The organism is Chryseobacterium sp. L12 (genome assembly GCF_056133985.1).
The window spans coordinates 57,672-114,537 of record NZ_JBVYOF010000019.1; the positions used below are offsets into that span (position 1 = coordinate 57,672).

General features: G+C 35.4%; 59 protein-coding genes (2 of these 59 only partly in view). 24 read left to right on the top strand and 35 right to left on the bottom strand.

The annotated features are described in order from the left end of the window. The 3 genes from AC0NBN_RS12050 to AC0NBN_RS12060 form a co-directional block, all read right to left on the bottom strand. A protein-coding gene (locus AC0NBN_RS12050) for a TonB-dependent receptor domain-containing protein (RefSeq protein ID WP_160813299.1) crosses the window boundary here: on the bottom strand, positions 1-612 show its start. Its footprint begins 1,773 nt before the window's first position; 612 of the gene's 2,385 nt are visible here — the first part of the coding sequence; its start codon is at positions 610-612; the stop codon falls past the left edge of the window. A 124-nt stretch (positions 613-736) separates the two neighbouring features. Further along, entirely contained in the window at positions 737-1,690 is a 954-nt protein-coding gene (locus tag AC0NBN_RS12055; protein ID WP_160813300.1) for a fasciclin domain-containing protein, read from the bottom strand. A gap of 167 nt (positions 1,691-1,857) precedes the next feature. Then, positions 1,858-2,163: a hypothetical protein gene (locus AC0NBN_RS12060; RefSeq protein WP_160813301.1), complete on the bottom strand. Its 306-nt coding sequence runs from the start codon at positions 2,161-2,163 to the stop codon at positions 1,858-1,860. A gap of 151 nt (positions 2,164-2,314) precedes the next feature. On the opposite strand from AC0NBN_RS12060, the gene AC0NBN_RS12065 reads away from it, so the two are divergent. From AC0NBN_RS12065 to AC0NBN_RS12080, 4 genes are all read left to right on the top strand, one after another. Continuing rightward, a complete protein-coding gene (locus AC0NBN_RS12065; protein WP_160813302.1) occupies positions 2,315-3,706 on the top strand; it encodes an RtcB family protein in 1,392 nt (463 codons plus the stop codon). 87 nt (positions 3,707-3,793) lie between these two features. Further along, positions 3,794-4,381 (top strand): hypothetical protein, encoded by a 588-nt coding sequence (locus AC0NBN_RS12070; protein ID WP_143882805.1) that lies wholly within the window; start codon positions 3,794-3,796, stop codon positions 4,379-4,381. Beyond that, positions 4,360-4,980 (top strand): peptide chain release factor-like protein, encoded by a 621-nt coding sequence (locus AC0NBN_RS12075; protein WP_160813303.1) that lies wholly within the window; start codon positions 4,360-4,362, stop codon positions 4,978-4,980. The genes AC0NBN_RS12070 and AC0NBN_RS12075 overlap by 22 nt, the downstream gene beginning before the upstream one ends. Then, a complete protein-coding gene (locus AC0NBN_RS12080) occupies positions 4,967-5,470 on the top strand; it encodes a hypothetical protein (RefSeq protein WP_160813304.1) in 504 nt (167 codons plus the stop codon). Before AC0NBN_RS12075 ends, AC0NBN_RS12080 begins: the two co-directional genes overlap by 14 nt. A 19-nt stretch (positions 5,471-5,489) precedes the next feature. On the opposite strand, the gene AC0NBN_RS12085 is transcribed toward AC0NBN_RS12080, so the two are convergent. Beyond that, positions 5,490-5,780 carry a cytochrome C gene (locus AC0NBN_RS12085; protein ID WP_160813305.1) on the bottom strand — a complete coding sequence of 97 codons (291 nt, stop codon included), beginning with the start codon at positions 5,778-5,780 and terminating at the stop codon, positions 5,490-5,492. Positions 5,781-5,804: 24 nt separating this feature from the next. Beyond that, a complete protein-coding gene (locus tag AC0NBN_RS12090; protein WP_160813306.1) occupies positions 5,805-6,098 on the bottom strand; it encodes a cytochrome c family protein in 294 nt (97 codons plus the stop codon). Positions 6,099-6,458: 360 nt separating this feature from the next. Here AC0NBN_RS12090 and AC0NBN_RS12095 point away from each other — a divergent pair, with 360 nt between their 5' ends. Together AC0NBN_RS12095 and meaB are read left to right on the top strand one after the other, a co-directional pair. Further along, a complete protein-coding gene (locus AC0NBN_RS12095) occupies positions 6,459-6,878 on the top strand; it encodes a WG repeat-containing protein (RefSeq protein WP_160813307.1) in 420 nt (139 codons plus the stop codon). A 78-nt stretch (positions 6,879-6,956) separates the two neighbouring features. Next, positions 6,957-7,940 (top strand): methylmalonyl Co-A mutase-associated GTPase MeaB, encoded by a 984-nt coding sequence (gene meaB, locus AC0NBN_RS12100; protein ID WP_160813308.1) that lies wholly within the window; start codon positions 6,957-6,959, stop codon positions 7,938-7,940. Here meaB and AC0NBN_RS12105 read toward each other — a convergent pair. Further along, positions 7,937-8,482 carry a DUF4251 domain-containing protein gene (locus AC0NBN_RS12105; protein WP_160813309.1) on the bottom strand — a complete coding sequence of 182 codons (546 nt, stop codon included), beginning with the start codon at positions 8,480-8,482 and terminating at the stop codon, positions 7,937-7,939. The two genes, meaB and AC0NBN_RS12105, sit on opposite strands and share 4 nt — an antisense overlap. Positions 8,483-8,580: 98 nt before the next feature. Between AC0NBN_RS12105 and AC0NBN_RS12110 the strand changes: the two genes are divergently transcribed. Continuing rightward, the gene (locus tag AC0NBN_RS12110; protein WP_160813310.1) at positions 8,581-9,387 is read left to right on the top strand and encodes a M48 family metallopeptidase; all 807 of its coding nucleotides are present in this window, start codon (positions 8,581-8,583) and stop codon (positions 9,385-9,387) included. Positions 9,388-9,447: 60 nt separating this feature from the next. Then, on the top strand, positions 9,448-9,759 hold the full coding sequence (locus tag AC0NBN_RS12115; RefSeq protein WP_143882797.1) for a hypothetical protein: 312 nt from the start codon (positions 9,448-9,450) through the stop codon (positions 9,757-9,759). Between the two features lie 33 nt (positions 9,760-9,792). On the opposite strand, the gene AC0NBN_RS12120 is transcribed toward AC0NBN_RS12115, so the two are convergent. From AC0NBN_RS12120 to AC0NBN_RS12165, 10 genes are all read right to left on the bottom strand, one after another. Further along, positions 9,793-10,431 carry an outer membrane beta-barrel protein gene (locus AC0NBN_RS12120; RefSeq protein WP_160813311.1) on the bottom strand — a complete coding sequence of 213 codons (639 nt, stop codon included), beginning with the start codon at positions 10,429-10,431 and terminating at the stop codon, positions 9,793-9,795. After that, positions 10,415-11,230 (bottom strand): ABC transporter ATP-binding protein, encoded by an 816-nt coding sequence (locus AC0NBN_RS12125; protein ID WP_143882795.1) that lies wholly within the window; start codon positions 11,228-11,230, stop codon positions 10,415-10,417. Before AC0NBN_RS12125 ends, AC0NBN_RS12120 begins: the two co-directional genes overlap by 17 nt. After that, complete coding sequence (locus AC0NBN_RS12130; RefSeq protein ID WP_143882794.1) at positions 11,230-11,982, bottom strand: MlaE family ABC transporter permease; 753 nt, start codon at positions 11,980-11,982, stop codon at positions 11,230-11,232. The genes AC0NBN_RS12125 and AC0NBN_RS12130 overlap by 1 nt, the downstream gene beginning before the upstream one ends. A gap of 80 nt (positions 11,983-12,062) precedes the next feature. After that, positions 12,063-13,433 (bottom strand): exopolysaccharide biosynthesis polyprenyl glycosylphosphotransferase, encoded by a 1,371-nt coding sequence (locus tag AC0NBN_RS12135; protein ID WP_160813312.1) that lies wholly within the window; start codon positions 13,431-13,433, stop codon positions 12,063-12,065. A gap of 43 nt (positions 13,434-13,476) precedes the next feature. Further along, the gene (locus AC0NBN_RS12140) at positions 13,477-14,106 is read right to left on the bottom strand and encodes a 7-carboxy-7-deazaguanine synthase QueE (RefSeq protein ID WP_160813313.1); all 630 of its coding nucleotides are present in this window, start codon (positions 14,104-14,106) and stop codon (positions 13,477-13,479) included. A 7-nt stretch (positions 14,107-14,113) separates the two neighbouring features. Further along, on the bottom strand, positions 14,114-14,998 hold the full coding sequence (locus AC0NBN_RS12145; protein ID WP_160813314.1) for a bifunctional 5,10-methylenetetrahydrofolate dehydrogenase/5,10-methenyltetrahydrofolate cyclohydrolase: 885 nt from the start codon (positions 14,996-14,998) through the stop codon (positions 14,114-14,116). 31 nt (positions 14,999-15,029) lie between these two features. Then, complete coding sequence (locus AC0NBN_RS12150; RefSeq protein WP_160813315.1) at positions 15,030-15,320, bottom strand: type II toxin-antitoxin system RelE/ParE family toxin; 291 nt, start codon at positions 15,318-15,320, stop codon at positions 15,030-15,032. Further along, positions 15,310-15,528 carry a hypothetical protein gene (locus AC0NBN_RS12155; protein WP_160813316.1) on the bottom strand — a complete coding sequence of 73 codons (219 nt, stop codon included), beginning with the start codon at positions 15,526-15,528 and terminating at the stop codon, positions 15,310-15,312. Before AC0NBN_RS12155 ends, AC0NBN_RS12150 begins: the two co-directional genes overlap by 11 nt. A gap of 43 nt (positions 15,529-15,571) precedes the next feature. Next, positions 15,572-17,212, bottom strand: a complete 1,641-nt coding sequence (pgi, locus tag AC0NBN_RS12160) for a glucose-6-phosphate isomerase (RefSeq protein ID WP_160813317.1) — start codon at positions 17,210-17,212, stop codon at positions 15,572-15,574. 230 nt (positions 17,213-17,442) lie between these two features. Continuing rightward, complete coding sequence (locus AC0NBN_RS12165) at positions 17,443-18,357, bottom strand: DUF4349 domain-containing protein (protein ID WP_160813318.1); 915 nt, start codon at positions 18,355-18,357, stop codon at positions 17,443-17,445. Between the two features lie 202 nt (positions 18,358-18,559). Between AC0NBN_RS12165 and AC0NBN_RS12170 the strand changes: the two genes are divergently transcribed. Further along, positions 18,560-19,918 carry an acyl-CoA dehydrogenase family protein gene (locus AC0NBN_RS12170; protein ID WP_160813319.1) on the top strand — a complete coding sequence of 453 codons (1,359 nt, stop codon included), beginning with the start codon at positions 18,560-18,562 and terminating at the stop codon, positions 19,916-19,918. Between the two features lie 89 nt (positions 19,919-20,007). On the opposite strand, the gene AC0NBN_RS12175 is transcribed toward AC0NBN_RS12170, so the two are convergent. Together AC0NBN_RS12175 and lon are read right to left on the bottom strand one after the other, a co-directional pair. Further along, the gene (locus AC0NBN_RS12175; protein ID WP_160813320.1) at positions 20,008-21,120 is read right to left on the bottom strand and encodes an AI-2E family transporter; all 1,113 of its coding nucleotides are present in this window, start codon (positions 21,118-21,120) and stop codon (positions 20,008-20,010) included. 136 nt (positions 21,121-21,256) lie between these two features. Beyond that, positions 21,257-23,665, bottom strand: coding sequence for an endopeptidase La (lon, locus tag AC0NBN_RS12180; RefSeq protein WP_143882770.1), 2,409 nt, complete (start codon positions 23,663-23,665; stop codon positions 21,257-21,259). Between the two features lie 258 nt (positions 23,666-23,923). Here lon and AC0NBN_RS12185 point away from each other — a divergent pair, with 258 nt between their 5' ends. The 10 genes from AC0NBN_RS12185 to serS all read left to right on the top strand — a co-directional run bounded on the left by AC0NBN_RS12185 (position 23,924) and on the right by serS (position 35,158). Next, complete coding sequence (locus AC0NBN_RS12185; RefSeq protein WP_160813321.1) at positions 23,924-26,065, top strand: peptidylprolyl isomerase; 2,142 nt, start codon at positions 23,924-23,926, stop codon at positions 26,063-26,065. A gap of 128 nt (positions 26,066-26,193) precedes the next feature. After that, a complete protein-coding gene (locus tag AC0NBN_RS12190) occupies positions 26,194-27,144 on the top strand; it encodes an MlaD family protein (protein WP_160813322.1) in 951 nt (316 codons plus the stop codon). An 11-nt stretch (positions 27,145-27,155) separates the two neighbouring features. Further along, positions 27,156-28,487, top strand: coding sequence for a 4Fe-4S dicluster domain-containing protein (locus tag AC0NBN_RS12195; RefSeq protein ID WP_160813323.1), 1,332 nt, complete (start codon positions 27,156-27,158; stop codon positions 28,485-28,487). 78 nt (positions 28,488-28,565) lie between these two features. Beyond that, the gene (locus tag AC0NBN_RS12200; protein ID WP_089743511.1) at positions 28,566-29,351 is read left to right on the top strand and encodes a (Fe-S)-binding protein; all 786 of its coding nucleotides are present in this window, start codon (positions 28,566-28,568) and stop codon (positions 29,349-29,351) included. 89 nt (positions 29,352-29,440) lie between these two features. Then, on the top strand, positions 29,441-30,262 hold the full coding sequence (locus AC0NBN_RS12205) for an FkbM family methyltransferase (protein WP_160813324.1): 822 nt from the start codon (positions 29,441-29,443) through the stop codon (positions 30,260-30,262). A 132-nt stretch (positions 30,263-30,394) separates the two neighbouring features. Beyond that, positions 30,395-30,883, top strand: coding sequence for a hypothetical protein (locus AC0NBN_RS12210; protein ID WP_160813325.1), 489 nt, complete (start codon positions 30,395-30,397; stop codon positions 30,881-30,883). Positions 30,884-30,889: 6 nt separating this feature from the next. Beyond that, the gene (locus tag AC0NBN_RS12215) at positions 30,890-32,011 is read left to right on the top strand and encodes a glycosyltransferase (RefSeq protein ID WP_160813326.1); all 1,122 of its coding nucleotides are present in this window, start codon (positions 30,890-30,892) and stop codon (positions 32,009-32,011) included. Positions 32,012-32,030: 19 nt separating this feature from the next. Beyond that, positions 32,031-33,278: an oligosaccharide flippase family protein gene (locus AC0NBN_RS12220; RefSeq protein ID WP_474468481.1), complete on the top strand. Its 1,248-nt coding sequence runs from the start codon at positions 32,031-32,033 to the stop codon at positions 33,276-33,278. Between the two features lie 14 nt (positions 33,279-33,292). Beyond that, positions 33,293-33,799: a hypothetical protein gene (locus AC0NBN_RS12225; protein ID WP_160813328.1), complete on the top strand. Its 507-nt coding sequence runs from the start codon at positions 33,293-33,295 to the stop codon at positions 33,797-33,799. A 90-nt stretch (positions 33,800-33,889) separates the two neighbouring features. Further along, positions 33,890-35,158 carry a serine--tRNA ligase gene (gene serS / locus AC0NBN_RS12230; RefSeq protein ID WP_160813429.1) on the top strand — a complete coding sequence of 423 codons (1,269 nt, stop codon included), beginning with the start codon at positions 33,890-33,892 and terminating at the stop codon, positions 35,156-35,158. 101 nt (positions 35,159-35,259) lie between these two features. Here serS and AC0NBN_RS12235 read toward each other — a convergent pair whose 3' ends face one another. Beyond that, positions 35,260-35,652, bottom strand: coding sequence for a helix-turn-helix domain-containing protein (locus AC0NBN_RS12235; protein ID WP_160813329.1), 393 nt, complete (start codon positions 35,650-35,652; stop codon positions 35,260-35,262). A 199-nt stretch (positions 35,653-35,851) separates the two neighbouring features. On the opposite strand from AC0NBN_RS12235, the gene AC0NBN_RS12240 reads away from it, so the two are divergent. From AC0NBN_RS12240 to AC0NBN_RS12250, 3 genes are read left to right on the top strand one after another with little or no spacing between them, the layout of a single operon-like run. Further along, positions 35,852-36,301, top strand: a complete 450-nt coding sequence (locus AC0NBN_RS12240) for a hypothetical protein (protein WP_143882759.1) — start codon at positions 35,852-35,854, stop codon at positions 36,299-36,301. Between the two features lie 2 nt (positions 36,302-36,303). Next, positions 36,304-37,131 (top strand): GLPGLI family protein, encoded by an 828-nt coding sequence (locus AC0NBN_RS12245; protein WP_160813330.1) that lies wholly within the window; start codon positions 36,304-36,306, stop codon positions 37,129-37,131. A 15-nt stretch (positions 37,132-37,146) separates the two neighbouring features. After that, positions 37,147-37,626 carry a hypothetical protein gene (locus tag AC0NBN_RS12250; protein ID WP_160813331.1) on the top strand — a complete coding sequence of 160 codons (480 nt, stop codon included), beginning with the start codon at positions 37,147-37,149 and terminating at the stop codon, positions 37,624-37,626. 209 nt (positions 37,627-37,835) lie between these two features. Here AC0NBN_RS12250 and AC0NBN_RS12255 read toward each other — a convergent pair whose 3' ends face one another. The 5 genes from AC0NBN_RS12255 to AC0NBN_RS12275 all read right to left on the bottom strand — a co-directional run bounded on the left by AC0NBN_RS12255 (position 37,836) and on the right by AC0NBN_RS12275 (position 41,431). Beyond that, positions 37,836-38,306: a DUF6702 family protein gene (locus tag AC0NBN_RS12255; RefSeq protein ID WP_143885509.1), complete on the bottom strand. Its 471-nt coding sequence runs from the start codon at positions 38,304-38,306 to the stop codon at positions 37,836-37,838. A gap of 60 nt (positions 38,307-38,366) precedes the next feature. Beyond that, on the bottom strand, positions 38,367-39,119 hold the full coding sequence (locus AC0NBN_RS12260) for an LOG family protein (protein ID WP_143885510.1): 753 nt from the start codon (positions 39,117-39,119) through the stop codon (positions 38,367-38,369). 7 nt (positions 39,120-39,126) lie between these two features. Next, positions 39,127-39,840 (bottom strand): nucleotidyltransferase family protein, encoded by a 714-nt coding sequence (locus tag AC0NBN_RS12265; protein WP_160813332.1) that lies wholly within the window; start codon positions 39,838-39,840, stop codon positions 39,127-39,129. 70 nt (positions 39,841-39,910) lie between these two features. Further along, positions 39,911-40,321 carry a RapZ C-terminal domain-containing protein gene (locus AC0NBN_RS12270; protein WP_089743536.1) on the bottom strand — a complete coding sequence of 137 codons (411 nt, stop codon included), beginning with the start codon at positions 40,319-40,321 and terminating at the stop codon, positions 39,911-39,913. A 90-nt stretch (positions 40,322-40,411) separates the two neighbouring features. Beyond that, on the bottom strand, positions 40,412-41,431 hold the full coding sequence (locus tag AC0NBN_RS12275) for a phosphotransferase (protein WP_160813334.1): 1,020 nt from the start codon (positions 41,429-41,431) through the stop codon (positions 40,412-40,414). Positions 41,432-41,481: 50 nt separating this feature from the next. Here AC0NBN_RS12275 and xrtF point away from each other — a divergent pair, with 50 nt between their 5' ends. Continuing rightward, positions 41,482-42,012, top strand: coding sequence for an exosortase family protein XrtF (gene xrtF, locus AC0NBN_RS12280; RefSeq protein WP_160813335.1), 531 nt, complete (start codon positions 41,482-41,484; stop codon positions 42,010-42,012). Continuing rightward, positions 41,999-42,442: an exosortase F system-associated membrane protein gene (locus tag AC0NBN_RS12285; RefSeq protein ID WP_160813336.1), complete on the top strand. Its 444-nt coding sequence runs from the start codon at positions 41,999-42,001 to the stop codon at positions 42,440-42,442. Before xrtF ends, AC0NBN_RS12285 begins: the two co-directional genes overlap by 14 nt. 23 nt (positions 42,443-42,465) lie before the next feature. Here AC0NBN_RS12285 and AC0NBN_RS12290 read toward each other — a convergent pair whose 3' ends face one another. The 11 genes from AC0NBN_RS12290 to AC0NBN_RS12340 form a co-directional block, all read right to left on the bottom strand. After that, positions 42,466-43,461 carry a cation diffusion facilitator family transporter gene (locus tag AC0NBN_RS12290; protein ID WP_143885515.1) on the bottom strand — a complete coding sequence of 332 codons (996 nt, stop codon included), beginning with the start codon at positions 43,459-43,461 and terminating at the stop codon, positions 42,466-42,468. Positions 43,462-43,622: 161 nt separating this feature from the next. After that, entirely contained in the window at positions 43,623-44,615 is a 993-nt protein-coding gene (locus AC0NBN_RS12295; RefSeq protein ID WP_160813337.1) for an aspartate-semialdehyde dehydrogenase, read from the bottom strand. 67 nt (positions 44,616-44,682) lie between these two features. Next, positions 44,683-45,117, bottom strand: a complete 435-nt coding sequence (locus tag AC0NBN_RS12300) for a hypothetical protein (protein ID WP_144281499.1) — start codon at positions 45,115-45,117, stop codon at positions 44,683-44,685. 81 nt (positions 45,118-45,198) lie between these two features. Further along, positions 45,199-47,799: a TonB-dependent receptor plug domain-containing protein gene (locus tag AC0NBN_RS12305; RefSeq protein ID WP_160813338.1), complete on the bottom strand. Its 2,601-nt coding sequence runs from the start codon at positions 47,797-47,799 to the stop codon at positions 45,199-45,201. 212 nt (positions 47,800-48,011) lie between these two features. Further along, positions 48,012-48,872 (bottom strand): carboxylating nicotinate-nucleotide diphosphorylase, encoded by an 861-nt coding sequence (gene nadC / locus AC0NBN_RS12310; RefSeq protein ID WP_160813339.1) that lies wholly within the window; start codon positions 48,870-48,872, stop codon positions 48,012-48,014. 24 nt (positions 48,873-48,896) lie between these two features. Next, positions 48,897-50,468, bottom strand: a complete 1,572-nt coding sequence (gene nadB / locus AC0NBN_RS12315; protein WP_160813340.1) for an L-aspartate oxidase — start codon at positions 50,466-50,468, stop codon at positions 48,897-48,899. Positions 50,469-50,493: 25 nt separating this feature from the next. After that, the gene (locus AC0NBN_RS12320) at positions 50,494-51,123 is read right to left on the bottom strand and encodes an NAD(P)H-dependent oxidoreductase (RefSeq protein ID WP_160813341.1); all 630 of its coding nucleotides are present in this window, start codon (positions 51,121-51,123) and stop codon (positions 50,494-50,496) included. A gap of 118 nt (positions 51,124-51,241) precedes the next feature. Further along, positions 51,242-53,494: a T9SS type B sorting domain-containing protein gene (locus tag AC0NBN_RS12325; RefSeq protein ID WP_160813342.1), complete on the bottom strand. Its 2,253-nt coding sequence runs from the start codon at positions 53,492-53,494 to the stop codon at positions 51,242-51,244. Positions 53,495-53,652: 158 nt separating this feature from the next. After that, positions 53,653-54,129, bottom strand: coding sequence for a ribonuclease HI (gene rnhA / locus AC0NBN_RS12330; protein WP_143885523.1), 477 nt, complete (start codon positions 54,127-54,129; stop codon positions 53,653-53,655). 53 nt (positions 54,130-54,182) lie between these two features. Then, the gene (gene dnaB / locus AC0NBN_RS12335; protein ID WP_143885524.1) at positions 54,183-55,778 is read right to left on the bottom strand and encodes a replicative DNA helicase; all 1,596 of its coding nucleotides are present in this window, start codon (positions 55,776-55,778) and stop codon (positions 54,183-54,185) included. A gap of 159 nt (positions 55,779-55,937) precedes the next feature. Then, positions 55,938-56,866, bottom strand: the final stretch of a protein-coding gene (locus AC0NBN_RS12340; protein ID WP_160813343.1) for a T9SS type B sorting domain-containing protein. 1,132 nt of this gene lie beyond the right edge of the window; only the last 929 of its 2,061 coding nucleotides appear in the window; its start codon lies beyond the right edge, outside the window; the stop codon is at positions 55,938-55,940.

Consider the following 56,866-nt stretch of genomic DNA (forward strand, 5'->3'; position numbering starts at 1 on the left):
GATGAAATCTACAGTAATAATTCCTCTGGGTCCGCCACTTGCACCCTGCGTCTGGAAATGGTTGATGACCGGGACTTCTATTCCGTCGATATAAAATTTATTTTCAGCAGAGCTTCCACCTCTAATGAAAAGATCATTTCTGAAAGTAGCCGTACTTCCCACACCCGGAAAACTTAGGATGGCTCTGGAAACATCACGGTTAGATCCTGCATTTTTCTGGATTTCCTCGCTCGTTATATTTCTAAGCGAAATAGGGCTTTCTGCAGTGGTTTTATAGACTTTTTTACTGATAACGACTTCTTCAATCTTTTGTTCAGTTTTTTGAAGCCCGATTGAAAAACTCAGGTTCTGATTGGGAACTATGCTGATGTCGTTTAGAAACCCTGTTGCATGATTTTCGGAAGTAATCTCGAATGAGTAATTTCCAGGCTGCAGTTCAGAAATCTGCACATTACCTGTTCCGGAAACAGTCCTGTCAGAATTTTGTACTTTTATAATCACTTCGAGAGGTTTTTTAGTGAAATCATCATATACAGTAATGTTCACACTTCCCGTTTGGGCATATAGTAAAGTTGTAATACAGAAGAGTAGTAAAGTCAGTGCTGATTTCATTTAGTTTTTTTGCAAAGTTAATCATCAATTATTGTAAATTCTGGTTATTTCTTTTTAAACTGCAAAAGAGACTGCATTCTATTAAAAATGCAGCCTCCTAAAAACCAAAATTTGCGAGTATTATTTAGGGTAATAAAACCTTATCAATTGCATGGATAATTCCGTTGGAACATTGTACATCAGTAGCAATAATATTTGATACTCTTGCTCTTGCATCTGTAATTTTTGCTCCTCCTGTTGTTGTAATGGTAAATGAGCCACCTTGGTAGGTATTTACATTCATATTGTTAGTAAGATTATTAGATCCCACGTTAGCACCGGTTACTACGTGGTACTTCAATGTGTTTTCTAATGTTGGGGTGTTAATAGCTGCCAGATTAGGTGCGTTTAGTTCTGTAAGGAGAGAGGTAAATGCGGCATTAGTAGGAGCAAAAACTGTAAACGGTGAATTAGCAGTTCCGCTTAGAATCCCTACAAAATTTGGCATATCATTTCGGGTAAGAGCAGTAACTAAGGTACTGAAGTTTGGATTTGCTGTAGCATGAGTAACGATAGTAGGAAGACCAATTACTGCATCAACTTTATGAATAACCCCATTGTTTGCATCAATATCAGTTGCGGTCACGTTAGAAATTCCATTAATTTTTACCCCACCTGTAGTGTTGATAAACATGCTTAGATTTCTTGTTGAAGAAGCCGCTCCTTTAGCAAGGGTAGAAACATATCCAGTTGTCACATTGGCAGCTTTTACTTCTGTTGAAAGTACGTGATTCAAAAGAATTTCCTTTAATGCATCTACTGGAACTGCATTCAGGTTACTGAATCCGTTTGTCTGTAAAAATGAATTAAAAGCAGCATTCGAAGGAGCAAAAACAGTATAATTTCCGCTTTGGCTAAGGGTGGCAGAAAGACCGGCTCTGTCTACAGCCGCTTTCAGGTTTGATAAATCTGCATCAGCAGCAAGAAATTCATAAATGTTTTCTGGAGCTTGCATTTTTGTATCATCATCATCACTGCAAGAGGTCAAGACAACAGCTGAAATTCCTGCAATTAAAAAAGGTTTCATAAAATTTTTCATAACGTGTAGTTTAAGTTATTTTGTCAAAAATTAATATCAAATTATATACCACATATTTAAAAATAGTATAAAATATTACTATATAATTTTTTTATGCCCATTATAAAAAATTTATATATATTTGCAATTCAATTAAGTCTAACCATTAAAAAACAACGAAGTAATGTTCAAATACAATCAACATTCATCTGTAGGATTGCCTTTTGCAAAGGCGAGGCTTCGTGGTTTGGTACATTCATAGAATAACAGTATATTAAAATATCAAAACCCGAAGTCGTAAGATTTTCGGGTTTTTTATTGCGCAATATTTCAAACTCAAACAGTTTTCCCGAAATCTTTTTTATCAGGAGCTTAATCCCGCTTTCCGCTGTATCTTTTTCGCCAACGCTTTCTTCAAGCCGTCGCAGAAAAAGGATGTCGCTGCAAAACGAAGTTTCGACGATTCTATAAATAAAATATAAATTAAGAGTCAATCGGGGCTAAAATAAAGCTCTGCAAAAACCTCGGTGGTTTCCAAAACCTATGAGGTTTAATTAAATCAACTAAAAATTTAGTTGATAAAAATATTCGATGCAAAAATGTCTAACATCTTGCGTCTAATATCTAACATCTTATTATAAAACAATGGGAAATTTAAAACTAAAAGGAAAAGATATATTAAAATTAGGTTATCCAAACAATCAAAGCGTGAACATCGCTTTGGAGGTTATGAAAAGGAATTTTGCAACCAAAAATATTCATTATGTGAAATCTCTTTTAAAGGAAATCCACCAGAATCCGGAGAATTTTGAGAAAGATTTAACCTTCGGACAAATCGCAGAAGCTTTGCTTTCATCCAAGAAAACAGAAAAAAGAATGCTCAACACAAACCGTGCTTCTTTCCAGATTTTCGGAAACAATATTTCGGATGAAGCAAAAAACCAATTGTACACCGGACTGAAACTTCCGATTGCAACACAGGGCGCTTTGATGCCCGATGCGCACAGTGGTTACGGACTTCCGATTGGCGGCGTTCTCGCCGTGGAAAATGCGGTGATTCCTTACGGAGTAGGGATGGATATTGGTTGCAGAATGTCACTCAGTATTTTGGATACGCCAATTTCATATCTGGACGGCGCAAGAGATAAATATGAAAAAGCGCTTGCCGAACATACCAAATTCGGGATGTACGAAACGCATAAATCTCACGTCGATCACGAAATTTTTGACAGAGATACGTTCGATTTGATTCCGATTTTGAGACGATTAAAAGGAAAAGCCATCAAACAGATGGGAAGTTCTGGAGGCGGAAATCACTTTGTAGAATTCGGGGAAGTCGAAATTACGGAAGAAGACAAACAGATCAATCTTCCAAAAGGAAAATATCTGGGGATTCTTTCACACAGCGGTTCTCGTGGTTTAGGAGCAGAAATCGCTCAATATTATTCGAGAGTTGCAACAGAACAATGTCCGTTGCCAAAAGAAGCACAAAACTTCGCTTGGCTCGACTTAAACACGCATCTCGGATTAGAATACTGGACAGCGATGAATCTCGCAGGAGATTACGCTTCGGCCTGTCACGACGATATTCACAGAAGATTGGTAAAAGCAGTCGGAGGAAGAGTAAAAGCAAGAATCGAAAACCATCACAACTTTGCGTGGAAAGAAATCCATAACGGAAAAGAAGTGATAGTTCACAGAAAAGGGGCAACTCCGGCAAATGAAAATGAATTGGGAATGATTCCGGGTTCAATGACGGCAAAAGGTTTTATCGTTCGGGGAAAAGGAAATCCAGATTCGCTAAACTCGGCTTCTCACGGTGCCGGACGGGAGTTTTCGAGAGGAGAATGCAGGAACCGTTTCACGCAAAATGACATTAAAAAAGAATTAAAGCTAAAGAATGTTACTTTGATGGGCGGAAACGCAGAAGAAGCACCGATGGCATACAAAGAAATCAATGAAGTGATGAATGCACAAAGTGAACTGGTCGATATTCTCGGAACTTTTCAGCCTCGAATTGTGAGGATGGATAAATAATGGTTGTTAGTTTTTGGTTGATGGTTTTTAGGATTTTTAACGCCATCAACCGACAACTTTCAACAATAAACCAATTAATTAAACAAAATGAAAAAAATATACAAACAAGAATATTTTAATTATCACGAAAGCACTCTCGTTGTTTGTCCAAATTGCGGAAAAGATGCTGTTGTGAAAAATGAAAGTAATTACAAAGAAGCAACTTTAGAATGCAGACATTGTGATTTGAGAAAAGCTGGATTGGATTTGGTGATATACAAAGCATTTGTAAAACTCAATTGTCCGATTTGCGTACACCCAATCCGCTATGAACAAGGTAATTTGAAAGAAAAGCCAAAAAATGTTATGGTAAAATGTGATGAATGCGGTTCTTCTTTTGAAATTCAATCAAAATCTGAAAAATATCTTAATTGTTCTCCAAAAGAAGAAGGTCTAATACACGACCAAGTTTTTGGTTGTCCGTATTATTTTCAGGCAGATTTTAAAGGGAAATTGTTCTGGGCGAGAAACTTACAACATCTGTTGGAAATGGAGAATTATGTCTCATCAGATTTAAGAACAAGACTGCCATACAGAATGCGGATGGTAGAAAGACTACCAACATTTATTAAAGAAGCCAAAAACAGAGAGGCAATTTTAAAAATTTTACAAAAATGGAAAAACTCGTACAAATAACCTCAGGAAGAGGACCTTTAGAATGTCAATGGGTAGTTGCCAAAGTTCTGAAGGTCTTCCTAGAGGAAGCAAAACAAAATAAAATCGATTACGAAATTATTCACCGTGAAAATGGAGATGAAAACCTGACTTTGAAATCCTTAACCCTCCTTTTAAAATCTAAAAGCGTCAATGAGTTTTTAAAAACCTGGCTCGGAAGTATCCTTTGGATTGGGAAAAGCACTTTCAGAAAGCTGCACAAAAGAAGCAATTGGTTTATCGGAATTTTTGAACTGGAAGGTTTGGAGAAAATTCAGTTTAATGAAAAAGATCTTCAGTTTCAGACGGCGAGAAGTCAGGGAAGCGGCGGACAAAATGTGAATAAAGTAAACACTGCTGTTCGGGCAACGCATATTCCGACAGGGCAAAGTGTTTTTGTTCAGGATTCTCGCTCTCAATTGGAAAAAACCTGGAATAATCATCTGAATGTTCAGCGCGGAAATCCGGTCAGAACATTTTCGGGGACAGATTTTAAAAAGAATAATCAGGAAAAATCTTTCAAAAAAGAAAGAAATCAACTGAAAAACGAATTAAAAAACTACAGAAATGACCTTAACTAAAAGTAAATATTATTTTGAAGCCTTGGATAATTATCCATACAGTTTACCAGATTGTCTGGAAGCTTTGAATTATGCGCTTTCCTACGATCCGGAAGATGCAGACAGCCTTTGCCTGATGGGAAGAATCTACAGCGAAATGCTCATCGATTATGAAAAAGCAAAGCTTTATTTTGAAGAGGCTATGCAATGTGATATTACCAATCTTAACACACCAAAATATTATATCAAATGTCTTTTGGATAACGAAGATTTTCAGGAAGCAGAAAAGCTGATCAATTATTCATTAAAAATAAAAGGAATTGATAAAGCTACGATCTGGTTTTACAGGGCTTTGCTTTCCGAGATGAGAGGAAGTTTTCTCAATGCCATCAAATTTTTGAAAATTTCTGAAAAATACTGCTTTACCGAATATAGTTTAAATGTGGTAAAAGAAAGAAGGAAATTCATCAAGTCTAAAATACCAAAAAGAAAAAAGAAGGAGACTCAATAGGTCTCCTTTACTTTTAAATTTATTTCTCGTTTACAGAAATCAGATAATCATACACCATTTGATGCTGTTCATCGCTAAGTTTGGCTTTTGGTGCCATTCTGCTTAGCGTTTTTATCCATCCCTGATCATCATGCTTTGCTGGGTCGGGTAATTTGTGGCATCGGTTACACGAATTTTCAAAAACAGTTTTTCCCTGAGCAAGATGTTCGGCAGAACTGAATTTTGGACCTGTAACTGCCATACTTTTTGGTCCGCATGATACGGCAAATGCAGCAACACCAAGAAGACTGATTACAATACTTTTTTTCATGTTAATATATTTTGTTGGTTTAAATTATTTTTTCACAGAAACCACATAATCATACACCCACTGATGCTGTTCATCATTAAGTTTAGCTTTGGGCGCCATCGAATTCATTATTCCTACCCATTCTATGGATGTATATTGTGTAGGTTCAGGAAGGTCATGACATCTTTTGCAGGCATTTTCATAAATAGTTTTTCCCTGTGCAATCTGCTCTGCCGTACTTGTTGCCAATTTTGGAGCTTCCGCAGTGACAGTAGATTTTGGAGTACAGGAAACAAATAAAAGACCAACGAATGATCCCGCTAAAAGTAGTTTTTTCATTTAGATTTATATTTTTATGTTTAAAATCGCAGGATTTCTATCAATTTTTGGTTTAAAATAATGCGATTGTATATTGTTTTTAATAATTTATGTAAACAAAAATAATGAAATTATGATGCAGACTTATGTTGATCTTTTAATTTAGAAGTAATAAAATTAATGCGCAAATTTTATTTTTAAGGAAGTTATTTTTATATTTTTGAGAGAATTTGTGGTAAGATTATCCTTCTTTATTTAGGGGGAAAGATTATAACAGAAAAATTTTAACAAATGAATTTTAATTTAAATTTTTTTTTCGTTTTTTGTTTTATGAATCTTTATTCTCAAAACGAAAGTAATATACAGCAAAATGACATTTTATTGCTGAAAAAAGACGAAAAAACATTCAAATTTGCATATTATAATTCTAAAGGAAAAAAGGTTCTTGGAGACTATTGGTTCGCAAAAGATAAATATTTAAAAAAATTTGCAATCGTTTCAGATCCAAGCCCAGTTATAATTGATAGGAAGGGAACTCATATTTATGATATTTTCGTATTTGATAATGGTGTTGATTACGAAAGTGAAGGGTTAATAAGAATCATTAAAAATGAAAAAATAGGATTCATTGATTCAAAAAACTATGAGTTAATTATAAAGCCTCAGTTTAAATGTGCATATCCATTTAAAAGGGGAAAAAGTCGCGTTTCTTATGAATGTGATATTTTCAAAGATGGAGAATATTCAATATGGAAAAGCGAAAAATGGTTTTACATTAATAAGAAAGGGGAAAAGTTATAAAATTAATATTATGTAATCAATGTTTAAAGTTAACATTATAAATCATCTATCGAACAAATTTATACTGATAAATTCAAAATGAAATTTTCAACAGAGGAGTTACTTAAAGGAATACAATCAGGAAATAAACGGCTGATTGGCAAAGCCATTACTTTGGTTGAAAGTACAAAACCCGAACATCGGATTCAGGCAGAAGAACTTTTGAAGAAAATTCTTCCTTTTACAGGAAAATCAATTAGGATAGGAATTACAGGCGTTCCGGGAGCAGGGAAATCTACCTTTATAGAGAATTTCGGCAGACTGGCTATTGCTAAAGGTAAAAAAGTCGCTGTTTTGGCTATTGACCCAAGTTCGGCGATCAATAAAGGAAGTATTTTGGGCGATAAAACCAGAATGGAAGAATTGGCAAAAGAGGAAAATGCTTTTATTCGCCCTTCTCCAAGTTCAGGATTTTTGGGAGGTGTTGCCAATACGACTTTTGAAACGATGATGATTTGCGAAGCTGCAGGTTACGATTATATTTTAATTGAAACAGTAGGAGTGGGGCAGTCTGAAGTGTTGGTTTCAGATATTACGGATGTTTTTTTATTTCTGAAAATAATTGGTGGCGGAGACGAACTTCAGGGTATCAAACGCGGAATAATGGAAATGGTGGATGTTGTTTTCATTAATAAAGTGGATGAAAATAATCTTCAAAAAGCCAAAAACACCAAGCTTGAACTAAAACGTGCTTTAGATTTTCTCCCGGCAAAAGAAAAAGACTGGAAAGTTCCGGTATTGCTGGGATCTGCATTAAAAAATGAAGGCTTAATAGATGTTTATCAAAAAATTGATGATTTTATAAATTTAAAAAAGAAAACAGACCGATTTGAAGCTGTGAGAAAATATCAGGCAGAAAAAAGGTTTGAATATTGGGTTCAGGAATTTATTCTTGCTTCGGTTAAAAACGGTGATTCAACAGAAGAATCTTATATTCAGCATAAAAAAAATGCTTCGATGTTGGTTTCTAATCCCAGTACCGAAGCAAAATTGTTTGTTGAAAAATTTCTTAATAAAGATTAGTCAATCTTCTTTTCTTTAATTTCTTCATTTTGAGAAATATATCCGTTATATGTAATCGGCTGCCTGTCATTACTTTGTATTGAGGTAGAAGCCTTTCCGTTTTTAGAAACATCAATAAATATTTCAGAAACATTTTTCACATCATTCGGCTTGATTTTGATAATCCAGTTCCCTTTTTTGCTTTGCGATTTTGTAAGCGTATAATCTTTGGAAGTAAACCGGTAACTGTCTGTTGTTCCATATCCCGGATTAAATGTTCTTCCGAAATAAGGCAATGCAACATCCAGAACTTTTTTTCTGATTTCTATAGAATATCCTTCTCCTGATAGATCAAAAATTCTTTGAGCTGCCGGATTAGGCATTGTATTAACAATATTAATAACATCCTGATTCATTGGAAGAGCTCTTTCTGCATGAAATGTAAACTCTTCGCTGGAGATAAGGGTATTCGCAATCTGAGATTCTGCTTTTCCTTGAGCATTACAATTATATAGGAAAACAAAGACTGACAATATGGAAAGTATTTTTATGTATTTTTTCATGACAATAAATTTAGTAAATTTATCTATCAAAATCTGTGCAACTAAAATAAATATTTTGGAACAGAAATTGTAAAGCATGAGATATAATAAACATATTTATGAAAATTACACATTTATTAGGAATAGGAACAATCGCTTTAGCAGTTGCAGCTTGTACTACAAATCCGATGACAGGAAGAAAATCTTTACAGATAGGAACCTTAAACCCACAAATTACTACTGCAGCAGTTCAGCAATATCAGCAGACATTGAAAGAAGCAAAAGTAGTAACCGGAGCACAGTCTCAAATGGTTAAAAAAGTGGGAAATAATATTAAGCTGGCAGCAGAAAAATATTATTCAAGCATCGGAAGGAGTTCAGATCTTGCAAATTACCAATGGGAATTTAATCTTTTACAGGATAATCAGGTAAATGCCTGGTGTATGCCTGGTGGAAAAGTAGCCGTTTATACAGGAATTTTGCCAATTACGAAAGACGAAACAGGTCTTGCTGTTGTGATGGGACACGAAGTTGCCCATGCTTTGGCTGGTCATGGTAATGAAAGAATTTCTCAGGCAATGGTGGCGCAATATGGAGGTGCTATTTTGGGAGGAACTATTTCTAATGCACAGCTTGCAAGAGTTTTTGAAGCAGCATATCCTATTGGATCTCAGGTTGCACTTTTAAAATACGGAAGAACTCAGGAATCTGAGGCAGATGAAATGGGGTTGAATTTAATGGCTATTGCCGGGTACGATCCTAGACAGGCAATACCTTTTTGGAGTAGAATGGAGGCTCAGTCATCAGGAAACAGACAGCCGGAATTTTTGTCTACTCACCCAAGTCCGCAGACCAGAATAAGTGATATTCAGAAAGATCTGCCAAAAGCTTTAGAGTATTACAGAGCAGCAGGCGGAAAATCTTAAGTAGATAATAACAAAAGCCTTTTCTGATGAGTTTTGAAAAGGCTTCAATATTTTAAAGTTATGAAAAGCATTACAGTAGTCGGAATGATACTTCTTGCAGTATCAGCTTTACTTTTTTATCTCACCACAGACTTTACTGTAGAGAAAATTACGATTTCTCATGTAATGGGTGTGATGGCGGGTATCGGGATAGGGCTGATTTTTGGTGGTATGATCGGATACATCAGTAAAGGAAGTGCTATTAAGGCTGAAGCAAAAAGAAGAGAATTTAAGCAGCTTCAAAAAGAAAAAGAAGAACTGGAAAGACAGACTTTGGAAATTGAAAAACAGAAAGCTGAACTGGAACAGCAAAAAAGAAATCCTCAAATATAATTTTGAGGATTTTTATTGTAAAGCGGTTATTTCTTAAAATTTATATCCTAAACCAAGTAAAAAAAGACTTGATCTGTTGTCGTAATTAATCTCCTGATCGGATCCTGCAACACTATTGATAAATTTTCTCTGATCTTTAGAAAATGCACCTTCATATCTTGCAGATAGTATTACTTTGGAAATTTCACTTTGCAATCCTAGCTGATAACCAACTGTAAAAGATTTGGTGTTCACTTTCTGAATAAAATTATCAAAGTTATCATCCTTTGCCAGATTGAAACTTCCAACCGGACCGGCATAAGCACTGAGCATATTTCCTAGAAGATTTACACCCACCAATACAGGGATATCAACTCTGCTGCTTTTTGCTTTAATGGTGGTCTGATCTGCATTTGCATCATTCTGTACCGTCACTTCATTGCTGAAATTGGTATAGTAGATTTCCGGCATTACATATAGAGCAGTAGGCAAATCAATTTTTAATGATAGACCTACGTTGAAACCGGTAATATTTTTACCTTTTTGTTCTACAGCATTGGTTGCAGCCGTTTTAAGATTCTTCCATGAAGCAGAACTTGTAGGAATCAAAACATTGGCTTTACCAGCTAATGAAATTTGCGCTGAGGCTAACATACTAAAGCCTATAAAAGCGGCACTAATTATTTTTTTCATTATCTTCAAATTTGGTGATTGTATTATCAATTGTTTTATTATTCTCTAAAAGATATTCTCTTAATTCTTTAAATAATTCTGATGAATAAACGAAATCAATAAGATTTTTGTTCCCTGCAGTGATCAGAATATCTTTGTTTCCTTCCCATTCTTTAATGCCAAGCCGTAGATAAACAATTTTTTCACCTATGGTCATTACAGAATTCATATCATGGGTATTGATGATAGTAGTGGTATTGTATTCTTGGGTAATTTCAAGTAACAAATCATCAATAATGTTAGATGTATAAGGATCCAGACCCGAATTTGGCTCATCGCAAAACAAGTATTTCGGATTATTTACGATAGCTCTTGCAATGGCTACACGCTTCTGCATTCCTCCTGAAATTTCAGATGGGAATTTTTTGTTGGCTTTGTCAAGATGAACTCTTCCTATTACCTCAAAAACTCTTCTTTTCTTTTCTCTGAAAGTCAGATTGGTAAACATATCTAGCGGAAACATAATATTTTCTTCTACCGTAAGAGAATCAAAAAGTGCACTTCCCTGAAATACGGTTCCTATTTCCGCTCTCAGCTGCTGTTTTTCCTCTCTGTTCATCACATTAATATTCCTTCCGTCAAACAAAATTTCTCCTGAGGAAGGCTGGTAAACATTAAGCAGACTTTTCAGGAAAACCGTTTTACCGGAACCACTCTGTCCAATGATCAGGTTTACTTTTCCTTCATCAAATGTTGTGGTAATTCCTTTAAGGACTTCCACGGTTTCAAAACTTTTCTTCAGATCTTTTACCTCAATCATTAGCTTAATATTAACTGTGTTAGAATTAATTCGGAAATAATAATGAAAACCATCGTCCAGACTACTGCTTGTGTACTGGCTCTACCTACTTCCAGCGATCCTCCGTTTACAAAATATCCGAAATATGAAGGTACGGTGGCAATTATAAATGCAAAGACTATTGTTTTACTGAATGCATAATAAATAAAGAGATTGGGCATATACATCTGTATACCATTAATATAATCCGCTGTAGTCCAGTTTCCTGTAAGGATTCCTGCAATATATCCACCGCCAATACCAAAAACAATACTTATGGCAATGAGCAGCGGGTTAAAAATTACACACGCAATAATTTTAGGGAAAATTAGAAAGTTTGGGGAGTTAACTCCCATAATATCCAAAGCATCAATTTGTTCTGAAACTCTCATGGTTCCGATACTTGATGCAATATATGAGCCTACTTTTCCGGCTAATATCAAACTGATGATGGTAGGAGAAAACTCCAAAACCAAAACCGCTTTTGTAGCATATCCTACAAATGAAGGAGGAATAGGGAATGATGATGCATCAAAATTATTAAACATCTGAATGGCAACAACTGCTCCTACGAAAATGGAAGTAAAAATAACCAACCCGAAAGAGTTGACTCCCAAATCATTGATTTCACGCATAAGAAGCTTCCAGAAAACCCTCATTTTCTGTGGTTTCTGTATGGATTTACCAAGAAGCAACATGTATTCTCCTATTGCTGTAAAAAACTTTTTTAACATTCTGCTAAATTAGGCTATTTTATTGAATTTTAGATGTTGGATAAGTTGTGCAATCACAGCATTATCTTATCCTTATTAATTTATTTTGCTTTTTTATCTCCTTTTATAATCAATATAATTGTTTTGAGGATAATAGCTAAATCCATCACAAAACTCCAGTTTCTTATATAAAAAGAATCAGCAAGAATTCTCTTATTCATTTCTATTTCTACATTACCGCTGTCTCCACGAAGTCCTTTTATCTGTGCTAAGCCTGTTATTCCGGGATAAGCATGGCTTCTAAGAGTATATCTGCCAATTTTTGGCTTGTAAAAATTGTCTACAGCCAGCATGTGAGGTCTTGGTCCTACGACAGACATATCACCTTTCAGCACATTAATAAACTGAGGCATCTCATCCAAGCTTGTTTTCCTCAAAAACTTTCCTATCGCAGTAATTCTTACATCATTTTCTTCCGTTGTCTTTTTGGAAGAATCTTCATTTACCACCATTGTACGGAATTTAATACAATTGAATATCTCTTCATGATACCCATATCTTTTCTGGATAAAGAAAACAGGTCCCTGTGAACTTCTCTTGATTAAAAATGCAATAATCGGAAACAACCATGAACAAATCAAAACTAGGACCAATATGGAAAAAACAATATCAAAGCCCCTCTTTAATAAAAAATTAGAATAATAATCTAACGGATATTTTGCCTGATTCAGAACCGGCTGTGTTTCTATATAGCCTAAATCATAAAAGAAAAAACTATTTTTTGAAATGCTGGGAATAAGGGTGATATGCACTTTGCTTGCCTCGGCAAGAAGGAAAATTTCACTTTGTTCAGACGGGCTTAACTGATTTTCTGTGGGAATGAAAAGAGTATGTATTCCGTTTTTTTTCCAAAAATCTGCCAGATTTTCTTTGTTTAATTCAGTCTGGTTATAGTCGAATATTTTATATCCAAAATCTTTTCTGTCTTTAATAATTTTCTTTAAAACATTGGTAGAATCTGTTTCGCTCAGAAACATAACATTTCTGTGATTGATCCCTTTAGAACGGATGAATCGTATGGAAAAGTAGACAGCAGATTTTATCACAAATATCAGAAAGAAAAGAGACAACGAAAGCCAGGTCAGTTCGGATCCGAAAAACTGATTGGCACTCACTTTTCTGATTAAAACCAAACCAATTGTAAAAAGAAGAAAATGAGTAATGATTCTCTCTACAAACAGAATATAAGTAAGATTTCGCGAAATATTGTAAATTTTTGTTTTTCCGCTTAATAAGATCCAGAAAAAAATCACCAGAAGCAAAGGAAAGGAATTTTCGTACCACAAATCTCTGTCATGTACCAGATCTCGGTTGGTACTGATAAAATAATAGACGAATACCATTGCAATCACCAAAAGGTCTAGCAATATAATCGCTGTTTTGAGATAACGTGAGTATCTTATTCTTTGCATTGATGCTTATTGAAACAAACCGCAGAAGCGAAGATAGATAATTTTATGGAATATTGAGATACTTGTGGGTCTGAACTGAAGCTCTCCATTGCGGATTTTCTAAAATAAAATCTGTAATTTTAGGATACATTTCATCCCTTTTACTCCATTCGCTCTGAAGATACAACGTACAGTCTTCTGAAACTTTTGAAGCCTGTTCCTGAGCAAATTTAAAATCGTTGTTATTGAAAACAATTACTTTAAGCTCATGTGCTTTGGCGTAAATTTCCTCTTTCGGAAGTCCTGTTTTCTTTGGCGAAAGGGTAATCCAGTCGATTTGTCCGCTTAAAGGATAAGCACCCGAAGTTTCGATATGAATAGAACATCCTAATTCTTTTAGCTTTCCTGTTAAAATATCAAGATTCCACATCAGAGGTTCTCCGCCTGTTAAAACAATTGTTTTAGAATGTTTAGCTGCAGTTTCTGCAATTTCTTCTGCATTCATTAACGGATGTAAATTCGGATCCCAGCTTTCTCTTACATCACACCAATGGCAACCGACGTCGCAACCGCCCAGTCTGATGAAATAAGCTGCTTTTCCCGTATATGCTCCTTCTCCCTGAAGAGTGTAAAAATGCTCCATTACAGGGAGCATTTTACCTTCTTTTAATAATATTTCTTCTGTTAAATTCATTTTAAAATTAGTCGTTATAGACCGAAGTTTTGTAAGCAATGATGGTATTTTTCATCAGCATCGCTCTTGTCATAGGACCTACTCCTCCTGGAACCGGCGTAATCCAGCTTGCTTTTGCTGCACAGCTGTCAAAATCTACGTCACCCGCCAAATAGTATCCTTTCGGAGAATCATCGTCTACTCTTGTTATTCCCACGTCTACAATTACAGCTCCTTCTTTTATCATTTCACCTTTTAAAAAGTGGGGATCTCCTAGAGCCGTGATTACGATGTCTGCTTTTTTAGTATATTCTTCAATGTCTTTTGTGTAAGAGTGTGTAAGTGTTACCGTAGAATTTCCAGGGAAATCTTTTCTTCCCATTAATATACTCATCGGTCTTCCTACAATTTTACTTCTTCCGATGATAACACAGTCTTTACCTTTTGTTTCAATATTATATCTTTCCAGTAATGTTAAAATTCCAAACGGTGTTGCCGGTAAGAACGTATCCATTTCCAAAGCCATTTTTCCGAAATTTTCAGGGTGAAACCCGTCAACATCTTTTCTCGGATCGATTGCGTTGATGATTTTTTCCTGATCAATCTGCTTTGGTAAAGGCAACTGAACGATAAATCCGTCTACAGCTTTCGACTTATTTAATTCATCGATCTTTTCCAATAATTCAGATTCTGAAACGGTGCTTGAAAATTTAATTAAGCTTGACTGAAATCCAACTTCTTCACAATCTTTTACTTTTGCATTTACATAAGCCTTACTCGCTCCGTTGTTTCCAACAAGAATCGCTACCAAATGCGGCGCTCTTCTTTTGTTGGCAATGATTTTTTCTACTTCAGCCTTAATTTCCTGTTTTATTTCTTTGGATACTTTTAATCCGTCAAGAATTTGTGCCATTTTTACTTTTATTACTTTTTATTAGATTTTCTTATGGATATTTTTCCGGATTCTGGTGTGTGCAGAAGACGGAGAGGATATAAATCATTTTTTCATCTTCACTAATTTCATAGAAAATAATGTAAGGAAATTTCTTTACAGTGAAAGCTCTTACATTTCTGTGCCTTTTCTGAAAATACGGATTTGTAATTATTCTATCAATTGCCAGATCTAATTGTTTATTGAAGTTTTTTAAAACTTTGACCGAGATATCAGCATAATACTTTGTTGCTTCTACAATATCTTTTTCGGCAGTGGGCAAGAATTTATAACTAAAGTCCATATTTAGCTCTGATTCTTTTTAAAGATTCTTTGCCATCTATTGCTTTTGATCTGTCTTGTTTTAAAGCTTCATCAATCACTCTTTTCATTTCATCCGTCAGTTCAAAATCATCCTCATTTTTTTCAAAGCTGATCTTCATTTTTTTCAAAAGATTTTCCATTAAAGTTTCCTCTTCTTTATCTTTCAGATGTATTGTAATGGTACTCATATCTTTTATTTTTAATCAAAATTAATGAAAATCAGCAATAATTTTATTTGTTTGCTTTATAATAATTAATCAATCCGTTGGTTGAAGAATCGTGAGAATTAACCGTCTCATTGTTTTCAAGTTCCGGTAAAATTTTATTCGCCAAAACTTTTCCTAACTCCACACCGAACTGGTCGAAACTGAAAATATTCCAGATCACCCCCTGAACGAAAATTTTATGTTCATACAACGCAATTAACTGCCCTAATGAAAAAGGAGTTAATTCATTGAATAATATTGAGTTAGTTGGGGTGTTTCCGTGGAAGACTTTATAGTTTAACAGGAAATTGATTTCCTCATCAGATTTTCCTGAATTTCTTAATTCATCCTCAACTTCTTCTTCTGTTTTTCCGAATGCAAGTGCCTCAGTCTGAGCAAAAAAGTTAGCCAGCAATTTATCCTGATGGTCTGAAACTTTATTCGGACTTTTTGCATACGCAATAAAATCTGCAGGAATCAATTCTGTTCCTTGGTGAATCAACTGATAAAATGCATGTTGTCCGTTTGTTCCCGGTTCTCCCCAAATGATTGGTCCTGTTTCATATTCTACAAATTTGCCGTTTCTGTCCACACATTTTCCGTTACTTTCCATATCTCCCTGCTGAAAATAAGCAGGAAAACGGTCTAAATATTGTGAGTACGGAAGGATTGCATGAGTAGTCGCTGCATAAAAGTTACGGTACCAAATTCCAATTAATCCCATTAAAACCGGAATGTTTTCACTAAAATCTGCTGTCTGGAAATGCTGATCCGTATCGTAAGCTCCTCTTAATAGCTCCTCAAAATTTTCATAACCTACTGCAAGAACAATACTTAAGCCGATTGCACTCCAAAGCGAGTATCTTCCGCCAACCCAATCCCAAAATTCAAAAATATTTTCTTCTGCAATTCCGAAGTCTTTAACTGCTTGACCATTAGTGGATAAAGCAACAAAGTGTTTTGCTACATCTTCCTGTTTTCCGGCTTTTAAGAACCAGTCTTTCGCAGAATTGGCATTCGTCATTGTTTCCTGTGTCGTAAATGTCTTTGAAGCAATAATGAATAAAGTTGTTTCAGGGTTTAAAGTTTTTACCACTTCCGCCAAATGATTTCCGTCTACATTGGAAACAAAATGAACGTTTAACCTTGTTTTAAAATGCTTTAAAGCAGAAACTACCATCACCGGTCCCAAATCTGAACCTCCGATTCCGATGTTCACTACATCTGTAATTTCTTTTCCGGTAAAGCCTTTATGGTCTCCTGAAATAATGCTTTCGGAAAAAAATTTCATATGATCCAGAACTCTTTTGATCTGAGGTTTGATATTTTCACCGTCAACCAAAATTTCTTTATTTGAAAAATCTCTCAAAGCAGTATGGAGAACAGCTCTTCCTTCCGTTTCATTGATTTTATCTCCCGCAAACATCTTGGAAATGGCTTCCTTTAAATGACATTCTTCAGCGAGGTTCAGCAAAAGCTCTTTTGTTCTTGAATCAATTAAATTTTTAGAATAATCGAATAAAAAGTTAGATTTTTTAATTGAAAATTCATCAAAACGGTTCGGATTATATTGAAAAAGGCTTCTTAAATCAAAGTCATTATTCCCGAAATGATCATCCAGAGCCTTCCAGCTATTGGTTTGAGTAGGATTTATTTTAGATAACATAAATTAAGTTTAAGTTTTAATAAGCTGAATTTCTGTAGTATCAGGCAGAATTTTGCTGAAATCCAGGCAATATGTTTTAAACCGCAAATTTACGGAATTTTCATGCAATGATGTTAATTGCGGATTAAAAATCCAAAACAGTTCTCTAAACTAGGATTTTATGAGACATACTTTAAAATAAAACCTCCACAAAAGCAGAGGTTGTCAGAATTTATGTAAATAACCAGAGGTTAGGATGCCGAATGGTCTGTTGTTTTGATTTTCAGTTTTTTATTAGATTGGTTTTTGCGGTAAAAGTAACACCCAAGAGCAAAAATTATTATAATCGGCCAAATGGTAATCAATCCGACTATAATTCTCTGAATCAGATAAAAGCCTTCTATAAAAGCATTTTTAGCGCTGTAAAAAAAGTTGAATTTATACTTGTTATCAATATTGGTTGAGTTTGCAACAGCAATTTCAGCAATACGCAGTTTCGGTTCTTTGATGAGAATGTCCACCGTGCTGTATTTCAGATTGTCTGTCACATCAAGATTGGCGAGTTGCTGCAGGTTTTCTTCTGCCATGTTATTATTACTCATATTGATCTTGTCTTTTGTTGTTTTAAGTTCAGAAATGTTATCGGCAGTTTTCCTGATTCTTTTTCCTTCCAGTTCTGCATATTTAATGCTTGACGTCACATCTTCAGCATTGATGATTCTGGAATTTAGAAACAGCTTTTTATTATTAACAAAAGATAAAAGCTCACCAAGCTTTGAGGTCGGAACTCTCACCTGCATTGAATTTTCGGTTTGATATTTTTTAACCATCATAGCATTGTCATCGGAAGTATTGTAAGTATCTTCAGAGATTACCCTGCTTTGCAGATTGCTGTGGGTAACAAATCCTCCGAGTTCCTGTACCGATTTTTCTATGGAGATAGTAGCATCATACACATCCTTTACTTCCATATCAACATTGGCAGTTTTAATAAACTGTTTGTCTTTTACCGACATGGTTGCCACAGAAGAAATACTGTCCGCAGAAATTTCGTTGCTGTAGTTGGTGGTTTCTGAAACGTTTTCTATAGCTTCTCCTTTTTTGCATGAATAAATTCCTAATAAAATAGCGCTTACTAATGATAATCTGATGTAGGTCGTTTTCATAATGTTGATTTTTTTATGTTTGCTTAAGCCAAATTTCGAGCAGATTTTTTTGTAATTATTGAATATCGCGGGTAAACCTTTTGTAAATAATTAAATCAGTTTAAATTATTGAATATAAGCGTTTTGTAAAATAATGTCGGATGTGTGCGTGGTATTTCGGATTGATTTTTGCTAATATTTTACAAATTAAATCTCAATTAGTATGTCTAAAACTTTTTCCAAAATCAGAAATGCCATAGAATTATTTAAATCAATAGATTTTGATCAGCTCAGCGAAATTTCACAAAAAGTAAATCTTCCCAAACTGATGGAAAATTTTTCCAAACTGGATGACAAACAGCTGAAAGGAATGATGAAAATGCTGGATCCTAATAAAAAGAAAAAAGAACTGCCTGCAATTGACGGAGACTTTTATGATGTTTCGCATACATTGACTCCCGAGCAAAGAGAAGTGCAGCTTAAAGTAAGAGATTTTATGGAAAAAGAAGTAAAACCTTTGGTTAATCATTACTGGCTGCATGACGAGTTTCCACATGAGTTGATCCCTAAATTTCAGAAACTGAATATCTGCGGGGTTACTTACGAAGGATATGGCTGTCCCGGAATGCCTTTCCTGATGGAAGGAGTTATCGCAATGGAAATGGCGAGAATTGATGCTTCTATTGCAACATTTTTTGGGGTACAGTCTGGTCTGGCAATGGGTTCCATTTACATTTGCGGTTCAGAAGAACAGAAACAAAAATGGCTTCCTCAAATGCAGAAGTTTGAGAAAATAGGAGCTTTCGGATTAACGGAACCTGAAGTTGGCTCCGGCGCTGCAGGAGGTCTAACAGTAACCTGCAAAAAAACACCTGAAGGCTGGATACTGAACGGACAGAAAAAATGGATCGGAAATGCTACGTTTGCTGATCTGATTATTGTTTGGGCAAGAGATTTAGATGATGGTGAAGTAAAAGGCTTTATTGTTGAAAAAGATAACCCTGGATATTCTGTAGAAAAAATTAGAGGTAAAATGGCTCTGAGAATTGTTCAAAACGGATTGATTACTTTAAAAGACTGTTTAATCACAGAAGAAAACCGATTGCAAAATGCCAACTCATTCAAAGATACTGCTAAAGTCCTGCAAATGACGAGAGCCGGAGTTGCCTGGATGGCGACAGGTTGTGCAAGAGGAGCTTATGAAAGTGCATTAGATTATACAAGAAAAAGAGAACAGTTTGGTAAGCCGATCGCTTCTTTCCAAATGATTCAGGGGCATTTGGTAGAAATGCTCTCAAACCTGACAGCAATGCAGACCATGGTTTTCAGACTTTCAGAAATGCAGGATGAAGGAATTCTGAAAGACGAGCATGCTTCTTTAGCCAAAGTTTTCTGTACCATGAGAACAAGAGACGTGGTTTCCAGAGCGCGGGAAGTAATGGGCGGAAACGGGATTTTGCTGGAATATGATGTAGCAAGATTTGTTGCCGATGCCGAAGCTATTTATTCTTATGAAGGCACAAAAGAAATCAATTCTTTGATTGTCGGAAGATCTATTACAGGGTTCAGCGCATTTGTGTGAAAATGATATGAATGGTCAGTAGTCAATTTGCATTGGTTGTCAGTTTTTAAATTCATTTGCAAAGCAAATTCATCATTGACCATTGTTTTCTAATCCATTTCCTTCAAAGTAATATTCTTAGAAATTTTATAGCTTTTTTTCTTTTTGTTTGGTTTTTCTTCTTCACCTAAAAGTTTTCCCCAGGGTTTTAAGCTTTCTACCCTTTCGAAAATAATTTTAAGAATGGCAATAGCAGGAATACAAAGAAACATACCTGAAATTCCCCAAAGATGTTCGCCAACCAAAATTCCGATAAAAGAAAACAAAGCATTGATTTTTACTTTGGAACCCACAACAAAAGGAAGAACGATATTCCCGTCTATGGCATGTACAACCACATAACCAATGGCGACATAAATACAGCTTGATAAAGTGCCTGTTGCAAAAGCAATAAAAGAGGAAATAATCATTGATATGAAAATTCCGATATAAGGAATTACATTCAGAAGACCTGTCAGAACACCAAGCAAAATTGCATATTTTACTCCTAAAATGGTCAAAAGGGCTGTAGTAAGAATAGAAACAATGATGATCTGAAGACATAACCCGACTATGTATCGTTTTGTCATAATTCTCACTTCTGCAACAGCTTCCTGAACGCTTGTTTTATGTTTTTCATTAAAAACATTGATAATAAAGTTATTAAGTATTCTTCTGTAATTTAAAATGAAAATAAAAAATACAATGAAGAATGCTAAAAAACCGAGACTGCTCGAAAATATCCCTAAAGTAAACCCTAAAATTATTGCTGTAGAAGACAGAAGTTTCTTCAAACCCTGATCCAGATAAGTAAACTGCTCATCAATTTTTACATTGAATGTTTTGGATACCCATTTTTGCAGATCATGAAAAACATTGGTTGCCTGAGCGGTAAGCTGCGGAATATCCCTGCTGAAACTGGATAGCTGAGAGCCGAAGAAAAAAATCATTCCGGTAAGAATAATGAGTAACATCATCACAGACAGAATAGTAGAAAATGATCTCGGAAATTTTAATTTCTTTTCTAAAAAATTGGCAATAGGTAAAAAGATCATTGCCATTAAGAATGCCAGAAAAAACGGAGCCAAAATGCTTTGTCCCAACTTTATAAGATAGCCGATTCCGATGATAGAAACCACCGCTAATGTAAGTCTCGTGAGGAATGGGAGTTTAAAATAATTCATAAAAGATATTCTACTGTATAAAAATAATGAAATGCAGCTGATTTGAAATGTATTTTTTTAAAATAATATTAAGTATTTCAAACAAAAAACACGTCTTTAAAAAACGTGCTTTAATTTTTATAAGGTTCAATACATATTACTTTTCAAGAGCAATTTGCAGAACTTCTCTCATCCATCCTACATAATGTACTTTGAGGTTTTTAAGATAATCCTGTTTTATTTCTTCCACATCTTTTCGGTTGGCTTCACAAAGAATCACTTCTTTTATCCCGGCTCTTGTTGCAGCGAGTAGTTTTTCTTTAATTCCACCTACAGGAAGTACTTTTCCGCGTAATGTAATTTCCCCTGTCATGGCAAGATGAGGTTTCACTTTCCTGTTGGTAAACGAAGAAACCATTGAGGTCAGCATTGCAATTCCTGCAGATGGTCCGTCTTTTGGTGTTGCGCCTTCCGGAACGTGCACGTGGATATTTTTCTTTTCAATATGCTCTTCATCAATTCCCAGATCAAGATGTTTTGCTTTAATGTACTCAAGAGCAATCGTTGCAGATTCTTTCATTACGGTTCCGAGATTTCCGGTCATGGTAAGATTTCCTTTTCCGTTGCTGATGATGCTTTCAATAAATAAAATATCACCTCCAACGCTTGTCCACGCTAAGCCGGTTACAACTCCCGGGACGTCTGTTAGTTCTGACAGGCTTTTCGGTCTGGGAACACCTAAGATTTCGTCAACCTTTTCAATTGAAATTCTTGCATCGTATTCCTTTACCAAAGCAGTTTGTAGGGCGACCCAACGAGCGATGGCAGCAATTCTTTTTTCTAAAGTTCTCACACCGCTTTCAGAAGTGTGTGCTTCAATAATATGTTTCAGTTCAGGATTTCCAAGTTTGAATGATTTTGCATTCAAGCCGTTTTCTTCCTGTTGTTTTTTGATTAAATGTCTTTTGGCAATTTCAATTTTTTCTTCGAGCGTATAGCCAGAAATCTGAATGATTTCCATTCTGTCTAAAAGCGGAGTCTGAATTGTAGAAAGAGAGTTTGCTGTTGCCAGAAACATCACTTTAGACAAGTCATAGCCCATCTCAAGGAAATTATCATAAAAAGAACTATTCTGTTCAGGATCCAAAACTTCCAGCAAAGCCGAACTCGGATCACCATGCATTCCTTTACCTACTTTATCAATTTCGTCCAGAACAATTACCGGATTTGATGTTCCTGCCTTTTTAATAGACTGAAGAATTCTTCCTGCCATCGCACCAATATAGGTTTTTCTGTGACCACGGATCTCACTCTCGTCATGAAGTCCGCCCAAAGATACACGTACATATTTTCTTCCTAAAGCATCGGCAACAGATTTCCCTAATGAAGTTTTACCAACTCCGGGAGGTCCTACCAATAATAAAATAGGCGATTTCATATTGTTTTTAAGTTTCAGAACAGCCATATGTTCCAAAATCCTTTTTTTGATGTCTTCCAGTCCAAAATGTGCTTTGTCTAAAACTTTCTGGGCTTTTTCTATGTCGAAAATGTCCTTTGTGAAAGTTTCCCACGGAAGATCGGTGAAGAAATCAAGGTAATTTCTCTGCACGTTATAATCCGGAGAATTGGGATTTTGTCTTTGAAGTCTGTTAATCTCTTTTTGGAAATGCTCTTCAACCTCTGGTTTCCAATTTTTCTCAGCAGCTTTTTTTTGCAGCTCTTCAACATCACTTTCCGGTCCGCCTCCCAACTCATCCTGAATTGTTCTGATTTGTTGATTCAGGAAATATTCTCTCTGCTGTCTATCAAGATCTTTTGATGTTTTCTGATGGATCTGATTTCTGAGTTCGAGCTTTCTGAAATCTGCATGCATCATTTCATAGCATTTGTTTGCTCTTTCCATAAGGTTTTTCTCCTCAAGAAGCTTTTGCTTATCAGAATAAGGGAAATTAGCATTAGTGCAGATAAAATTCAGCAGATCATCATTATTGTTGATGTTTTTTATTGCAAAATTGGCAGCATTGGGGATATTAGGATCAAGCTCAATAATTTTCAGAGCCAGATCTTTAATGTTTTCCAACAACGCCTCATATTCTTCCTTATTTTTTGCTTTGGTGTCTTTCAGCTTAACGATTTCAGCATTGAAATAAGGTTTTGTTTCTGTAATGTTTTTAATTTTAAATCTTTGGAAACCTTTGGTAATAGCAGTTATATTTCCTTCAGGAAGCTTAATGATTTTAATGATCTTGGCTAAAGTCCCGATCTGATAAAGATCTTTTTCATTAGGCTGTTCAATGTCTGAATTTTTCTGACTTACAATCCCTATAAACTCTCCTTTTTGCTGAGCTTCTTCCAGTAACTTAATAGAATTTTTCCTTCCGGCAGTAATCGGAATGACAACATTGGGAAACATAACCATGTTTCTCACCGGGAGAATAGGAAAAATATTCTGCGGAAACTGGTTTTCCTGATTTATGTCCAAATCAGATAAATTGATTTCTTCAGCAACAATATTGAAACCGTCACCGATGATATCATCAAAATTTATATCTTCAAATTCTGTCATAATAAATTGAATGACAAATTGTCATTTATAATTAAAGTATTTATAGTGCTTTTACGAAATCTTCTCTTAAAGAAGTGTTTGTACAAAGTGTGAGAAAGATTGTCAAGATTAATGCCATTTCTTAATCATCAAGAAATGTGGTCAAAATTTCCATTTTAAATGTATTTGAATTTTAAAATTTAAAAACACAACTTATATTTCTGTAATTTCTTAAAAATGTGTATTTTCGCACACTGATATAAAAACTATATTTATAAAATGGCAATTTTAGGACAGATTAGAAGTAGACCTTGGCTTTTGATGGGAGTAATCGCACTGGCTCTTTTGGCTTTTTTGGTAAATCCTGAAAGCATTGATAAGGTTTTTGGTAAAAACCCTGATGTTTTAGGTAAAGTAAATGGTGAGAAAATCACCCGTGAAGAGTTTAACGATCAGCTTTTCGTATTGCAGCAGCAGGCAGATCAGCAAGGGCAGCCTAAAAACGGTCTTGAAGAACAGGCTTGGCAGCTTTTGGTACAGTCTAAGCTAATAAAGCAGCAGTTTGAAAAAATGGGCTTCGAGATGACGGATGATTTGTTCTGGAGTCAGATTCAGTATGATCAGATGTTTGCTCAAAATCAGCAGTTGTTTGATGAGAAAGGCAATTTTAAACTTCAGGAACTTAAAAAAGAAGTAGAAACTTTACAAAATACAAATCCGGACGGATACAATCAGTGGCTTAAAACCAGAAAAACGATTGAGTACAGGATTATGGCAAGACAGGTTTTTGCCAATATTTCTACAGGGGTAACCACAGGAAAAAAAGAAGCTGAAGAATTGATGAAGCAAAGAGATCAGCTTGCAGATATTGATTTTGTGAAAGTAGATTACGCTTCTTATCTTCAGAAAAATAAGATTAAAGTTACCACAAAAGATCTTCAGGATTACATCAATCAGCATCCGGTAATGTTCAAAACAGAACCAAGCAGAAATTTAGGAATTGTATACTTCCCGTCTCAGCCAAGTCCGGCAGACGATGCTGCTGTTCAGAGAGAAATCAATAAACTTTTTTCTCAGGGAACTGATGCGAGCGGAGGAAAAGAAAACTTCCAGAATACGACAAACGATTCTATGTTTGTAATGGCAAATTCTGATATGCCTTACAATAATCAATACATCACATCTACACAGATGCCTCCTTCATTGAAAGATAAAATAGGGACTGCAGCAATAGGTCAGGTTATCGGACCATACAAAGAGCAGAACTTCTATGTGCTTTCTAAGCTGGTTGATAAGAAGCCATCAGATTCTACTTTGTCAAAGCATATTTTAATTGCTTACAAAGGAGCAGAAAGATCTACTGCAACAAGAACTAAAGAACAGGCTAAGAAAATTGCTGACAGTCTTATGGCGGTAATCAAATCAAACCCTGCAAAATTTGCTGAAGGTCTTAAACTTTCTGATGAACCTAACGCAGTAGAAAGAAACGGTAGCGTTGGCTGGACGACTCCTGAAAGTCAGTTTGCACCAGGTTACCTAAGCTTCCTTGCTTCAAACGCAAAAGGTTCTACAGGATTGGCAGAAACAAGTTTCGGGTATCACATCATTAATGTAGAAGATAAAAAAGCAGGAACGATGAGCTATAAAGTGGCTCACGTTGTAAAAGAAGTTAAGCCTTCCGAAGCTACAGAGACGGAAGTTGATAAAAAAGCCAGAAGATTTGCTCAGCAGGTTTTAGGGAAATCATTCAATGATTTTGTGAATATTGCTAAAAAATCTAATTTCCAGTATTCAAATGCTAAAGCGGCTAAAAGATTTGACGGTAGGTTGCAGGGATTGGGAACGGATAAAGATGCCGAAATTATTGCCTGGGCTTTTGATAAGAAAAGAGAAAAAGGAGATTCTGAATTGTTTAATGTAGAAGGAACAGGAGATAAAATTGTTGTTTATCTGAATGGAAAACAGGAAAAAGGTCTTGCAGATCCTGAATCTGTAAGAGAGCAGATTGAAACGGTGGTTCAAAACAAACTTGCTGCAAAACAAATCTCAGAAAAGATCGGGAAAACAGCTAATTTGGATCAGGTAGCAAAAATGTTTGCAACTGCAAAACAATCAGGACAGATCAATATGCTGAGTCCAAATATTGCTGGAGCTATGGAGCCTAAAGTTGCAGGAGCTGCATTTGGTATCGCAAAAGGAAAAGTGTCTAACCCGATTGAAGGCGGAACCGGGGTTTATGTTATCGTTAAAAAAGGCGAAACAGTTAATAAGCAGCCGGGAGATATAAAAGAATTTACAGAATCTATTACCCAAAGAAATTCAGGAATGTTTGGACAGGCTTGGTTAAAAAGCCTTCAGGACAACGCAGATATTGATGATTACAGAATCGAAATCTGGAGTAAACTTGGGAATCAGCAGTAAAATATTCTTAAATCATACATAGAAAAGTGGCAGAGTTTTTGCCACTTTTTTTACGTTTAACCCATAGCAATACAGAAAAACATTAATATAAATGTACTATATTTGCTACATTAGAAAAAATTGAGAAAGTGAAATTCAGTAAAGAATTAAAAGCAGGTTTAATAGCACTTTTGGCCATTGTCGGCTTTGTTATTTTATTCCAGTTTATGAAGGGCAGAAGTCTTTTTACAACAGACAATATCTTTTATGCAAAATACGACAATGTTGAAGGTTTGGCGCAGTCTTCACCGGTATCAATCAATGGTCTCAAAGTAGGGCATGTTGATAAAATTATTCCGCAGACAGGTTCGGATGGCAGACTGTATTTTATTGTTAAAATAACGGTAGATGATAATTTTGAGTTTTCAAAAAACTCAAGTCTTGAAATTTTTGAACCAGGATTGATGTCAGGGAAGGAGATGAGAGTAAATCTTGTCTACGGTGGTCCAACGGCAAAAGATGGGGATACTCTGAAGGGAGCTTTTAAATTAGGAATGATGAATAGCCTTTCTTCGCAGGTAGGTCCGGTAAAAGATCAGCTTCAGACTGTGCTTCACAGAGTAGATTCTTTGATGGCAAACGCCAATCAAATCATGAATGCACAAAACAGAGAAGAAATAAAAATCTTACTACATAATCTGAACCGAACTGTTGGAGCTCTGGAAAATACTGCAGGAAGTGTCAACAGACTCGTAGGAAACAATGATCCTAAACTTCAGAGAGTATTGGATGAAGCAAGCATGACTATGCAGAGTGGGAAAGTAACTCTAGACAAGTACGGGAATCTTGCTGAAAGTATTGATACTAAACAATTGAATCAGACCATTGCTAATTTAGATCAAACTGTTGGGCAATTAAATAAAGTGGTTGCTGGAATTGACAGGGGAGAAGGAAGTTTGGGTAAAATTATGAAAGATGATCAGTTGTATAATAATCTTAATTCTGCTTCCACAAATCTGAACTCTTTGATTGAAGATATGAAAGCAAACCCTAAGAGATACATCAATTTTTCAGTTTTCGGAAAAAATAATAAAGACTAATAGCTATATTTATGCAATATCTTGATAATATTTTATTTCTGGTATTACTTATTGCAGGTTTCGGCCTTTTTGCAAAAAGTCTGCAAAAAATTTACAGAAACATCAGACTGGGAAGAGAGATCAACCGCAGTGACAGAAAATCTGAACGTTGGGCAACTATGACAAGAGTGGCTCTGGGACAGAGCAGAATGGTGAAAAGACCTGTCGCAGGTATACTTCACCTTTTTGTTTATGTAGGTTTTGTAATCATCAATATCGAATTGATCGAAATTATTGTAGACGGTATTTTCGGAACTCACCGTTTTCTGGCTCAGGTTTTCGGACATGGGTTTTACAGCTTTTTCACCGCAACATTAGAAGTGTTAGCACTTCTGGTAATTATTGGAGTTGTTCTATTTTTTATCCGAAGAAACTTTTATGGAGTAAAAAGATTGACAATGAAAGAACTTTTCGGGTGGCCAAAAGAAGATGCCAACTGGATTTTAATCATTGAGTTTGCTTTAATGGTTGCTTTTTTCACCATGAATTCTTCTGATCTCATTTTGCAGCAGAGTGGTACTTTGGCACAACATGGAAGCTTTCCGGTGAGCGAAATGACTTTGGTTCCGTTTTTAGAAGTTTTCAGTTTTGATAATGGTTTCTTAGCCGTTGTTGAAAGAGGAGCGTGGTGGTTTCATTTTGTGGGGATTCTTTTCTTCATGAATTATCTTTATTACTCAAAACATTTACATATTATTCTGGCATTTCCAAGTACTTGGTATGCAAACCTTGATTTGTACGGCAAATTCAACAATTCAGATTCTGTTACGAAAGAAATTAAACTGATGATGGATCCAAATGCAGATCCTTATGCTGCTCCGGCTGAAGGAACAGAAGAAACTCCGTCAAAATTTGGTGCTGAAGATGTATTTGATTTGAATCAGGTACAGCTGCTGAATGCATATTCGTGTACAGAATGCGGAAGATGTACATCTGTGTGTCCCGCTAATATTACTGGCAAAAAACTTTCTCCGAGGTTAATTTTAATGAAAACCAGAGACCGTCTGGAAGAAGTCGGAAGAAACATTGATAAAAACGGAAAGTTTGAAGATGATGGCAAAAAATTGCTCAACGATTATATTACGAAAGAAGAGCTTTGGGCTTGTACAACCTGTAATGCCTGTACAGAAGCTTGTCCGGTTTTATTAGATCCGCTTTCTATTATTTTTGAAATGAGAAGATTTTTAGTTATGGAGCAATCTGCGGCGCCACAGGAACTCAATCTGATGATGACCAATGTAGAAAATAACGCTGCACCATGGCAATACAACCAGGCAGACCGTCTGAATTGGGCAAAAGATTAATAAATTTACCAATGTATCAGTGTATCAGTTTACCCATTGTTACATTGTTAGATTGCTATATTGTTAAATTATAATACAATGGATTTCACTATAAAAACAATGGCAGATTATGCTGCCGAAGGTAAATCTCCCGAAGTTCTGTTTTGGGTAGGATGTGCGGGAAGTTTTGATGACCGTGCTAAAAAAATTACAAAAGCTTTTTGCAAAATATTAAATAAAATCGGTGTAGAATTCGCTGTACTCGGTCAGGAAGAAAGCTGTACCGGAGATCCTGCAAAACGTGCAGGAAACGAATTTGTTTTTCAGATGATGGCAATGACGAATATTGAAATTCTGAATGCTTATGAAGTAAAGAAAATCGTCACCGCTTGTCCGCACTGTTTCAATACGCTTAAAAATGAATATCCGAGTTTAGGAGGAAACTATGAAGTCATTCATCATACTCAGTTTCTGAGACAATTGATGGAAGAAGGAAAACTGAAGATTGAAGGTGGTGCATTTAAGGGAAGAAGAATTACTTTCCATGATCCTTGTTATCTGGGAAGAGCCAATAACGAGTATGAAGCGCCAAGAGAATTACTCGAAAAGCTTGATGCAGAATTGGTGGAAATGAAACGCTGCAAGACCAACGGACTCTGCTGTGGTGCGGGAGGCGCACAAATGTTTAAAGAACCTGAAAAAGGTAAAAAAGACATCAACATTGAAAGAACAGAAGAAGCCTTATCTTTTGAGCCAAAAGTGATTGCAACAGGATGTCCTTTCTGTAACACAATGCTTACCGATGGAGTGAAACATTTTAATAAAAATACAGAGGTCGAAGTAAAAGATATTGTAGAACTGCTTGCTGAAGCTGAGGATCTGTAATCTGTTGACTTTACAAAATATGGCAACTCAGGATCAGTCTTGAGTTGCTTTCTTTTAATTATTATACTAACTTCCCAGAAATTATAAAAATGAGAAGTATTTTAGCTTCAATTTTCAGATTAATTTTTAAAATTAATTTTTTCAGAGAAAAATACTTTGCTTTTCATCAGTATCTGTTTAGCCGTTACCATCCTTTCAGAGGAGTAAAAAAAGATGTACTTTACAGAAATTCTTTTAATATGAATCTAAATCTTGATGACTGGATTCAGCAGCAGATCTATTTTCTGGGAGATTATGAGAAAAACGAGATTAACTATTTATATCATGTTCTAAAAGAAGGAGACTGCTTTATTGATGTTGGTGGAAATATAGGCTTGTTCTCTCTCAATGCGTCAAAATTGGCAGGTGAAACAGGTAAAGTATATGCATTTGAAGCTTTTAAGCCTAATTATCAAATTTTTAAGACTCATTTAAAAGCAAATAATATAAAAAATGTTACGCTGAAACATCTTGCCGTTTCTTCCGGACCTGGTGTTTTGGAAATTTTTTATAATGAAGCTTATGATAATGCAGGAATGGCTTCTTCTTATTTGTCGGATTACACCGCTAAAGAAACCGTTCAGAGCATAGATCTCGATACTTATGTTAGAAACAAAAACCTATCTAAAATTAATTTAATTAAAATAGATATTGAAGGAGGGGAGTTTTCTGCATTGTTGGGAATGAACGAAGTTTTAAATACGTTCAAACCAAAAATTATCATTGAAATCAATCATGTTGCTTTGAAAAATTCCGGACACAGCGAAGAGGAAATTAAAGATTTCTTTACTGCAAAAAACTATCAGTTGGTAAATATCCTCAGCAAAAATGAAAATTCCTATAATGCAGTCTTTGAATTTGTGGCATCATAAGAAGTTTACAGTATTGATAAAAAACCGTAATTTTATCTAAATTTACAACAACGAAATCGCTATGATCTGGAAAGGCAACCATGAAAATCTGGCGATACCAAATAACTTTTAAACAATAATAAATATCTGTATATGAAAATAGAAGAATCTAATATTATAGAAACCAACGACTACAGAGTAATTATATATCCGGCTTCAAGACCTTTTACGACAAAAGAAGCCAAAACCATCACCGAAAAGCTGTACGATTTTCTCGCAGGTTGGGCAGCTCACGGAAAGCCGCTTTCTTCATCTTTTAAGATTGAGAAAAATCAGTTTATTATAGTTTGTGTAGACGAAGAAAAAGAAGCCGCTTCTGGCTGCAGTATTGATGCTTTAGGAAAAATAATGCGGGAGATTGATGATGAATTCCAGTTGGGATTGTTTGACAGGATGAAAGCAAGCTTTGTAGAAGACGGTGAGGTAAAAACATTAAAGCTTCAGGATTTTAAAGCCAAACTGAGAAATAATGAGCTTTCTTCTGATATTCAGATTTTTGACTTTTCAAAAAATACTTATCTTGATTTTATCAGCCATTTTCTTCTCCCTTTGGAAAGAAGTTGGGCAGCTTCGATCAAGTAACGGTAAATGAAAATCCTTTTTATTTCATCATGGTTTCCCAACAAACTGGAATCTACCAACGGAAATTTTGTACAAAGACATGCAGAATCTGTTGCGCTGCTGCATGAGGTAGAAATTCTTCATGCAATTGGTGATCCTTCACAAAACGAGAAGTTCATATTTGATGATCAATACATCAACGGAATCAGAACGCTTGTTGTGTATTACAGAAATTCGTCAAATCCTGCTCTCAACTTTATGCGAAGGATGGAAGCATATTTTAATGGATTCAGAATGATGCATAAACCCGATTTGGTTCATGCCAATATCCTTCAAAAATCTATGTTGTTTGCTGTGTTTTTAAAGAAAAAGTATCAGATTCCGTTTGTGATTTCAGAACATTGGTCAGGTTTTCTCCCGGTCAATCGTTCAAAGTTATCATTTGGCGAAAAGTTTTTAGCGAAAACAATTGCGAAAAATGCGGCTATTGTATTGCCTGTAAGCCATATTCTAATGAATAGTCTAAAGGAATTAGGCATTGGAAATCAGTTTGCGGTAGTTGGGAATGTTATCAATACTCAGATTTTCTATCCGGAAAAAAAGGAAAAATCAAAATTCAGTTTTTTTCATCTTTCCAATTTAATTCCGTTAAAAAATCCTGATTCGATCATTAATGCAGCTTTAAGATTGAGAAAAAATTCCGATAATTTTGAACTTCAAATTGGCGGTGACGGAGATTATGAAAGATTGGCTGATTTAGTCAAAAGAAACAAAGCTGAAGATTTTATAAAGGTTTTTGGTGAAATTTCTCATCAGGAAGCTGCACAAAAAATGAGGGAGAGTGATTGTTTTGTGCTTTTCAGTGATTATGAGAGTTTTTCCTGTGTTTTACTGGAATCTCTTTCATCCGGTGTTCCCGTAATTGCCACAAAAGTAGGAGCTATTCCTGAGATTATTAAGCAAAACCACGGTATTGTTATTAGTCAGTCCGAAGATGATTTGTACAAAGCAATGCTTACAGTTTTAAACGGAAACTACAAGACTGATTCTTCAGAAGATCTTCACCGATATGTAGAAGAAAATTTTTCAGCAAAAAAAATAGCTGGACTTTTTGATCATATTTATCAGAAAGTTGTGATTTCATCTTAAAATATTTTGACCGTTTGAAATGAAAAGTTTGTTGGAATTTATAAAAGCATTTCTCAAAAACAACGGTCAGTTTGTGTTTTTGTCTTTACTGATCGCTAAAATATGTGCTTTTACAGGTTCGGTTTTGATGATCAGGATTTTACCTGAAAATGAATTTGGAGTACTGACTATTGCGGCAACAGTTTTTGCTGTTTTTGCCCCGTTCAGCGGTTTTGGAAGTACACAAAGCCTGATGAGATTCGGGTCGTTGTGTGAGGACGAAAAAGCCAAAAACGATCTGTCTGATTATCTTTTCAAAAAGGGATTTATTAATCAGCTCTTATTGAGTGCTGTTTTTTTTCTTTTTGCATTCATTTATGTCAATCAGTATTCTCATATATTTTTAATTTTTTCTTTTTTTACAATCCGCTTAATAGGAGTTTATTTTTTCTATCATATTCAGTCCGAAAGACGCATTCATTTCAAAAACAGAGATTTTGCAAGAATGAATAATGTTGTTAATATTTCGGGATTGCTGATGATGCTTTTGCTAACCTATTATTGGGGAATTTTAGGTTATCTGATTGCCAATGCAGCGGCACCTTTTATTTCGCTTTTCTGGTTTAAGGGATCAATTAAAAATGCTGCTTCACAATTACAGCAGTTCAGAAAAAAAGAAATTTGGTCTTTTGCACTGCACGCATCTGCAACAGCTTTGCTTTCGGATGCTTTTTTTTCTGTGGATATTCTGCTGCTGAGTTTTTTTAAAGATGAAAATACAGTTGCTAATTACAAAATAGCGATACTCATCCCTTCTAACATTACTTTTCTGGCACTTTCTTTTATGCAGAGCGACTATCCTGTTTTGGCGAAAAACTTCAGAAATAAGGAGTTCCTGAAGAACTATATATTCAATTATTACAAAATCTTCATTCCGGTTTCAGCAGCAATATTTGTTTCAGGGTATCTTTTGAGCGGCTTTGTCATGAAAATATTTTTTGGAGCTGAATATATGGATAATTCTTTCGTTTTCTCTTTGTTTCTTCTGGCATTTTGTGGAAGTATGCTGTTGAGAAATTTGTACGGGAATCTTTTGGCGGCAGTCGGAATGATGAAAAAAAATACATTGCATTCTGCTCTTTCTATTATTATTTTAGTTTTTTTTGCATTTTTGTTCGTGCCAAAAAAAGGACTTGAGGGAATGGCAATAGCGATGAGCGTATCTCTTACTTTAATGGGGATTTTTCTGATGTTTTCTTTCCTGAATTATCTTCGAAAACTAAAATAAAGTAACTTTGTATCATGAAGAAACATTTTCTTGCTTATATATTGATTGGTTTTGCATTGGTAAGTTGCGGAAGCGACGAAGATTCTCTGCAGAAAATAGATCAGAAGCTTCAGATTTTCATGAAGGATGCTTCGGGAAAAGACCTTGTGAATCCTACAAAAACAGGAGCTTACTCCGGGATTACATGGAATGACGAGCTTGCTCCTACCGATGTAGCCAGCGTCAGTTTTTCAAGACAGATGCTTTCTGATTCTACTTATTATATGGAATATCTTGCGGGAGCTACCCGACAATTGGTTTCAGAGTCGGCAGATGGTAACAAAATATACCGCTCTGAAATACAGTTTTCCTTAACAAAAAAAATATCTAATACAGAATTTGCTCCTGTGGAAAGAGATACGATGCAGATTTTTTACAGAATGACACCTGCTGTTTTTGAGGTCTCGGAGGTATATTACAATAAAGTTTTGAAATTTTCAAAAACGGCAGATCAGCCAAATATAGTTACAATTGTAAAATAATCTTAAATTTGCAAAATTCTGTTGGATGATGGAAGCATGATGATAGAGTCATGCGGCACCCAACAACAAACATCTAACACCCAACAACAAATGTTACAGGTTCAGTTTTTGCGCGACAATAAAGAACGCGTTTTAGAAGGTCTTAAGAAAAGACAGTTCAGGCATCTTGATCTGGTAGACGAAGCTATTGCTACCGATGAACAGAGAAAAAAAATTCAGTTTGAATTGGATTCCCAATTGTCAGAAATCAATAAAATCTCCAAAGAGATTGGTATGCTGATGAAAGAAGGAAAAAAAGAAGAAGCTGAAGCATCCAAATCTAAAACAGCGCAGTATAAAGAGTCGAGCAAAGAACTGCAGTCACAGCTAGAAATTAAAGAAAAAGCTTTACTTGATATTCTTTATCAGATTCCCAATATTCCCAACGAACTGGTGAAAAACGGAACTTCTGCTGAAGATAACGAAATTATTTATCAGTCTCATGATGTTGAAGGTTTGGGTGAAGGAGCTATTCCTCACTGGGAACTGGCAAAAAAATATAATCTGATTGATTTTGAACTAGGAGTAAAGATTGCCGGAGCAGGGTTTCCGGTGTATCTTGGCAAAGGCGCAAGATTGCAGAGAGCTTTGGTGCAGTATTTCTTAGATAAAAATGTAGATGCGGGTTATGTGGAAGTTAATCCTCCTCATGTGGTAAACGAAGCTTCAGGATATGGAACGGGTCAGTTGCCGGATAAAGAAGGGCAGATGTATCACATTGGTCTGGATGATTTATACCTGATTCCTACAGCGGAAGTTCCGGTTACCAATCTTTACCGCGATGTTTTACTGGATGAAAAAGATCTTCCTATTAAAAATACGGCGTTCTCTCAGTGCTACAGAAGAGAAGCAGGAAGTTACGGAGCTCATGTAAGAGGTCTGAACCGTCTTCATCAGTTTGAAAAAGTAGAAATCGTAAGAATCGAAAAGCCAGAAAATTCTTACGCTGTTCTGGAAGAGATGGTAGACCATATCAAGGAAATTCTGGAAGATCTAGAACTTCCGTACAGAGTTTTAAGACTGTGTGGCGGAGATACAGGTTTTGCTTCTGCTATGACGTATGATTTTGAAGTATGGAGTGCAGCACAGGAAAAATGGCTTGAAGTAAGCTCTGTTTCCAATTTTGAAACGTTTCAGGCAAATAGATTGAAATGTCGTTATAAAGCAGACGGAAAATCTCAGCTTGTTCACACACTAAATGGTTCTGCAATGGCACTACCAAGAATTATGGCGGCTTTGTTAGAGAACAACCAAACAGAAGAAGGTATAAAACTTCCAAAGAAAATTGCTGAATATGCAAAATTTGATTTGATTAACTAAATCTTTTTTGCTTACAAATAAGAAGTCCGTTTCATTATTGGTGAAACGGACTTTTTTATGTTTTTAGCCTAAGCTTTAAAGAACGAAATATTTCCTTTTTATTATTTATTATTTCCCTTGGCAATTTCAAGATCGTTTTTAAGTCTTAAATTTTCTTCTTTTAACAATTGATTTTGTTCCTTAAGCAGAGTTATATAATCTTGTTGGTTATCTAAAATAAAATCAGGAATATTATGAAAATAATTATTGCTTGCAGAGTAATTTCCAGATTGATTATCATAGTTATTTACTTGATGAATTACAGAATCGTCCTCTTTAATATCTTCAACATTAGTATCTAATACTTTGGCTATACGTTCCCATTCTTCGTCTGAGATCTTAATCTCTCCCTTTTCTCTTCTTTGATATTGAGATTGTGTCATATGTAGTAATTTAGCCATATTATCCTGAGTATATTTAGCCTTTCGCGCTTTTATAAGTTTATTTTTTATCATAATTAATGTTTTTGGTTATTACAAAGATATAAATTATGCTTTGACATTCACATAAAATTCACATAAAAACCTTAGAATTATTTCAAATAGGTTTGATATTTTTGAATATCAATATTGATGTAAATCAAAAGTTAATGAAGTACGTAATTCATTAGCTGAGATCAAAAATTTATTTAACAAACATTAAATTTAAATTATTATGAAAAAACAATTTTTTTTATTTTTAGCTCTATTGGTTTTTAGCTTTCACTATTGTGGTGATAATTTGCTCATTTATAAAAACGAACTCAAAGAGATTAAAATCAATACCGTAATTATACAGAAAAAGTATAATGATAAAGTGTATGATTTGAAAGTTTCTGTTGGAGAAGGTTTTTTAGGCAAAGTAACATCTTTTTCTGTGGAAGTTTTAGGTAATCATAAAAATATAGAAAAGATATTATTTTCAAATAAAGAAAATATAGAGGCAAATCTTTTACAAATTATTTCATCTGCAAATTCTTTAAGAGGTGGGGCATCCGGTCCTGTATTAAGTACAGGTAATTGTGTTTCAAACTGTACTGCTAAATGGGATTGCTATAACAAGCCTACTGAAGTAGGAACAGCATTGTGTGCACTAGATTGTGCTTTAGAATGTAGTGGTGCTTAATTATGAAAAATACTTCGATTTTACTTGTGTTTTTTTTAAGTTTCATTTATTATGCAAAAGGACAATCTTTTGTTGTTCAATATGCCTATTTCAAGCACGCAGAAAAAGACAGCACAAAAATAATTTCTCAGACTACATTTTTGAATATTGAAGAAGATTATTCTACTTTTTTCAGTGAGGCACCTTATTTATGTGATTCTATTATGGCAGCTGATGAAAAGCAGGGCAAGAAGATTAATTTTAAAGCTTTACCTGCTGACTTACTTGGATGTTTTATAAAAAAAAATGTATTAAATAAAGAGATTACCTATTATTCTGATGAATTTGATGAACATGAATTTAAGTATAATGAAAAGCCTGAACTTAAATGGAATGTAGGTAAAGAAAGCAAAGAAATTATGGGATTTCAGACAGTTTCGGCTACAGTAAATTATGCAGGCAGAAGTTATAAGGCTTATTTCACATCAGAAGTTCCTGTACAAGATGGTCCGTATAAATTTTTTGGATTACCAGGTTTAATTCTTGAAATTTTTGATGAGAAAAATGATCATCATTTTTTAGCAGTCGGTATTTCTAAGGAGAAAAAAATCTCTATTAACGAACGTATCACGAAAGGCAGGTATATTGAAACCACAAGAGATAAATTTATTGAAATGAGAAAAAACCACGTTCAGGCTCCTTTAAAGAGAATGTTTGAATTAATGAATGCTCATCAGATTTATGAAAAAAAGGATGCAAACGGTAACATCGTGGATATGAGAAAAATGCTCGGCGAAACTCAAAAAAAAATGATCGAAGAGTATAAAAAAGAAAATAAAATTGAACTTTAAAAACAACTTACTATTATGAAAAAGAATATTTTAATAACAATGGTTTTTTTATTTTTTGCATTTATAACAATAAAAGCAGAAAATAATATAACTACTGGGAATGATAGAGACTATTTTAGCTCTTTCAAGAAGAATGAGCAGCCAAAAAATAAGAAATTTAATATGCTCAGCAAAAATTCTGATGAGATAGGCGAGGCTTTTTATGTAATTTATAAAGAAAATTCAAAAGGTGAAGGTTTTTATTTTAAAGTAGTTTTCGATAAAGATGAAAAACCTATAGCAACATATTATGCGATTGAAGATAAGGAAATTTCTGAATCCACAATTGCTAATCTGAAAGCACTACTGAACGGTCCGGAAAAAACTGTTGAAAGTTTAGCCGAAACACCTACACAATGTGTAACAAAATGTCATCGCACAAAAGGCTGCTATGATAAACCAACAACATCAGGTGTTTTACTTTGCTCTCTAGAATGCGGAGTTGAATGTGCATAATGCAGTGAATCCTCTTTTATCTGAAAGAGGATTTTTTGTTAACTAATAACTTTAAATAATGCAAAAGTAAATTTAACATCATGGAGACATTATAAAGACTTGTTATACTTAATAATAAGTCTTTATTTATAACAAAATTTACTTGAGTTATTGAAACAAAAAAGTCAGCAATATTGATATTGCCGACTTTTGCTATTTAATATAGGTTTTTAAAAAGTAACTTCATTTACTTCCTTTCCGCGCTGAAAATTCATCGTTCTCAGATTTCCTTTGTAAGCAATGTTGACAAGGTTAATCTGCTTCGGAAAAGCACTCAAAAGTATGGTATTTTTAATTTTCAGACTGTTAATATCCGAAACTCCGGATGTTTCAAAATAAACCCAGACTGTTTCTCCGCTTACCTGACTTCCTGTAAAGGTCAGGTTTTTTGGAGCATCATTCACAAATACGTCAAAATTATTATTAACATATTTTTTTACTTCTGCCTCAAATCCGGCTGTATTTCTATTGATTTTTATAGCATCGGAAATATGGCTCGTATTCATCTTCGTTGTAAACTTCAGGGTCTTGCTTCCGTCGATATAATCAACTTTAGTCATAGAAGAGTAGAAGTCTGCAACATTAAAACTCATCATTATTATTAATGTAAGTGCACTCAAAATATAGAATAATCTTTTCATCTCAATTGTTAGATTTTCAGCATATTGCTTAGTTTATAACAGGCTCAAATAATATGCCAATTAAAAGTTAACATTTACAGAATATTTATCGTAAAAAGCCTTGATGTGTGCTACTGCTTCATCGGCAGTATCTACTACACGGTACAGATCAAGATCGCCTTCAGAGATCATACCTTCTTTGAGCAATGTTGCTTTGAACCAGTCTAACAGACCACTCCAAAACTCTGTACCCACCAAGACAATCGGGAATCTTCCTATTTTGAGGGTCTGAATTAAAGTTATGGCTTCAGTAAGTTCGTCTAAAGTGCCAAATCCGCCCGGCATAACGATAAATCCCTGCGAATATTTTATAAACATTACTTTTCTTACAAAGAAATAATCAAAATTCAGCGAATACATTTTGTTGATGTAAGGATTGAAATGCTGTTCAAAAGGCAGATCAATATTTAATCCTATGGATTTTCCCTGTGCATTGAATGCTCCTTTGTTACCGGCTTCCATAATTCCCGGTCCTCCTCCGGTAATGACACCAAATCCTATTTTTGTAATCTTTTCAGCGATTTCTACCGCCATCTGATAGTATTTGCTTTCTGGTTTCAGCCTTGCAGAACCGAAAATTGAAACACACGGGCCAATTTTCGCCATTTTTTCGTAACCTTCAACAAATTCCGCCATGACTTTAAAAACCATCCAGCTGTCTTTAGTAATGGTTTCGTCCCAGGTCTTTTGTCTTAAACTATTGTGCAGTTTGGTTTCGTCGATCCGTAATTCTACATTTTCTAAGCTTTCGTCTTTTGTATTTTTATTTTCCATCTTCAGTTTATTTAAAATATTTTTCAGCTTCCACCACAGATTCAGGTCTTCCAACGTCTATCAAAATATTGCTGTGTACATACCCATGAATTTTTTCGGTATGCATCAGATCCAGATATTCTTCCATCACAGAAAATTTTCCGGTTCTTTTAATCTTATCAAAAATAATAGGATTAATGCAATGCACTCCGCTGAATGCAAGAGGTTTAAATCCTTTATTAAATTCTGCAAGACGCTGTTCGCCTGTCTGCACATTCAGCCATCCACGTAAAACCAAATCTTCATTAAACAGTAATTTACGCGAACTTTCTCTGTCTGAAACCGCTAAGGTAACAAAATCTTTAATTTCTTTATGATATTTAACAAATTCGTTGATATTGATATCCGTTAAAATATCAGCATTCATAATGAGGAAATCTTCGCCATGATTCAGAAATTTTTTGGCAAAAACAAGACCGCCGCCCGTTTCAAGAAGTTCATCCGTCTCATCTGAAATTTCAATTTTGCAGTTAAAATTATTATTTTCTTTTAGAAACTGAATAATCTGATCTCCGAAATGATGAATATTAATCACAAAATCATTAATACCAAAACCTTTAAGATAATTGATATTTCTTTCCAGAAGTGCTGTGCCATTTACTTTTGCCAGAGCTTTAGGATGATGATCTGTAAATGGCTTTAGGCGGGTTCCTTTTCCTGCTGCAAAAATTAATGCTTTCATTATTGATTGTTGATATGTGATGAACGATGATTGACCATTAGATTTTTAATATCATTTAATTTATCAATCATTATTGATGATTAAGTTGGTGCTGCTCATCATGATGCAGGCTGATTTCGACCTTATCACCATACTTTTCTTCTATGAAATGAGTGATTTTTATGGCTGAATAGACCGATCTGTGTTGCCCGCCTGTACATCCGAAATTGATCTGCAGGTTTTCAAAACCTCTTTCCAGATAATTATCAATCGTAATGGAAACCAGATTTTTAATAAGTTCTAAAAACTTTGGCATTTCTGTTTTGGTTTCCAGATATTCCTGTACTCCGATGTCGTTTCCGGTCTGAATTTTATACTCTTCAACTCTTCCGGGATTTAAAATTCCCCGGCAATCGAAAGTAAATCCGCCTCCGTTTCCTGTTTCATCTTTTGGAATTCCTCCTTTTTTATAGGAAAAACTATGTATGTCTATGTGCAGCATTTTGTTGTTTAATGATTTTAATTTTTTGACCATTAAGGTTTTTTATAAGACAATTGAAGCTTTATATTCTTAACTTCTTAAATATAAAACTTACTGGTTTAATATCTTTTCAATTTTCAGTTTTGTTTTTTCTGAATTTAACTGTTCAATCACTTTTATAAGCTCAGGAAAATCACTCATCATTTCCCAGCTTTGAGCAAATTCTGTAATGTTGTCTACTCCTTTTCCGATGCTTTCAATGAAATGCGGCTTCTTTTGAATGAGTCCCCGCAAACCATAAGCCCCCAAAACCTGAAGAAATCTCATCATCTTAATAGGGTTTACCGATTTTTTTAGTTGATGTTGAACGTCTTTATTATCAGATAATTGAATGTAAAATTCAAGCATTTCATTTTTAAAATGTTCAGAGAAATTGGCTTTTGCCTGAAACAGAAAAGAAATAACATCATACATCAGTGGACCTTTCATTGCCGACTGATAATCAATGAATGAAACCTCATTCCGTTCATTTACCATAATGTTTCTTGATTGAAAGTCACGAATCATTAAACCTTTCGGTTCCAGACTTTCAATCAGATTAACCATTTTTTTAAATTCTTTCAGAAGTGATGATTTGTGATATTCAAGTTCCAAAATGTCTGCAACAAAATTTTTGAAATAATATAAGTCATGCATTACCGGTAATTCATCATAACTTTCGTATTCAAAAGTTTTGGCGAAGTCTATTTTACCATCAGTTTTTGTCTGGAGTATAAACAGTTTTTCCAGAGATTGTTTTATAAGAGATCTTACGCTTTCAGATGTTCCCTGTTCTGCAATTATTTCAGATAATGTTTTTTTTCCAAGAAATTCCTGAATATACATTGTTCTGTCTTCCGAAATTGTATAAATTTTTGGAGTATTAAGGTCAGATTGGGTGAAAATTTCCGAAAAATAGATGAAACTTTCATTCTCCCGGATATTTTCGTTATAAGTAATGATGAATGTGCCTCGTGAATTTTCTGCTATAAAATTGACTCTTGCAGATCCGCTCTGTGCCAGTGAAGCAAAGCGGGTTGATCTTTCATCATAATGATTTTCAAAAAATAATTTTGCGCGTTCTAATATCATAATACTGAAACAAATATACTAATTTGAATCCTAATTTTTATATTTGCATCATGCTAAAGGATTTTAAACCTGTTTTGGGAATTCTCTTACGCTTCATCATTATTTATCTGGTGTTGCTTTTTGCGTATCAGTTTTATCTGAACAGCTTTAAAGATTCAGGTTTAGATCCATATTCGCGTATGATTGCCGATCATGTGCGTATTGTTCAGGAGACTTTAGGCTTCAAAACTTTGCTTTATGATGATGTTCCCAAGCAGCAGATATGGTTTTATATCAGAACAACTGCCGTAAGCAGAATGGTAGAAGGCTGCAATGCAATATCTATTCTTATTTTGTTTTTAGCGTTTATTTTTGCTTTTTATAAAGGAACTAAAACTTTCGTTTTTGCAGGAATAAGTCTGCTTTTGCTTTATGTGATGAATGTACTTCGCATTGTAGGACTTAATATCATCAACAGTGATTACAGCAGTTATGGAAAAATGGCTCATGATTATTTTTTTCCGGCAGTTATTTATGGAAGTGTGGTTGTTTTGTGGCTGGTCTGGATTAAATTTTACGCTTTAAAAAATGAAAATTCTTAGCTTGTTTTTCGTTATTATAGGATTTTGTGGTCTTGTAGGCGTAAGAATGCTGGAAGACAAGATCTTCTATGATCCTTTTTTAGATTATTTCCATAAAGCAGACCAAAGTGCTGCTTTTCCGGAGTTTGTTTGGGGTAAGCTGATTATTCATTATATATTCAGATTTATTCTGAACCTGTTTTTTTCCTGTGTTATTATACACTTTTTATTTAAAAATAAAGAATGGACAATTCAGGGAGCGATACTGATCACGATTATTTTCCTTATTACATTTCCGATATTTCTATTTTGTATCTACAACCGTTTTGAAATAGGATATCTTTTCTCATTTTACATGAGACGGTTTGTCATTCAGCCGTTGATTCTTCTTCTGATTGTGCCATTGTTTTATTACCGGAAACAAATGTTGACTAGAAATAATAACTTTTAATATCAGATAACTTCATTTCAGCTTCAAAAAGTAGTATGCTTCTCCACGCTGGTGACGTTTTCGGGAGTCCATTGTATACGTTTGACCAACGGATGTTCCCGAACCGGACAATCCATGATTTGGCAGATAGAGCAGGAGATGGGTTTACAATCGTCCATGTGAAAATTAAATTCTACCGTCCTATTGGTGTTTTTAGCCAGAAGAAGAATTACATTTTCCATTTCTTTATGAGCTTCACGAAGACTGTAATACCAAGGGAGTGTAATGTGCGCATCAATGTGAAGGGATGACCCGAACTGCTGAATTTTCATGTTGTGAATATCAATCCATTCTGTTTTTCGGTTGTTTTCCAGGAGTTCGATGATTTTATTGAGAAGTTCAGGATCCTGCTCATCCATAATTCCGCTCAGAGACTTTCTGACGATTTTATAGCCTATGAAAATAATGTATAATCCAAATAAGAGTGCAACCAATGAATCAATCCAATAAATCTTGGTGAAATATACAATGATTAAACTTACAACAACGCCCAAAGTAGTGATGGTGTCGGACTGCAAATGTTTTCCGGAAGAAATAAGGACAAGGGAATTTTCTTTTTTACCTTTTTCGATGGAGATATATCCAAGAAGATAATTGATTATCGCTGTTGCTGCAATGATGGCAATTCCCCAATCCAGTTTATTTAAAATCTTGCCGACAATCAAACTGTTGATTCCTTCATAAATAATCATCAATCCTGCAATACAAATGAGAGCACCTTCAATTCCTGAAGTTACAAATTCTACTTTTCCGTGACCGTAAGGATGATCTTCGTCTTTTGGTTTTGCTGCAAGATAGAGAGAATACAATCCCATAAATGCACTGATGACATTGACAATACTTTCCATTGCATCAGAAAAAACAGAATCGGAATCGGTAAGTTTCCAGGCAATGATTTTTCCTATAAACAAAAGAATTCCGAATGCGGCAATGATTTTCTGAAACCCTATTTTATCGTTATTTATTTTATTTGCTATCATTTTTCTACCGTTCAATTTTGAACAATTTTATTTATGTTGATGGATTAACCTATTCTTTAGAAGCTTGTTTTCAGGCTAACAGCTGAAAACGATTTGTTATAAGCTTATTTATTTGATAAAAAAAAGAATCTCGTTTGAGACTCTTTTTCTTTTTTGTTAGTTTATACTAAGTTATTTGCCACTAAGTATTCTGCAATCTGTACAGCGTTGGTTGCTGCGCCTTTCCGCAGATTGTCTGCCACAATCCACAGATTGAGTGTTTTTGGTTGTGAAAGATCTCTTCGGATTCTTCCTACAAAAACTTCATCTTTTCCTTCAGAATATAAAGGCATCGGATATTCGTTGTTTTTTACGTTATCCATTACAATGACTCCCGGAGTTTCAGATAAAATTTTTCTTACTTCATCCAGATCAAATTCATTTTCAAATTCAATGTTTACACTTTCAGAATGTCCTCCCTGAACAGGAACTCTTACGGCTGTTGCTGTTAAATTAAAGGTATCATCGCCCAGAATCTTTTTAGGCTCTTTCATCAGCTTAATTTCCTCTTTGGTGTAATCATCCTCTGCAAAAACATCGCAGTGTGGTAAAGCATTTTTGAAGATTTGATAAGGATATACTTTTTCTGCAGTGCTGTCTCCTGAAATTTCGGAATTTAGCTGGTCTACAGCGGCTTTACCTGTGCCAGTAACAGACTGGTAAGTGGAAACGATAACTCTTTTTAGGTCATATTTTTTATTCAGCGGTCCTAAAACCATCACCAGTTGAATCGTGGAACAGTTCGGATTGGCGATAATCTTATCTTCTTTAGTAAGAACATCTGCATTGATTTCCGGAACTACCAGTTTTTTAGTAGGATCCATTCTCCATGCAGAAGAATTGTCGATAACCGTAGTTCCTGCTTCAGCGAAAAGAGGAGCAAACTCCAGAGAGGTTCCGCCTCCTGCCGAAAATATAGCGATTTCAGGTTTGGCAGCTATAGCGTCGTTCATGCTTACGATGGTAAAATCATCCTGTTTATACTTCACCTTTTTACCAATAGATTTTTCCGATGCTACCGGAATTAATTCTGTGATAGGGAAGTTTCTCTCTTCAAGAACTTTAAGCATAACCTGACCCACCATTCCGGTAGAGCCCACTACAGCTACTTTCATTTTGTAATTAAAAATTTAAGATTAAATTATATTGCTTGCCTGAAAATCAAATCTGGCAAAAGATTTTTTATCCGAATAATCTGCCCCACTGGAAAGCCCAAAGCATTAATGCTACAGCTATCAACGCCATGATAACCCAACTCATATTGAGCCTGTCATTTGTTTTAAACTTTTTGTTGACAATCGTTAATAATACAGCAGCAATGATCATTGCAGTAGGATGCTCAACATAGGTATTTCTGGCAACAGCATCTTTCATCAATATTCCTGCTTCTTTCGCAGCTTTGAAACCGGGTGAAAAGAAAAAAAGCATTACCAGACCTATCAAAGCCTGAGTATGAAAGAAAATCATTGTAAAAAGCGTAGACTTTCTCAAAAGCTTTGAAATTTTCCCGGAATATCCGAACATGGCTGCCAAAAGTGCTACGACAAAAACTGTAGTGGCAAGTAAGATTAAATAAGCAAAACCACGGTGTGCCTGAAGCATGATGTTGAAATCCATAATGTATATTTTTATTAGATGCAAATATAAAAAAATCCCAGCGATAAAGCCGGGATTTGGTATGTAATAAAAGTTAATTTATTAGAACTTGTAGGTAAGATTTGCAGACCATGTTCTTCCGAAACCGAAGTAAACTTGGTTTCTAACATCAATACCTTTATAGTTGGTTGTGTTGGTAGCATTATTATAAATACTTGTTCTACCTTCAGATATATATACTGTGTCTAAAACATTGTAGATGTTAGCACCTATAGTTAGTGCATTTCTGTTTTTGAAGCTGAATGTATAGTTAACACCAGCATCCATAAGGTTGTAATCCGGCAGTCTCAAAGTTCCTTTTTGAGCAGCTTCAGGAAGCTCACCTGTAGTCATGTTTACCATAAAATCATTTACGTTGATGTTTGAATACAAGTTGCCTACAAATCTCCAGTTAGCAAAAACTCTTAATCCTTTTACGGGTTTTACCACAGCTCCTAAAGAAGCAGTTAATTGCGGTGCGTCTCCAACTTTTGCCTTGTCAAGAGCTAAAGTTACAGTATTTGTTCCTCCTTGCACTGCAATTGGCTGGTTGTTATCATCAAAAACTGATCCTTCAGCATTGCCTTCATATTTATAATCTCCCCATGAGAACATACCTTCAAATTCAACATATTTTCCTAAGTTGTAGAACATTTCTAGTTCTGCACCATAGTGAACCTGAGTAATTCCTGAAATTTCAGCGTAAGCGTTCGGAATTGATACGTTATTTACATCAGTAACAGTAAGGCCTGTTCTTCTTTGAAATCTGTCTGCCCAAGATGTTCTGAATAAGTTAACATTAGCTCTGAAATCACTAGAACGAAACCCGTAACCTAATTCAGCACCAAAAATTTTCTCATTAGTTAAATTTGGATTAAGAACCTGTCTGTTGCTAGGGTAAACTCCGCTGAAGAAAGGCTGTCTTGAGTAGTAACCCACATTTCCAAAAACATTATGCTGAGAATTGATGTTGTAATTGAGTCCTCCTTTAATGTTGTATCCTAAAAGGTCTTTGAATGGAGTTTTTCTGTTTACTATCTGACCTTGTGGAGTGTTTGGCTGTCTTGTGATACCATCTACGATCCAGTTATCAATTCTTTGGAATGACTGATTGGAGGCAGCACCTTGTAAAAATACAGACAATTTATCATTTGAATATTCTATCTGACCAAAGGCACCATAGTATAATACACGACCGTCATAATTTCTGCTCACAATCTGAGTTTTATCTTTTATAGCTTTAGCAAAAGGGTTTGCAGATGGAGATACAGATTGCGTAAGATTAGCAATAAAACCAGCCGGTCTGTTTAAATCTTGTCTTTCCTGATAGCCTGTGTTGCCTAGTAAATCTGTAAGTACTCCTGGGTGATAACCATAATAGTATCTTGCATCTACACCAACTGAGAAATTAAGGTTTTGATTAATTTTATGGTTGAAGTTTGATAAAATTCCGTACCAGTCGTGAGAGTTAATATGAGCTCTTCTTACAATTCCATTGTTGCTTCTTGCAATTCCAGGACCTGCTGGGAAAGTATTATTGTTTCCAAAATCAGAAACATTGCCTCCTTGATTCCATCTTGCGATATCATCCCATCTGATAAGTCCATCAGCAGTTCTTGGTAAAGAGCCAAAGTTTGTGTTTTTACCGTTAATAGAGCCAAGAATACCAGTTCCGCCACCTCTACCCCAAGATCCGTAAAGTACTGTGGATAGTTTTGATTTTTCAGACATTTTGTATTCCCAGTTAAAAGAAGCAATTGGTTTTGAGTAGAAGTTTCTGTTGGTCGAGAACTGACGTGCAGTTCCGTCTTCATCAGTTAAATATCCCCAGTTAGGATTGTATCTTCTATTAGGATCATCAACACCGTTTCCAAATTTCAGATATGTTGCAATGGTACTGGAAAAATTTTGATTATGCCATTGAGGTGCTCCTGTAAAAGTGAATTGAAAATCATGTTTTTCATTTGGCTGAAAACCTAACGCGAAATAGTAGTTGTAAGCTTCAAAATCACTTCCGTCTATATACATTGCTCCAGCTGTTCTACTCATTAAAAATGAACTAGACCAACCTTTTGCGTTTTTACCTGTGTTGTATGAAAAGGATGTTTTCAGGAATCCGTCATTTGCTAGTCCCAAACTTACCATACCCTGTCTGCGCATATCGGCAGATCTTGTAAGGATATTAATTGTTCCTCCTACTGAAGGAATTGCTAATTTAGAAGCCCCCAAACCTCTTTGTACCTGCATTGCAGAAGTTACTTCGGAAATACCTGCCCAGTTGCTCCAATATACCTGCCCGTTTTCCATATCATTTACAGGCATACCGTTTACCATTACTGCGATATTCTCGTTGCCAAATCCTCTGATTCTTATTGAAGAATCTCCAAAACCACCTCCGCCTTTTGTAGCATAAACTGATGGTGTAGTGTTTAATATTTCAGGGAATTCCTGATTTCCTAATCTTTCAACAATTTGTGCAGCTTTAATGGTAGAAACAGCAACCGGAGTTTTTCTGTCTTTTGCAATATCGGCAACACCAGTAAGTACAACTTCTTCAATGTCCTTGGAAGATGATGCAGTATCTCTTACTTGTTGTGCATAATAAACGCTCGCTGTGGATAATGTAATTATCGCAGTAAGCATTGATTTGTTGATTAATTTCATAATCGTAAGTAATAGTTAGAATTAATTTTTCTGCAAAATTCGGCAAATAAAATTTAACTATTATTAACTGTATGTTAATTTTTAATCAGTCTTAATAATGTTTAAATAATTGATTTTCAATATTTTATAATTTAATTCAATTTTAGCATGAAAAATATCATATTATTTATAATTTAACAATTAGGGCTTGTTTTTGATAAAAATATAATGTTTTATTTGATTGCTTTTAAACTTAAATCAATATTTTCTGCTGAGTGTGTGAGTGCGCCAGCAGAGATAAAAGTAACTCCTGTTGCTGCGATATCTTTGAGCTGATCTCTGGTGATTCCTCCAGAAGCTTCACTTTCACAAGATCCGTTGATGAGTTTTACGGCTTCCGTCATTGTGGCGATATCCATATTATCAAGCATGATTCTGTCAACCTTTGCGTTGATCGCTTCCTGAACTTCTGCAATGTTTCTTGTTTCTACCTCAATTTTAAGTTTTTTCTTGTTTTTTTTGATGTAGTCTTTCGCCATTTTCACAGCATTGGTGATGCTTCCATTATAATCAATATGGTTGTCTTTCAGCATGATCATATCGTACAAGCCGTATCGGTGGTTGGTTCCGCCTCCTATTGCTACTGCCCATTTTTCACAAACCCTGAAATTAGGTGTAGTTTTTCGGGTGTCTAAAAGTTTGGTTTTAGAGCCGATCAGTCTGGAGTCCCAATCGTGAGTCAAGGTTGCTATTCCGCTCATTCTCTGCATGCAGTTTAAAACCAGTCTTTCTGTGGAAAGAATGGATCTTGCACTTCCGGAAACAATAAAAGCAACATCTCCAACATTGGCGGTTTCTCCGTCTTTGATGAATGTTTCTACTTTTAAATTTTTGTCAAATGTTTTAAATATGATTTCTGCAAGCTCAACTCCTGCCAAAATACAGTTTTGTTTTACCAGAAGTTTTGCACTTTGCTCAAGATCTTTTGGGATAGTAGAAAGAGTGGAGTGATCTCCATCCTGAATATCTTCTTCCAGAGCCCGTTTGATGAATTGTTTCAGAACTTTATCTGTAGCGTAATTTGGTCTTTTCATTATATTGAATAATAATCAATTATTTTAAATTAAATCCTTATTGTAAAATGCCCCTCTATTTTGAGTCATTTCCATGGATTGGGTAATGATGAGATGAGCAACGGTCGTAAGATTTCTCAATTCTGAAAGTTGTGGTGAAAGAATAGAGTAGTGGTAGATTTCATCAACGGCAGCTGCAATCTCAGTATGTTTTTGCAATGCCATTTTCAATCTGCTGTTACTGCGTACAATTCCTACAAGATCGCTCATCATTTCCTGAAGCTGTTTTCTCAGATAGGAAACAATCACCATCTCATCAATGATTTTCATGCCTTCTTCGTTCCATTCCGGAACTGCTTTTAGATCATCAAAGTTGAAATTATTTTCTTTTAGCAGTTCTACGGTTTTAATGGCTGCGTTATGACCAAAAACCAAACCTTCCAAAAGTGAATTGGAAGCAAGTCTGTTGGCTCCGTGCAGACCAGAATTAGTACATTCTCCTACAGCGAAAAGGTTTTTTATAGAAGACTGTCCGTCTTTATCAATTTCAATCCCGCCCATCAGATAGTGACATGCCGGAACTACTGGTATCAGTTGTGTAAAAGGATCTACCCCTTCATCTTTACATTTCCTGTAAATATTAGGAAAATGCTCCAGGAATTTTTCATGATTCATTTCACGACAGTCCAGACCAACATATTCGTCTCCGGTAATCTTCATTTCGGCATCAATCGCTCTTGCGACAATATCTCTGGATGCCAATTCTTCACGCTCATCATATTTGTGCATGAATTTTTCGCCTCTTTTAGTTCGCAATTTAGCTCCGTCACCTCGTACTGCTTCCGATATTAAAAACAGCATTCCGTCAATTTTACTGTATAAAGCTGTCGGATGAAACTGGTAATACTGCATATTGGTCACTTTTCCTTTGGCGCGTGCAACAAAAGCAATTCCGTCTCCGGTGGCAATTGTAGGGTTAGTGGTGTTTTTATAAACGTGTCCTGCTCCTCCGGTAGCTACAAGGGTGATTTTGGACGTGATTTTTTTGATGGTTTTAGAGTTTTCGTCTAAAATATAGGCGCCGTAGCAGTGAATTTCATCCTCATTTAATTCTTTTCCGGGAACATGATGCTGGGTAATAATATCAATCACGTAATGATGGTCTAAAATTTCAAGATTAGGACTGTTTTTTACGGTCTGAAGCAATGCTCTTTCTATTTCAAATCCTGTGATGTCTTTGTGGTGTACGATTCTGTTTTCTGTATGTCCGCCTTCTCTTCCTAAGGTAAATTCACCGTTTTTTTTATCAAAATTGGCTCCCCATTCTACAATTTCTCTGAACCTTGCAGGTGCTTCTTTTACTACCATTTCAACAACGCTGCGTTGGCTTTCGCCATCTCCGGCACGCATGGTATCGTCAATATGCTTTTCGAAATTATCATTTTTAAAATCGGTAACAACTGCAAGACCGCCCTGTGCATATTTTGTATTGCTTTCGTCTTCATCAGATTTTGTTACGATAATGATTTTTGCATCAGGGAGCTGCTCTGATATTTTAATAGCGTAAGACAAGCCGGAAATTCCGGAGCCAATCACTAATACATCTGCTTTTATCATAGGGGAGATTTCAGATATTCTTTTATTAGATAAATTTAAACAATTTTTCGTTTGGCTTTCTTACTTTTTTCATGTACTGAAACTGATCTTCTTCCGAACGGTAACCTAAAGCCAGTGTAACGGTAACTTTTTCTATTTTGGAATCAATTTCTAATATTTTTTCTAAAACATCCTGTCTGAAGCCTTCCATCGGACAGGTGTCTACGTTTTCTAATGCCGCAGCGTACATAAGATTTGCCAGAACAATGTATGATTGTTTTTCTGCCCAGTTCAGAAGTTCGTTTTCAGTTTGCTGATTAATATGCTGATTGATGTTGTTTTTAAATGATGTAAGCTGTTCCGGGGCAATATTTCTTACTTCTGAAATATGATTAAAATATCCGTTGATATAATGGTCTTCAATTGTTTTTTTTGAAACAATCACAACAAGATGTGAGCATGTCGTGATCTGGGAAGGATTATAAAATGCGGGAATAAGCTTCTGCAGCATATCATTGCTCTGTATGACAAAAATTTTGTAAGGCTGTAATCCCTGTGAGCTTGCAGAGAGTTTACCCGATTCCAGAATATTTAAAAGTGTACTTTCCGGAACTTTTATATCAGGTTTAAATTTTTTTACAGAATATCTTCTGCTGAGGGCTTCCAAATAATTCATAACACAAATTTAGCAATTGAATATGAATAAAATCGTTTTGAAAATTACTATTAGCAAATTTAAATAAAAACCACCCTTAATAGAGTGGTTTCAATTTTAATATAATGATGAAAAAAAATTATTCTCTGTTTTTCAATAGCACCCATCCATTGTAAGTTGTCGGAGTATTATTTTTGTCATTTTCTACCCATGTAATAGTGTACCAGTAAGTTCCTGTTGATAGTTTTTTGCCAGCGGAAGTACCTTCCCATTTGTAGTTTCTCAATTTTCCTGCTTCATACTTCATGTTACCATATCTGTCATACACAGTGAAGGTAAGATTTTTTTTGTAAGCTAATGCAGTGTAATCAATAACATCATTTATATTGTCTCCGTTGGGTGTGATGACGTTGATAAGATTCGGAATGGTAATCTGTACTTCAGACGGTGTGCAATTATAGAAATCTTTTACGTAAAACTTGTTTTCGCCTCTAGGAAGATCTGTGAAGATATTAGAATCCTGCCAATTGAATCCGTTGATGGAAAACTGATAAGGAGCTGTACCTCCCAAAACATTCACTGTAGCTGTATTGTTTTTGATATCAATACTGGAAATGACAGGATTTACGGCAACTTTTACGGCAGCAGTCTGAATAGTATAGCAGTTTCCTGTTTTTAGTCTTACCCAATAAGTTCCTGCCGGAACGCCTTGTATTGATTGTGTCGTTGCGCCCGTACTCCAAAGATAATCTGAAAAACCAGGACCGGCATCTAGTGTTGCTCTTTCATTAATGCATATTGTTTTGTCTTTTAAAACAGTTGATTTTACTGGCGGCGTAACTTTTAATGTAATTTTTTTAATGATAAAACAGTTACTAATGGCAGTTACTTTTACAAAAACTTCTGAGTTAGAAGAAATATATGCGATTGGATTGACGATTTCATTGGTTCCGTTTAAAGCATTGTCAAAGGAGGTATAAAATTTCTTGGTAAGTCCTGTGTCACTGGTAACATTTGCTGTTGTGAGATTGAATAATCCGGTTGCAGTATTGGTTTCTATAAAACAAGATTCCAGCGCAGCATCCTGTACAACGGGAAGAGGGAAAAAGGCTAAAGTAATTTCCGCATTTCCGGTACATCCTTCCGGAGTGGTTACTTTTACATATACTTTACCTGGTGCTGAAACATAAGCTGTAGGATTGGTTATTTCGTTTATTCCAGCATTGAGATCAGCTAGAGTTTTAAAGTATTTTTTAGTGACTCCGGTTACAGCTGTTACATTGGCAGATGTAAGATTGAAGACCGCTGTGGTTGCGCCGTTGTTATTACACGCAGAGATAGTTCTGTTGGTTGCGCTGAAGTTCCCTAAAGTAAGCTGAATGTTTCCGTCTGGGTTGTCACAAAGCAAAGCAGAGTTGTCTTTGATAATTACATTTACCGTTGTATTGGCATTAAACTGATAATTTGCAGGATTTGCAACAGGAGTTCCTCCAACTGAATAAGTAAAAGTATATCCCGAAGGATTTGCAACAAACTGAGAATTAAGAGAAGTAAGGTTTACAGCTCCCAAACCTGTTGTCGGATTGGGGCAGACCTGTTGTGTAACGGATGGCTGTAAAATAGTCACTTTATCAGTAAAAACTTTTACATTCTTTATTGAATGTCTTGCACTAGCTGCGCCTGTAGAAGCAGAAAATCCAAAATACCCCTGTGTCATTCCAACGGCAGCACCAGAAGGCGCAAAAGATTGATCTACTACCAGATTATTGTCGATCTTTATTTTTATAATCCAGTTGTTGACATTAGCGGGGTTAACTTCACCAGTCACCTCAACATGTTTATAAGCTACCCCTGTAAAAGGTTGTGTAGCAATAAGATCTGCAGTATGGTAAGTGCTTCCCGGTGTGTTGTTGAATTCAATATTAGAGCCTGCAGTATTATTGGTGCCGTACAGTACGTGAACTTTACTCATCTGAGCTTCGGTAGTATTGTTGAAAATATCAAAGCCTACCATCAGTCCTGTTGCATTAGCCGGAATTCCCAGTCCGCCTCCGGAAGTGTATGATGCAGGTGGATTGGCGAGATACCAAAAAGCCAGACCATCACCTTTGCCATAAGCTGGGGTTCCGTTTCCGTCGATTCTAAAATCAAATTCTACGCGCCATTTGTCGCAATATTTTAAATTGATGGGAGCATTAAGCTTAATACCTCCAACCTGTGAAGTCTGGTCTGCTGTGAGCTGAATGAAATCTGTATTCACAGAAGCAGAAGGAACTACGTCCCATCCGGTTGTATTGACCGGGTTTCCTGTAAGCTGATAAGTTTGTGAGAATAGCTTTCCTAATGTACAAAATATGAAAAAAGGTACATAAAAGAATAGATTTTTATTCATGTATTAGTTTTTACTTAAAATTAGTTGGGTAAAGATATTAATTATCCACTAATAAATGAATGTGTTATGTTAATTTTGCTAAAATTAATAGTTATTCCTCAATGAATATAGTGTTAAACAATAAAAAGGTTATTGAATCTGCAATTGCTTTCAGGATCTTAAAATAAGAGATTGCTGTCTGGATTTTCAAAATAATGGTCGACCTCTAAACGGTCTGAAGCCGCCGCTGTAACGGCAAGTTTGTCACAAAGTTCATTTTCGAAATGACCTGCATGACCTTTTATCCAGTGTAATGTAGGTTTGTGAAGATTAAAAAGAGGGATAAACCTTTTCCATAAATCAGGATTTTTTACATTTTTCCAGCCCCTTTTTACCCATCCCGAAATCCAGTTTTGATTGACTGCATCTGAAACATATTTGCTGTCTGTAAATATGTGAATATCATTTTCAGTAGATTTCAGTTTTTCCAATGCAGTAATTACGGCTAAAAGCTCCATTCTGTTATTGGTTGTTTTTCTGAAACCTTTAGAGAATGTTTTTTGGTAATTTTTCTCGGGGACTTTCATCAGGATTCCATATCCTCCTTTTCCGGGGTTTCCGCTGCACGCTCCGTCAGTGTAAATTTCAATTCTCATAAAATGATTGAGGATTAGGTCAGGTAAATTGTTAAATCAATTTTACTTTGATCTTAAAATGGAAAATCATCTTCATCGTCAAAATCATTCATAGAAGATCCTGAAAGTTTAGAATTGTCAGGAAGGTCGAATGCTGCGCCGGGCTGAATGGTTGTTTTAATTTTGTCAAAACCGCTTGGTTCTCCAAAACCAGATCCTGACGCCGATGGCGAAGAGAAATCTGAACCGTTAAAGGCTGCTTCAATATCTCCGAATTTTGCAAAATGTTTCAGGAAAGACAGTCTTACATCTGCTGTTGCACCATTTCTGTGTTTTGCAATGATGAGCTCTGCCTGATTTTCGGTAGAAGTCTCCTGTCCCTCTTCGTCATTGTCCCAAACCGCAATTTTATAATATTCTGGTCTGAAAATAAAAGATACAATATCTGCATCCTGCTCAATAGCTCCGGATTCTCTCAAATCAGAAAGCTGAGGTCTTTTTCCAGGACGTGTTTCCACACTACGGGACAGCTGAGAAAGTGCAATTACAGGGACATTTAGCTCTTTGGCAATTGCTTTCAGGGAACGTGAAATCATAGAGATTTCCTGCTCTCGGTTTCCGGTGCCTTTTCCGCCGCCACCTGCAGTCATCAGCTGAAGGTAATCTACCATGATGAGTCTTACGCCGTGCTGCATTACCAGTCTTCGGCATTTTGCTCTGAAATCAAATATAGAAAGCGATGGTGTTTCGTCAATGTAAAGTGGAGCATTCTCTAATTCAGATACGTTTGAGAACAGTCTTTGCCATTCCTCATCATCTAAAGTTCCTTTTCTGAGCTTTTCTGACGAAATCCTTGTTTCTGAGGCTATCATTCTGGTAATCAGCTGTACGGACGCCATTTCGAGAGAGAAAAGAGCCATTGGAATTTTGTGACCTACAGCGATATTTCTTGCCATTGACAGCAGGAAAGCTGTTTTTCCCATTGCGGGACGGGCTGCAATAATGATAAGGTCAGAATTTTGCCAGCCTCCTGTTTCTTTATCCACATCTCTGAATCCGGAAGGAACTCCGGAAAGTCCTTCTTTGTCTTTTAAAGATTTGATGGTTTCAATAGCCTGTTTTACTAAAGAATTTGCAGTATCAAATCCTTTTTTTATGGTTCCGTTGGTGATTTCAAAGAAAGATTGTTCGGCTTTGTCTAAAAGTTCAAAAACATCTGTTGACTCTTTGTACGACGAGTCGATGACATTTGCTGATACGTTGATTAAGCTTCTGAGAATATATTTTTCCAGAATTACCCTTACATGATACTCAATATGTGCTGAGGAACTTACGCCCATGGTAAGCTCAATGATATAATGGTCACCTCCGGCTGCATTCAGTTTATCAGTTTTTTTAAGCTCCTGAATGACCGTCATGATATCAACGGGATGGTTGCCTTCGTATAATTTTAGCAATGCAGAAAAGATCACCTGATGTCTTGGGTCGTAAAAAACTTCAGGTGTAAGAAGATCAATAGAATAATCTAGCCCTTTTTTATCAATTAAAAAAGTACCTATTACCAGTCTTTCAAAATCTACTGCATTGGGAGGCATTTTTCCGTCTGCAATCGACAATTCTCTAGCAAAATTACCTTGTGTAAGTGAAGAGAGTGTTTCTTTCTGCGCCATACTGCAAAGATAGTTTATTTCAAAAAAATAATCTGAAATGAGTAACTAATATTTCTATGTTGATAACTTTAAAATAGCCTTAAAACAATAGCTAAAATAGTGTTGATAAAAAAATCACCCCGATTATGAGGTGATAGTTTTTTATTGAAAGATATAAGGTTATTCTCTGTTTTTGATAAGAACCCAACCGTCATATTTTGTTGGAGTACTGTTAGGATCATTTTCATTCCATGTAATAGTATACCAATACGTACCTGTACTTAGTTTTTTACCACCGGAAGTTCCGTCCCATTTGTAGTTTCTCACTTTATCTGCCTGATAAACTTTATTTCCGTATCTGTTATAAACTGTGAATACTAAATTCTTTTTATAAGCTAAAGCAGAATAATCTATCACATCATTTACATTGTCTCCGTTTGGAGTAATTGCATTGACAAGGTTTGGTACTGTAAGCTGTACCTGAATAGGATTACAGTCGTAAGTATCTTTTACGAATATTTTGTTTTCACCTCTTGGTAAGTCAGTAAAGACATTTGAAGACTGCCAGTTGATTCCGTTTAAAGAATATTCGTAAGGTGCAGTTCCTCCCGAAGCATAGACTGTGATTGTATTGTTTTTAATATCAACGCTTGCAATAACGGGCTGAGGTGTAGGATAGATATTTACTTGCTGATATGTAAAACATTTACCAGTTTGTAATCTTACCCAGTAAGAACCTACGCCAACACCCTGAATAGTTTGCGTTGTAGCTCCTGTGTTCCATTCATAACTATCAAAACCAGAGCCTGCGTCTAAAGTGGTTCTGTCTTCCATACAGATTGTTTTATCCTTTAAAACAGTAGACTTTACAGGAGGCAATACTTTTAAGGCAATACTTGTAATGGCATAACATGCATCTGTACTTGTAACTCTTACATAAACGGTTGTAGCGTTTGAAATAAAATTGTTAGGATTTGTAATTTGATTGGTTCCCGACAAAGCATCAGCCTGAGTTCTGAAGAATGTCTTTGTAGCTCCTGCCAAAGTAGTAACATTCGCTTGAGTAAGGTCAAAAGTTGCGGTTGTAATAGCGCTTTCAATAAAACAAG

Excerpts from the sequence above, each read along its gene's own strand:
- nadB (WP_160813340.1), bottom strand. The coding sequence starts at position 50,468 with ATGATAAAAGCAGATGTATTAGTGATTGGCTCCGGAATTTCCGGCTTG.
- AC0NBN_RS12130 (WP_143882794.1), bottom strand. The coding sequence starts at position 11,982 with ATGTTAAAAAAGTTTTTTACAGCAATAGGAGAATACATGTTGCTTCTT.
- AC0NBN_RS12220 (WP_474468481.1), top strand. The coding sequence starts at position 32,031 with ATGAAAAGTTTGTTGGAATTTATAAAAGCATTTCTCAAAAACAACGGT.
- AC0NBN_RS12080 (WP_160813304.1), top strand. The coding sequence starts at position 4,967 with ATGACCTTAACTAAAAGTAAATATTATTTTGAAGCCTTGGATAATTAT.
- AC0NBN_RS12245 (WP_160813330.1), top strand. The coding sequence starts at position 36,304 with ATGAAAAATACTTCGATTTTACTTGTGTTTTTTTTAAGTTTCATTTAT.
- AC0NBN_RS12250 (WP_160813331.1), top strand. The coding sequence starts at position 37,147 with ATGAAAAAGAATATTTTAATAACAATGGTTTTTTTATTTTTTGCATTT.
- AC0NBN_RS12205 (WP_160813324.1), top strand. The coding sequence starts at position 29,441 with ATGAGAAGTATTTTAGCTTCAATTTTCAGATTAATTTTTAAAATTAAT.
- AC0NBN_RS12300 (WP_144281499.1), bottom strand. The coding sequence starts at position 45,117 with ATGGATTTCAACATCATGCTTCAGGCACACCGTGGTTTTGCTTATTTA.
- AC0NBN_RS12155 (WP_160813316.1), bottom strand. The coding sequence starts at position 15,528 with ATGAGTACCATTACAATACATCTGAAAGATAAAGAAGAGGAAACTTTA.
- AC0NBN_RS12285 (WP_160813336.1), top strand. The coding sequence starts at position 41,999 with ATGAAAATTCTTAGCTTGTTTTTCGTTATTATAGGATTTTGTGGTCTT.
- AC0NBN_RS12255 (WP_143885509.1), bottom strand. The coding sequence starts at position 38,306 with ATGAAAAGATTATTCTATATTTTGAGTGCACTTACATTAATAATAATG.
- AC0NBN_RS12115 (WP_143882797.1), top strand. The coding sequence starts at position 9,448 with ATGAAAAGCATTACAGTAGTCGGAATGATACTTCTTGCAGTATCAGCT.
- AC0NBN_RS12075 (WP_160813303.1), top strand. The coding sequence starts at position 4,360 with ATGGAAAAACTCGTACAAATAACCTCAGGAAGAGGACCTTTAGAATGT.
- AC0NBN_RS12090 (WP_160813306.1), bottom strand. The coding sequence starts at position 6,098 with ATGAAAAAACTACTTTTAGCGGGATCATTCGTTGGTCTTTTATTTGTT.
- AC0NBN_RS12125 (WP_143882795.1), bottom strand. The coding sequence starts at position 11,230 with ATGATTGAGGTAAAAGATCTGAAGAAAAGTTTTGAAACCGTGGAAGTC.
- AC0NBN_RS12120 (WP_160813311.1), bottom strand. The coding sequence starts at position 10,431 with ATGAAAAAAATAATTAGTGCCGCTTTTATAGGCTTTAGTATGTTAGCC.
- AC0NBN_RS12295 (WP_160813337.1), bottom strand. The coding sequence starts at position 44,615 with ATGAAAGTAGCTGTAGTGGGCTCTACCGGAATGGTGGGTCAGGTTATG.
- AC0NBN_RS12145 (WP_160813314.1), bottom strand. The coding sequence starts at position 14,998 with ATGGCACAAATTCTTGACGGATTAAAAGTATCCAAAGAAATAAAACAG.
- meaB (WP_160813308.1), top strand. The coding sequence starts at position 6,957 with ATGAAATTTTCAACAGAGGAGTTACTTAAAGGAATACAATCAGGAAAT.
- AC0NBN_RS12320 (WP_160813341.1), bottom strand. The coding sequence starts at position 51,123 with ATGAATTATTTGGAAGCCCTCAGCAGAAGATATTCTGTAAAAAAATTT.
- AC0NBN_RS12305 (WP_160813338.1), bottom strand. The coding sequence starts at position 47,799 with ATGAAATTAATCAACAAATCAATGCTTACTGCGATAATTACATTATCC.
- AC0NBN_RS12200 (WP_089743511.1), top strand. The coding sequence starts at position 28,566 with ATGGATTTCACTATAAAAACAATGGCAGATTATGCTGCCGAAGGTAAA.
- xrtF (WP_160813335.1), top strand. The coding sequence starts at position 41,482 with ATGCTAAAGGATTTTAAACCTGTTTTGGGAATTCTCTTACGCTTCATC.
- rnhA (WP_143885523.1), bottom strand. The coding sequence starts at position 54,129 with ATGAGAATTGAAATTTACACTGACGGAGCGTGCAGCGGAAACCCCGGA.
- serS (WP_160813429.1), top strand. The coding sequence starts at position 33,890 with ATGTTACAGGTTCAGTTTTTGCGCGACAATAAAGAACGCGTTTTAGAA.
- AC0NBN_RS12240 (WP_143882759.1), top strand. The coding sequence starts at position 35,852 with ATGAAAAAACAATTTTTTTTATTTTTAGCTCTATTGGTTTTTAGCTTT.
- AC0NBN_RS12265 (WP_160813332.1), bottom strand. The coding sequence starts at position 39,840 with ATGAAAGCATTAATTTTTGCAGCAGGAAAAGGAACCCGCCTAAAGCCA.
- AC0NBN_RS12070 (WP_143882805.1), top strand. The coding sequence starts at position 3,794 with ATGAAAAAAATATACAAACAAGAATATTTTAATTATCACGAAAGCACT.
- AC0NBN_RS12150 (WP_160813315.1), bottom strand. The coding sequence starts at position 15,320 with ATGGACTTTAGTTATAAATTCTTGCCCACTGCCGAAAAAGATATTGTA.
- AC0NBN_RS12185 (WP_160813321.1), top strand. The coding sequence starts at position 23,924 with ATGGCAATTTTAGGACAGATTAGAAGTAGACCTTGGCTTTTGATGGGA.
- AC0NBN_RS12105 (WP_160813309.1), bottom strand. The coding sequence starts at position 8,482 with ATGAAAAAATACATAAAAATACTTTCCATATTGTCAGTCTTTGTTTTC.
- AC0NBN_RS12175 (WP_160813320.1), bottom strand. The coding sequence starts at position 21,120 with ATGAATTATTTTAAACTCCCATTCCTCACGAGACTTACATTAGCGGTG.
- nadC (WP_160813339.1), bottom strand. The coding sequence starts at position 48,872 with ATGAAAAGACCAAATTACGCTACAGATAAAGTTCTGAAACAATTCATC.
- AC0NBN_RS12135 (WP_160813312.1), bottom strand. The coding sequence starts at position 13,433 with ATGCAAAGAATAAGATACTCACGTTATCTCAAAACAGCGATTATATTG.
- AC0NBN_RS12110 (WP_160813310.1), top strand. The coding sequence starts at position 8,581 with ATGAAAATTACACATTTATTAGGAATAGGAACAATCGCTTTAGCAGTT.
- AC0NBN_RS12055 (WP_160813300.1), bottom strand. The coding sequence starts at position 1,690 with ATGAAAAATTTTATGAAACCTTTTTTAATTGCAGGAATTTCAGCTGTT.
- AC0NBN_RS12235 (WP_160813329.1), bottom strand. The coding sequence starts at position 35,652 with ATGATAAAAAATAAACTTATAAAAGCGCGAAAGGCTAAATATACTCAG.
- AC0NBN_RS12195 (WP_160813323.1), top strand. The coding sequence starts at position 27,156 with ATGCAATATCTTGATAATATTTTATTTCTGGTATTACTTATTGCAGGT.
- AC0NBN_RS12290 (WP_143885515.1), bottom strand. The coding sequence starts at position 43,461 with ATGATAGCAAATAAAATAAATAACGATAAAATAGGGTTTCAGAAAATC.
- AC0NBN_RS12215 (WP_160813326.1), top strand. The coding sequence starts at position 30,890 with ATGAAAATCCTTTTTATTTCATCATGGTTTCCCAACAAACTGGAATCT.
- AC0NBN_RS12065 (WP_160813302.1), top strand. The coding sequence starts at position 2,315 with ATGGGAAATTTAAAACTAAAAGGAAAAGATATATTAAAATTAGGTTAT.
- lon (WP_143882770.1), bottom strand. The coding sequence starts at position 23,665 with ATGACAGAATTTGAAGATATAAATTTTGATGATATCATCGGTGACGGT.
- AC0NBN_RS12275 (WP_160813334.1), bottom strand. The coding sequence starts at position 41,431 with ATGATATTAGAACGCGCAAAATTATTTTTTGAAAATCATTATGATGAA.
- pgi (WP_160813317.1), bottom strand. The coding sequence starts at position 17,212 with ATGTTATCTAAAATAAATCCTACTCAAACCAATAGCTGGAAGGCTCTG.
- AC0NBN_RS12210 (WP_160813325.1), top strand. The coding sequence starts at position 30,395 with ATGAAAATAGAAGAATCTAATATTATAGAAACCAACGACTACAGAGTA.
- AC0NBN_RS12260 (WP_143885510.1), bottom strand. The coding sequence starts at position 39,119 with ATGGAAAATAAAAATACAAAAGACGAAAGCTTAGAAAATGTAGAATTA.
- AC0NBN_RS12270 (WP_089743536.1), bottom strand. The coding sequence starts at position 40,321 with ATGCTGCACATAGACATACATAGTTTTTCCTATAAAAAAGGAGGAATT.
- AC0NBN_RS12225 (WP_160813328.1), top strand. The coding sequence starts at position 33,293 with ATGAAGAAACATTTTCTTGCTTATATATTGATTGGTTTTGCATTGGTA.
- AC0NBN_RS12325 (WP_160813342.1), bottom strand. The coding sequence starts at position 53,494 with ATGAATAAAAATCTATTCTTTTATGTACCTTTTTTCATATTTTGTACA.
- dnaB (WP_143885524.1), bottom strand. The coding sequence starts at position 55,778 with ATGGCGCAGAAAGAAACACTCTCTTCACTTACACAAGGTAATTTTGCT.
- AC0NBN_RS12165 (WP_160813318.1), bottom strand. The coding sequence starts at position 18,357 with ATGAAAACGACCTACATCAGATTATCATTAGTAAGCGCTATTTTATTA.
- AC0NBN_RS12085 (WP_160813305.1), bottom strand. The coding sequence starts at position 5,780 with ATGAAAAAAAGTATTGTAATCAGTCTTCTTGGTGTTGCTGCATTTGCC.
- AC0NBN_RS12140 (WP_160813313.1), bottom strand. The coding sequence starts at position 14,106 with ATGAATTTAACAGAAGAAATATTATTAAAAGAAGGTAAAATGCTCCCT.
- AC0NBN_RS12170 (WP_160813319.1), top strand. The coding sequence starts at position 18,560 with ATGTCTAAAACTTTTTCCAAAATCAGAAATGCCATAGAATTATTTAAA.